Annotated in this window: 58 protein-coding genes, 2 tRNA genes and 1 other RNA gene (1 of these 61 running past the window's edge); 21 read left to right on the top strand and 40 right to left on the bottom strand. The window is 60.6% G+C overall.

The features are described 5' to 3' along the window. A protein-coding gene (locus NW806_RS01565) for an SPFH domain-containing protein (protein WP_414409758.1) crosses the window boundary here: on the top strand, positions 1-143 show its final stretch. Its footprint begins 832 nt before the window's first position; the window shows 143 of its 975 coding nt (coding positions 833-975); the start codon falls outside the window, past its left edge; its stop codon occupies positions 141-143. A 132-nt stretch (positions 144-275) separates the two neighbouring features. On the opposite strand, the gene NW806_RS01560 is transcribed toward NW806_RS01565, so the two are convergent. Next, positions 276-710, bottom strand: coding sequence for a tetratricopeptide repeat protein (locus NW806_RS01560; RefSeq protein ID WP_414409757.1), 435 nt, complete (start codon positions 708-710; stop codon positions 276-278). A gap of 222 nt (positions 711-932) precedes the next feature. Between NW806_RS01560 and NW806_RS01555 the strand changes: the two genes are divergently transcribed. Further along, positions 933-1,562, top strand: coding sequence for a DUF4384 domain-containing protein (locus tag NW806_RS01555; protein WP_414409756.1), 630 nt, complete (start codon positions 933-935; stop codon positions 1,560-1,562). Positions 1,563-1,714: 152 nt separating this feature from the next. On the opposite strand, the gene NW806_RS01550 is transcribed toward NW806_RS01555, so the two are convergent. The 5 genes from NW806_RS01550 to NW806_RS01530 all read right to left on the bottom strand — a co-directional run bounded on the left by NW806_RS01550 (position 1,715) and on the right by NW806_RS01530 (position 6,581). Further along, on the bottom strand, positions 1,715-2,050 hold the full coding sequence (locus NW806_RS01550; protein WP_414394932.1) for a TMEM14 family protein: 336 nt from the start codon (positions 2,048-2,050) through the stop codon (positions 1,715-1,717). A gap of 27 nt (positions 2,051-2,077) precedes the next feature. Continuing rightward, positions 2,078-2,284, bottom strand: coding sequence for a hypothetical protein (locus tag NW806_RS01545; protein ID WP_414409755.1), 207 nt, complete (start codon positions 2,282-2,284; stop codon positions 2,078-2,080). A gap of 704 nt (positions 2,285-2,988) precedes the next feature. Further along, positions 2,989-3,927, bottom strand: a complete 939-nt coding sequence (gene thrB / locus NW806_RS01540) for a homoserine kinase (protein ID WP_414409754.1) — start codon at positions 3,925-3,927, stop codon at positions 2,989-2,991. Between the two features lie 60 nt (positions 3,928-3,987). Next, positions 3,988-5,199, bottom strand: coding sequence for an ABC transporter permease (locus NW806_RS01535; RefSeq protein ID WP_414409753.1), 1,212 nt, complete (start codon positions 5,197-5,199; stop codon positions 3,988-3,990). After that, the gene (locus NW806_RS01530; RefSeq protein ID WP_414409752.1) at positions 5,196-6,581 is read right to left on the bottom strand and encodes an efflux RND transporter periplasmic adaptor subunit; all 1,386 of its coding nucleotides are present in this window, start codon (positions 6,579-6,581) and stop codon (positions 5,196-5,198) included. Before NW806_RS01530 ends, NW806_RS01535 begins: the two co-directional genes overlap by 4 nt. 160 nt (positions 6,582-6,741) lie before the next feature. Between NW806_RS01530 and rplS the strand changes: the two genes are divergently transcribed. Together rplS and NW806_RS01520 are read left to right on the top strand one after the other, a co-directional pair. Next, a complete protein-coding gene (gene rplS, locus NW806_RS01525) occupies positions 6,742-7,125 on the top strand; it encodes a 50S ribosomal protein L19 (protein ID WP_414394941.1) in 384 nt (127 codons plus the stop codon). A 46-nt stretch (positions 7,126-7,171) separates the two neighbouring features. Next, positions 7,172-7,244 (top strand) — tRNA-Trp (locus NW806_RS01520). A gap of 52 nt (positions 7,245-7,296) precedes the next feature. On the opposite strand, the gene NW806_RS01515 is transcribed toward NW806_RS01520, so the two are convergent. From NW806_RS01515 to NW806_RS01460, 12 genes are all read right to left on the bottom strand, one after another. Next, positions 7,297-7,710, bottom strand: coding sequence for a hypothetical protein (locus NW806_RS01515; protein ID WP_414409751.1), 414 nt, complete (start codon positions 7,708-7,710; stop codon positions 7,297-7,299). A gap of 45 nt (positions 7,711-7,755) precedes the next feature. Next, positions 7,756-7,853: signal recognition particle sRNA small type (gene ffs, locus NW806_RS01510), an RNA gene on the bottom strand. Positions 7,854-7,906: 53 nt separating this feature from the next. After that, complete coding sequence (locus tag NW806_RS01505) at positions 7,907-8,623, bottom strand: carbon dioxide-concentrating mechanism protein CcmK (protein WP_414394944.1); 717 nt, start codon at positions 8,621-8,623, stop codon at positions 7,907-7,909. Positions 8,624-8,655: 32 nt separating this feature from the next. Continuing rightward, on the bottom strand, positions 8,656-9,333 hold the full coding sequence (locus NW806_RS01500; protein WP_414409750.1) for a hypothetical protein: 678 nt from the start codon (positions 9,331-9,333) through the stop codon (positions 8,656-8,658). Between the two features lie 36 nt (positions 9,334-9,369). Further along, positions 9,370-11,310 (bottom strand): ribulose bisphosphate carboxylase small subunit, encoded by a 1,941-nt coding sequence (locus tag NW806_RS01495; RefSeq protein ID WP_414409749.1) that lies wholly within the window; start codon positions 11,308-11,310, stop codon positions 9,370-9,372. A 48-nt stretch (positions 11,311-11,358) separates the two neighbouring features. Beyond that, entirely contained in the window at positions 11,359-11,658 is a 300-nt protein-coding gene (locus tag NW806_RS01490) for a EutN/CcmL family microcompartment protein (RefSeq protein ID WP_414394949.1), read from the bottom strand. After that, positions 11,659-12,000, bottom strand: a complete 342-nt coding sequence (locus tag NW806_RS01485) for a carbon dioxide-concentrating mechanism protein CcmK (protein WP_414361188.1) — start codon at positions 11,998-12,000, stop codon at positions 11,659-11,661. 40 nt (positions 12,001-12,040) lie between these two features. Next, on the bottom strand, positions 12,041-12,349 hold the full coding sequence (locus tag NW806_RS01480) for a carbon dioxide-concentrating mechanism protein CcmK (RefSeq protein ID WP_414361187.1): 309 nt from the start codon (positions 12,347-12,349) through the stop codon (positions 12,041-12,043). A 526-nt stretch (positions 12,350-12,875) separates the two neighbouring features. Beyond that, positions 12,876-13,616 carry an energy-coupling factor ABC transporter ATP-binding protein gene (locus tag NW806_RS01475; RefSeq protein ID WP_414409748.1) on the bottom strand — a complete coding sequence of 247 codons (741 nt, stop codon included), beginning with the start codon at positions 13,614-13,616 and terminating at the stop codon, positions 12,876-12,878. A 183-nt stretch (positions 13,617-13,799) separates the two neighbouring features. After that, positions 13,800-14,621, bottom strand: a complete 822-nt coding sequence (locus NW806_RS01470; RefSeq protein ID WP_414409747.1) for a cell division protein FtsQ/DivIB — start codon at positions 14,619-14,621, stop codon at positions 13,800-13,802. Positions 14,622-14,652: 31 nt separating this feature from the next. Next, positions 14,653-14,871, bottom strand: coding sequence for an NAD(P)H-quinone oxidoreductase subunit O (gene ndhO / locus NW806_RS01465; protein ID WP_414394954.1), 219 nt, complete (start codon positions 14,869-14,871; stop codon positions 14,653-14,655). A 62-nt stretch (positions 14,872-14,933) separates the two neighbouring features. Then, entirely contained in the window at positions 14,934-15,332 is a 399-nt protein-coding gene (locus NW806_RS01460) for a hypothetical protein (protein ID WP_414409746.1), read from the bottom strand. A 1,057-nt stretch (positions 15,333-16,389) separates the two neighbouring features. On the opposite strand from NW806_RS01460, the gene petE reads away from it, so the two are divergent. Together petE and NW806_RS01450 are read left to right on the top strand one after the other, a co-directional pair. Then, entirely contained in the window at positions 16,390-16,800 is a 411-nt protein-coding gene (gene petE / locus NW806_RS01455; protein WP_414409745.1) for a plastocyanin, read from the top strand. Between the two features lie 184 nt (positions 16,801-16,984). Further along, entirely contained in the window at positions 16,985-17,212 is a 228-nt protein-coding gene (locus NW806_RS01450; protein WP_414405254.1) for a hypothetical protein, read from the top strand. Positions 17,213-17,229: 17 nt separating this feature from the next. Here NW806_RS01450 and NW806_RS01445 read toward each other — a convergent pair whose 3' ends face one another. The 5 genes from NW806_RS01445 to cobJ all read right to left on the bottom strand — a co-directional run bounded on the left by NW806_RS01445 (position 17,230) and on the right by cobJ (position 21,858). Beyond that, positions 17,230-17,454 carry a DUF2997 domain-containing protein gene (locus tag NW806_RS01445; protein ID WP_414405253.1) on the bottom strand — a complete coding sequence of 75 codons (225 nt, stop codon included), beginning with the start codon at positions 17,452-17,454 and terminating at the stop codon, positions 17,230-17,232. Positions 17,455-17,706: 252 nt separating this feature from the next. After that, complete coding sequence (locus NW806_RS01440) at positions 17,707-18,375, bottom strand: PHP domain-containing protein (protein ID WP_414409744.1); 669 nt, start codon at positions 18,373-18,375, stop codon at positions 17,707-17,709. A gap of 142 nt (positions 18,376-18,517) precedes the next feature. Further along, positions 18,518-19,678 (bottom strand): pyridoxal-phosphate-dependent aminotransferase family protein, encoded by a 1,161-nt coding sequence (locus NW806_RS01435; RefSeq protein ID WP_414405250.1) that lies wholly within the window; start codon positions 19,676-19,678, stop codon positions 18,518-18,520. Positions 19,679-19,708: 30 nt separating this feature from the next. Then, positions 19,709-19,780: transfer RNA gene (locus NW806_RS01430), tRNA-Cys, on the bottom strand. Between the two features lie 206 nt (positions 19,781-19,986). Further along, entirely contained in the window at positions 19,987-21,858 is a 1,872-nt protein-coding gene (cobJ, locus tag NW806_RS01425; protein ID WP_414409860.1) for a precorrin-3B C(17)-methyltransferase, read from the bottom strand. A gap of 56 nt (positions 21,859-21,914) precedes the next feature. Between cobJ and NW806_RS01420 the strand changes: the two genes are divergently transcribed. From NW806_RS01420 to NW806_RS01405, 4 genes are read left to right on the top strand one after another with little or no spacing between them, the layout of a single operon-like run. Continuing rightward, entirely contained in the window at positions 21,915-22,571 is a 657-nt protein-coding gene (locus tag NW806_RS01420) for a hypothetical protein (protein ID WP_414409743.1), read from the top strand. A 42-nt stretch (positions 22,572-22,613) separates the two neighbouring features. Then, complete coding sequence (locus NW806_RS01415) at positions 22,614-23,087, top strand: FKBP-type peptidyl-prolyl cis-trans isomerase (protein WP_414409742.1); 474 nt, start codon at positions 22,614-22,616, stop codon at positions 23,085-23,087. Positions 23,088-23,100: 13 nt separating this feature from the next. After that, complete coding sequence (locus NW806_RS01410) at positions 23,101-23,715, top strand: 5-formyltetrahydrofolate cyclo-ligase (RefSeq protein ID WP_414409741.1); 615 nt, start codon at positions 23,101-23,103, stop codon at positions 23,713-23,715. 25 nt (positions 23,716-23,740) lie between these two features. Then, complete coding sequence (locus NW806_RS01405) at positions 23,741-24,199, top strand: FxLYD domain-containing protein (protein ID WP_414405246.1); 459 nt, start codon at positions 23,741-23,743, stop codon at positions 24,197-24,199. Between the two features lie 2 nt (positions 24,200-24,201). On the opposite strand, the gene NW806_RS01400 is transcribed toward NW806_RS01405, so the two are convergent. Together NW806_RS01400 and NW806_RS01395 are read right to left on the bottom strand one after the other, a co-directional pair. Beyond that, complete coding sequence (locus NW806_RS01400; protein WP_414409740.1) at positions 24,202-25,476, bottom strand: amidohydrolase family protein; 1,275 nt, start codon at positions 25,474-25,476, stop codon at positions 24,202-24,204. Beyond that, positions 25,433-25,693: a glycoside hydrolase 100 family protein gene (locus NW806_RS01395; RefSeq protein ID WP_414409739.1), complete on the bottom strand. Its 261-nt coding sequence runs from the start codon at positions 25,691-25,693 to the stop codon at positions 25,433-25,435. The genes NW806_RS01400 and NW806_RS01395 overlap by 44 nt, the downstream gene beginning before the upstream one ends. Positions 25,694-25,904: 211 nt before the next feature. Between NW806_RS01395 and hflX the strand changes: the two genes are divergently transcribed. Further along, a complete protein-coding gene (gene hflX / locus NW806_RS01390) occupies positions 25,905-27,635 on the top strand; it encodes a GTPase HflX (RefSeq protein ID WP_414409738.1) in 1,731 nt (576 codons plus the stop codon). A 123-nt stretch (positions 27,636-27,758) separates the two neighbouring features. Next, positions 27,759-29,489: a diflavin flavoprotein gene (locus tag NW806_RS01385; RefSeq protein WP_414409737.1), complete on the top strand. Its 1,731-nt coding sequence runs from the start codon at positions 27,759-27,761 to the stop codon at positions 29,487-29,489. A gap of 485 nt (positions 29,490-29,974) precedes the next feature. On the opposite strand, the gene NW806_RS01380 is transcribed toward NW806_RS01385, so the two are convergent. The 6 genes from NW806_RS01380 to NW806_RS01355 all read right to left on the bottom strand — a co-directional run bounded on the left by NW806_RS01380 (position 29,975) and on the right by NW806_RS01355 (position 36,614). Continuing rightward, the gene (locus NW806_RS01380; RefSeq protein ID WP_414409859.1) at positions 29,975-30,625 is read right to left on the bottom strand and encodes a precorrin-8X methylmutase; all 651 of its coding nucleotides are present in this window, start codon (positions 30,623-30,625) and stop codon (positions 29,975-29,977) included. A gap of 285 nt (positions 30,626-30,910) precedes the next feature. After that, positions 30,911-31,252: a histidine triad nucleotide-binding protein gene (locus tag NW806_RS01375; RefSeq protein WP_414394984.1), complete on the bottom strand. Its 342-nt coding sequence runs from the start codon at positions 31,250-31,252 to the stop codon at positions 30,911-30,913. 65 nt (positions 31,253-31,317) lie between these two features. Continuing rightward, positions 31,318-33,390 carry an FAD-dependent oxidoreductase gene (locus NW806_RS01370; protein ID WP_414409736.1) on the bottom strand — a complete coding sequence of 691 codons (2,073 nt, stop codon included), beginning with the start codon at positions 33,388-33,390 and terminating at the stop codon, positions 31,318-31,320. 131 nt (positions 33,391-33,521) lie between these two features. Continuing rightward, positions 33,522-35,045, bottom strand: a complete 1,524-nt coding sequence (locus tag NW806_RS01365; protein ID WP_414405306.1) for an AAA family ATPase — start codon at positions 35,043-35,045, stop codon at positions 33,522-33,524. A 153-nt stretch (positions 35,046-35,198) separates the two neighbouring features. Then, positions 35,199-36,245, bottom strand: coding sequence for a thiamine phosphate synthase (locus NW806_RS01360; protein WP_414405240.1), 1,047 nt, complete (start codon positions 36,243-36,245; stop codon positions 35,199-35,201). Positions 36,246-36,308: 63 nt separating this feature from the next. Beyond that, positions 36,309-36,614 (bottom strand): hypothetical protein, encoded by a 306-nt coding sequence (locus tag NW806_RS01355; protein ID WP_414409735.1) that lies wholly within the window; start codon positions 36,612-36,614, stop codon positions 36,309-36,311. Positions 36,615-36,709: 95 nt separating this feature from the next. Between NW806_RS01355 and NW806_RS01350 the strand changes: the two genes are divergently transcribed. From NW806_RS01350 to radC, 3 genes are all read left to right on the top strand, one after another. Next, positions 36,710-37,879, top strand: coding sequence for a lipid-A-disaccharide synthase-related protein (locus NW806_RS01350; protein WP_414409734.1), 1,170 nt, complete (start codon positions 36,710-36,712; stop codon positions 37,877-37,879). A gap of 119 nt (positions 37,880-37,998) precedes the next feature. After that, positions 37,999-39,060, top strand: a complete 1,062-nt coding sequence (locus NW806_RS01345) for a CIA30 family protein (RefSeq protein WP_414409733.1) — start codon at positions 37,999-38,001, stop codon at positions 39,058-39,060. A 247-nt stretch (positions 39,061-39,307) separates the two neighbouring features. Then, complete coding sequence (gene radC / locus NW806_RS01340; RefSeq protein WP_414395154.1) at positions 39,308-40,039, top strand: RadC family protein; 732 nt, start codon at positions 39,308-39,310, stop codon at positions 40,037-40,039. Positions 40,040-40,056: 17 nt separating this feature from the next. Here radC and fmt read toward each other — a convergent pair whose 3' ends face one another. The 3 genes from fmt to cbiD all read right to left on the bottom strand — a co-directional run bounded on the left by fmt (position 40,057) and on the right by cbiD (position 42,976). Next, positions 40,057-41,049: a methionyl-tRNA formyltransferase gene (gene fmt, locus NW806_RS01335; protein WP_414409732.1), complete on the bottom strand. Its 993-nt coding sequence runs from the start codon at positions 41,047-41,049 to the stop codon at positions 40,057-40,059. Positions 41,050-41,073: 24 nt separating this feature from the next. Next, on the bottom strand, positions 41,074-41,784 hold the full coding sequence (locus tag NW806_RS01330; protein ID WP_414409731.1) for a hypothetical protein: 711 nt from the start codon (positions 41,782-41,784) through the stop codon (positions 41,074-41,076). Positions 41,785-41,848: 64 nt separating this feature from the next. Beyond that, the gene (gene cbiD / locus NW806_RS01325) at positions 41,849-42,976 is read right to left on the bottom strand and encodes a cobalt-precorrin-5B (C(1))-methyltransferase CbiD (RefSeq protein ID WP_414409730.1); all 1,128 of its coding nucleotides are present in this window, start codon (positions 42,974-42,976) and stop codon (positions 41,849-41,851) included. A gap of 94 nt (positions 42,977-43,070) precedes the next feature. Here cbiD and NW806_RS01320 point away from each other — a divergent pair, with 94 nt between their 5' ends. After that, complete coding sequence (locus NW806_RS01320; RefSeq protein WP_414409729.1) at positions 43,071-43,424, top strand: hypothetical protein; 354 nt, start codon at positions 43,071-43,073, stop codon at positions 43,422-43,424. A gap of 1 nt (position 43,425) precedes the next feature. Here the strand turns inward: NW806_RS01320 and def are convergent, their stop codons facing one another. The 4 genes from def to NW806_RS01300 form a co-directional block, all read right to left on the bottom strand. Then, on the bottom strand, positions 43,426-44,022 hold the full coding sequence (gene def / locus NW806_RS01315; RefSeq protein WP_414409728.1) for a peptide deformylase: 597 nt from the start codon (positions 44,020-44,022) through the stop codon (positions 43,426-43,428). A 102-nt stretch (positions 44,023-44,124) separates the two neighbouring features. Beyond that, positions 44,125-44,430, bottom strand: a complete 306-nt coding sequence (locus tag NW806_RS01310) for a DUF3593 domain-containing protein (RefSeq protein ID WP_414395000.1) — start codon at positions 44,428-44,430, stop codon at positions 44,125-44,127. A gap of 3 nt (positions 44,431-44,433) precedes the next feature. Then, entirely contained in the window at positions 44,434-44,748 is a 315-nt protein-coding gene (locus NW806_RS01305; RefSeq protein WP_414395001.1) for a DUF2499 domain-containing protein, read from the bottom strand. A 6-nt stretch (positions 44,749-44,754) separates the two neighbouring features. Further along, positions 44,755-44,931, bottom strand: a complete 177-nt coding sequence (locus NW806_RS01300; protein ID WP_414395003.1) for an NblA/ycf18 family protein — start codon at positions 44,929-44,931, stop codon at positions 44,755-44,757. A 368-nt stretch (positions 44,932-45,299) separates the two neighbouring features. Here NW806_RS01300 and NW806_RS01295 point away from each other — a divergent pair, with 368 nt between their 5' ends. From NW806_RS01295 to NW806_RS01285, 3 genes are all read left to right on the top strand, one after another. Then, on the top strand, positions 45,300-45,551 hold the full coding sequence (locus tag NW806_RS01295; protein ID WP_414395004.1) for an RNA recognition motif domain-containing protein: 252 nt from the start codon (positions 45,300-45,302) through the stop codon (positions 45,549-45,551). A gap of 51 nt (positions 45,552-45,602) precedes the next feature. Beyond that, on the top strand, positions 45,603-46,907 hold the full coding sequence (locus NW806_RS01290; protein ID WP_414409727.1) for a metallophosphoesterase family protein: 1,305 nt from the start codon (positions 45,603-45,605) through the stop codon (positions 46,905-46,907). Positions 46,908-47,247: 340 nt separating this feature from the next. Next, positions 47,248-47,493, top strand: coding sequence for a GlsB/YeaQ/YmgE family stress response membrane protein (locus tag NW806_RS01285; RefSeq protein WP_414395007.1), 246 nt, complete (start codon positions 47,248-47,250; stop codon positions 47,491-47,493). 247 nt (positions 47,494-47,740) lie between these two features. Here the strand turns inward: NW806_RS01285 and speA are convergent, their stop codons facing one another. Further along, positions 47,741-49,666, bottom strand: coding sequence for a biosynthetic arginine decarboxylase (gene speA, locus NW806_RS01280; protein WP_414405228.1), 1,926 nt, complete (start codon positions 49,664-49,666; stop codon positions 47,741-47,743). 630 nt (positions 49,667-50,296) lie between these two features. On the opposite strand from speA, the gene dnaK reads away from it, so the two are divergent. Together dnaK and NW806_RS01270 are read left to right on the top strand one after the other, a co-directional pair. Beyond that, positions 50,297-52,189: a molecular chaperone DnaK gene (dnaK, locus tag NW806_RS01275; protein WP_414409726.1), complete on the top strand. Its 1,893-nt coding sequence runs from the start codon at positions 50,297-50,299 to the stop codon at positions 52,187-52,189. Positions 52,190-52,329: 140 nt separating this feature from the next. Next, positions 52,330-53,274, top strand: coding sequence for a DnaJ C-terminal domain-containing protein (locus tag NW806_RS01270; RefSeq protein WP_414395011.1), 945 nt, complete (start codon positions 52,330-52,332; stop codon positions 53,272-53,274). Here NW806_RS01270 and NW806_RS01265 read toward each other — a convergent pair whose 3' ends face one another. Then, positions 53,275-54,612 carry a (Fe-S)-binding protein gene (locus NW806_RS01265; protein WP_414409725.1) on the bottom strand — a complete coding sequence of 446 codons (1,338 nt, stop codon included), beginning with the start codon at positions 54,610-54,612 and terminating at the stop codon, positions 53,275-53,277. Between the last annotated feature and the right edge of the window lie 68 nt (positions 54,613-54,680).

Here is a 54,680-nt window from a genome sequence, read left to right as displayed (position 1 = left end):
CTGCCACCCTGCAAGGGTTGGTCTCGATGGTGGATATCTCCAAGGTTAGCCAGGGATCAAGCTCCCAAGCTTCCGAGGCCCCGCAATTGCGTACCTCGGCGGCATTCTCGTCTGACCTTGAGATTCCTCCACTCAATTCTTAGGATCTCCCCCGGGCCGAAGCCGCTTACGCCCTTCGAGCCGTAGGCTTGGGCCTGCGGTGACCTGGTTTTCCACATTGGCGTCCCTCGCTAGTTGGTAGAGAAGCTGCAACTGGGGTGCGGGCGACAGCCAAGCTAGGGGATCCTGGCCTCCTCATCCCTGCGGCTATGGTAGTTGCGGATCGCCCGCCTGACCAAGGTGAGAAAGGCGTAGGCCCGTTGATCTGTAGGATCCAAGCGCATCACCGTTTGAAAAGCTTCTTCTGCCTGCTGCAGGACCTCAAGATCGATCTGGCCCTCGACCTCTGCTTCCAGTTGGGCCTTTTGCAACAGCAGGGCCCCCCGGTTGTAGTGGGCTGCAACATGGCCGGGATCCGCCGCCACCACCACCTCCAGTTCGGCCAGGGCTGGATCCAGATAGCCGCTCATACCCAGCACCCAGGCCAACTTATAGCGAGCCTCTGTATGGGTGGGATCCTCGGCAACTGCCCGGCGAAATGCTTGAATGGCAGCCGGAAAATCGCCCGCCTGAACCGCTGCGATGCCTTCTTGGTAACTGTCGCTGGCCATAGGCAAGGTTGATCCCTGATCTGCAGCTTAGCCCTTTCTAGCTGGGATCTCCCAGTTTTCCCACCCAAATGTGAGAAGCGGTTCAGCGCTTTTCCCCCTGGGCCTGCCATCTGCAGCAGGGGAAACTGCCTCAGCAGGAGATCTGAGATTGCGCGAAGCCCGCTCCAGTAAAACTCTGCCCCTTCCTAGGCTGAACATAGCCACTGAATGTCAGGTCGAACCATGAACGCCAAACTGCTCTTCCTGCCCCTGGCTTTGGGGCTGTCGGTGGCGCCCACCGCCGCTGTTTTTCCCAAAACGCTGGGCATCCACCCCTCGCTGCAAAGGCTACAACTAGCTGACACTCGCCTAGAAACCGGGGCCCGCTCCATCCTCGTCAACCCTGTGCCTTCCGACTTGCAGGTGACCTTGGAGCTGGATCGGCGCGGCTCTAACCCCATCTACCGGCCTGGCGAGCCGATTCGCCTGACTCTCAGTACCAACCGCGACGCCTACGTCTACCTGTTTAGCATCCAAGCCGATGGACGCACTCACCTTATTTTGCCCAATCCCTTCTCAGGTGGAGAGGAGTTTCTGCGGGCCGGCGAAGTGCGCACCTTCCCACCCCCTGGCGCCAGCTACCGCCTGACCATTGCCCCGCCCTTTGGCCAAGCCCAAGTGTTGGCGGTGGCCTCCCCCCGGCCGCTCAACTTCCAGGAGATCGTCGCTTTTGAAGAGGGTGGATCCTTTGCCCGTGTGCAGGTGGAGGGATCCAGACTAGGCGACGCCGTCGCCCGCGCCATCCTCGTCGAGAAGATCCCTGCCCGCGAATGGGCAACCACCACTCGCTTCTATCGCGTCGCTCCTCGCTGAGCTCTCAGCTTAGATCAAGGACGCCCGGCAGCCCAAACCTGCCCAAAAAAGGCAGCGCAGGCTCCCTGGCAAACACTCCGCGCCGCTGCCGCGACAGGGATAGACCGCCTTGTGGTAGGAAGCTCCTCTAGTTACAAGCTGTGGAAGAATCCTCACCCCCTAGGACTGGGGAGAACCTCAACGAAACTTAAGCCCAAGAGAAGAACAGCCGTCAAGCTCACGGCCAACATCAGACCAGCGGGCAGAAATTTGCCAGTTTTGCGGTAGCGCAAGGCAAAAAGAAGAGATCCCAGCGCCGCCGTCCCTAAGCCCAAGCCTAGGCCCCAACGGGGATCCGCTCCCAGGAGGCCATAGCTAGCTCCGCTGAGAACAGCTCCCACCAAGCCTCCAACTAAAGACTTGAGACTTTTGCCTCTTCTATAACCGACTACTCCGCCTACCAAAAGCAGCACCCCGTAGACGAGCAAAGTAATCCGTGCAATCGCCATGACAAGAAAAAAGTTTCCTACCTTGCTTTAGTCCACAACAATTTCGCGGATTAGAGGCAGGCGGAGAGTAATGTAACGGTTGAGAACTGAGGGATCGACCGTGCTGAGGGCATATCTTTTCTGACAGGCATTCAGGAGGAGATTGACCAAGTCATCGTCACGCTGATTCAGCCAATCCGGTCTGCCGATCTCGCTGACCAAAGACCAAAATTGACGTATCATCTCAGGAGTCATGGCATCGTCCATCGCCTAGGGTAAGGGCTAAACTGCAAGAGTGAACCAGGCTAGCGATCCCATTCTAGGGAAAACAACCGCCTCCCAGAACCGACATTTCAGCTCCGTCACAACTTAGGATAAGATGTTACGCTTCCCCACAAAGCTCAGCAAACAGCGACTACCTGCTTCAGAAGGCTTCAAGCTAAAACCTCCAGATCGTTAGCTCCAATAGCTACGAAACCATAGCTGGTACAATGACTCCCCTGGCAACTTTTTTTCTCTGTTTTACCTTACTTACCCAATCCTCAGCGCAGCCACCTTCCTTGTTCTGTCAGTCTAGAGCTTCCCCTTGGGGTTTACCCCCCTGTATCTTACCTGTAGCCCCGTCTCATCCTCAACTGAATTTGACTCTAAGCCTAGCTCCCCCGGCTTGTTGCTAGAGCAACTGCCTGATGGCTACTAGCTGGTGCTGATAGACTCTCTACCTGCCGAGCAAGCTGCTTGCCTCCCTAGCCAACAAAGAGCAAATCTGGAAAATCGGGGCAAACAGAGCGCTTGCCTCTTTAACTCCTCCCTAGCCCAGCATGAAGCGCGACTTACGGACTCCGTCCTGCTGACCCAAGAAGGCCTCCAGCTTGCTCTTGCAAGAAGACAGCTCTGCTGTCCGTCCTACCCTTGCCCGCTCTGCTTGGGCTAGCGGTGTGGGGCACCAGGGACGACGTTTATCTCTCAGATAGCTCCTCATCTCTAGAGTGGATGATTACTCTTCCCCCCTGCCAATCCAAACTCAGGGGTTTCGCTTCTGCCTCGATACCTAGCTGGGCCCAGGCGCTGACCATGGCCGCTCCTACCCCTTCTCGCTCCTCAGGCGCACAGAACGCCAGGAGGGTAGGCCCAGCCCCGCTGATCACCACTCCGTAGGCTCCTGCAGCCAGGGCTGCCTCCTGGACTGCCTTGAAACCAGGGATCAACTCCATGCGGGCCGGTTGGTGCAGCCGATCCTGCAAAGCCACCCTCAGCCAGTCCACCCGCCCCAACTGCAAGCTGCGGATGAGCAGCCCCAGATGGCTGCTGGAAAAAACGGCATCGGCCAAGCTGACGGACTTGGGCAGGATCTCGCGGGCTGCCTGAGTGGAGAGCTTGAAGCTAGGCACCGCTGCCACAATCCCAATGCGCTCGTGCCACTCCACCGGGCAGAACACCCACTGCCCTTGCTGTCCCTGCACACAGAGCTGACAGCCGCCTTGAAGGGCGGGCACCACGTTGTCGGGGTGACCTTCGAGGGCAATGGCCAACTGGAGGAGGGTCTCGGAGGCTAGGTTAAGGGATCCAATGGCATTGGCTCCCAGCAGGCCGCCGACAATAGCAGTGGCAGAACTGCCCAGCCCTCGCGCCAGGGGCACGTTGAGGGTAATCTCAATTTCCACTCCCGGCACAGGCTTGTCCAGCAGCTCGAAGGCCCGGCAGAAGGCGCGATACACCAAGTTGTCCTTGCCCTGGCTGATAGGATCGCTGCCACGATAGTGAATGCTGAGTCCAGCAGGGATCTCGCGAAACTGGAAGTGGTTGTAGAGCTGCAGGGCTGCACCCATGCAATCAAACCCTGGCCCCAGGTTGGCGGTAGTGGCTGGGACAATTACCTCTACTCGCTCTTTGACCAAGGGAAAGCTCCTTAGCGAACAGTGGTCACCTCACACCTACTATCCCACGGACGGTGGATCTCAGGCTCTCAGGGCCTCAATGGGATCCAGTTGCGCCGCTTTGCGGGCGGGGAAAATGCCAAAGACCAGTCCAACCCCCGTCGAGAGGGAAAAAGATATGACCACTGCCACGGGATCGACAGTCGTGGCCAAAGGGGTAAACATTCGCACTGCCACCAGGAGGCCGCTGCTGAGGAGGATCCCGGCCACTCCCCCGCTGACGGCAATCAGGATAGCCTCGGCTGCAAACTGCTGCAAAATTTGCCGGCTGTCGGCCCCAATTGCCTTGCGCAGGCCAATTTCAGGGGTGCGTTCTGCCACCGAGATCAACATCACGTTCATGATCCCCACCCCACCCACCAGCAGCGAGAGCGCTGCTGTGCCGCTCAGCAGTACCCGCAGTAGAGTTAAAATCCTGGCTGCCCCATCCAGCAACACTTTCTGGTTGCGGATGACGAAGTCATCTTCTCCTATCAGTTGGTGCCGCTGGCGCAACAGGTTGCGGATCTGGAACTCAGCAGCCGGCAGATCTGCTTCGGAGCGGGCTGAGACAAAGATGGCCGTCAACTCCAGGCCATAGGGAGAGCGCCGTCCAACAAAGCGGTTGGCCACCACGTCTACCGGCAGAAACAGGCGGGCATCGTTGTTGCCAAACACTGTTGGCTTGGGGCGCAAAATGCCGACTACCTCAAAGGGCAAGTTGTTGAGCAGCAGCGTCTCTCCAATAGCGGCGGCGGGATCCAAGCCAAACAGCTCGCGGGCGGCCTCACTGCCCAGCACTACCACCGGGCGCTGCTCCTCAATGTCCGCTGGCAAGAGGAAGCGGCCCTCCTCGACCTCCAAGTTGAGCACTGACAGATATTCCGGCCAGGTGCCGGTGGCTTCGTAGCGGCGATCCACTCCGCCCCGCACGGCGCGCACATTGACAACAAGACTGGGGACGGCTGCCGATACCGCAGGCACTTCCGCAGCAATTGCCCGCAGATCGTCGAGGGTGATGGGACGGGTGTTGCTGGCGTCCGCCAGGCCCAAGCTGGAAGAAAAGACGATGAGCAAATTGGTGCCCAAAGCCCGAAACTGATCCACGGCCAGCTCCTGGGCAGCATGGCCAAAGCCAGCAATGGCTACCACTGCCGCGTTGCCGATGAGGATCCCCAGCATGCTCAGGCCTGTGCGCAAGCGGTGCCGTCGCACCATTTGCCAGGCCATTTTGGCTGCAACCAGAAAGCTCATGGGTGCGGCCTAACTCTCCCACTTCGGCTAGGACGGCGCTCTTGTGGAAGCAAACTCTGCAGGGTTACTCCTGGCGGCAGCGCCGTAAAGACCCGATCCCCCGCCTGCAGGCCGGAGAGGATCTGGGTGATCCCTCCCTGGGTGAGGCCCGTTTCTACTGGCCGATAGACAGGCCGCTGGGTTTGCGGATCCAACAGGATTACCCCCTCTTGGCCCCCCTCCCGCAGGATGGCCACCGAGGGCACCGTGAGGGCTTGGGGTTGCTGCTCCCCGAGAAAATCCACCGAGACGTTCATGCCAATGCGCAAAAAGTCTGCCCCCTGCTCCGGCTCGATCGCGACCCGAAAGACGGTGACCTCCCGCACCACCACCGTGGCAGGGGCAATCCGCTTCACTCGTCCCCGTACCACTCGATCCGGATAGGCCAGGGATCGGATCTCCACCGGCTGTCCCACCCGCACCTGGGCAATCTGCGCCTCCGGCACCTCCGCTCGCACCTCAATCCCCTGGGCCAGCGCCAGGATGGAGCTGGAGGAAGCAGCAGTGGCGTCGGAAGCTGCGGTTGTGGGAGTTACAAAGGATCCCACCTCGGCAAAGCGCTGCACCACCACACCGGAAAAGGGCGCCCGGACCTCGGCCTCAGCTAGGCGAGATTGTCGCTGGGCTAGCTCGGCTTGGGCCTGGGCAATCTGGGCTTGGATCTGCCGCAGCGTTTCTGGGCGGCTACCTGACTGCAATCGCTCCAGCTCTTGTTGGGCAGCTTGCAAGTCCGCTTGCGCTTGTTCCAAGCGAGCTAGGCGTTGATCCAGCTCGCTGCGGGCTACAGCCCCCTCCTGCGCCAGCGCCTGAATCCGTTCCAGCTCCTTTTGGGCCAAACTCACCTGCGACCGCGCCGCATCCACCCTGGCCTGGGCTGCTGCGATGACCTGGGGTCGCTCGCCGGCTTGCAATTCCGCCAGGCGGGCCTGTAGCTCTTGGATGCGGGCTTGGGCTTGGCGAATGCCGCTAGTTAGATCGCCGTAGTCCATCCGGGCTAGCACCTGCCCTGCCACCACCTCATCTCCCTGATCCACCAATAGCTCCGCCAAACGGCCCGCCTCTCGAGGACCGACATTTACCTGACGAATGGGCTGCACCTGGCCGCTTACCCGCAGCCGTTGGACTAGATCCACTACCTCGACGGGCACCGTCAACCTTTGTAGGCGCTGTACCCTCCGCTGCTGGAGGTACCGCTGAACCAAGATACCACCCCCTCCCAAGCTAGCCAGCAGCAGACCCAAGAGAATCCAGCCAGTAGGCCACCCTTTCCTAGGGGGTTCGGGCTGGAGCAGGGGTTGGTCTGCAGATTTGGCAGGGGGCAGGGATCCCGTCTGGGGCTTCACGACGTCTCCCGCCTCTCACAAGAGCCTACAATCTAGCCTATCTAGCAAAGAGAGGGGCGCCAACGCAGTCTTGAGCTCCGGGGTCGTCCGGCCCTTCGAGACCTGTACAAAAAGCAGGGGGATTGCTACGATAGTTAGCCGCTGAGAGCGCGGGAAAGCCATGAACGCTCGCATCAACCCCGAGGCCATCCTCCGCCTTGTGGAGGCGGAATACCTGAAGCCGGACCTACCTGAGATCCACGTTGGGGATCAGGTGCGGGTGGGGGTACGCATTCAAGAAGGTGGCAAAGAGCGAGTGCAAACTTTTGAAGGCACGGTCATTGCCATGCGCCATGCGGGTCTCAACCGCACCATCACCGTGCGCAAGGTTTTCCAGGGCATTGGCGTGGAGCGCGTCTTCCCAGTTCACTCGCCGCGCATCGAGTCCATTCAGGTGCTACGGCGGGGCAAAGTGCGCCGCGCCAAGCTCTTCTACCTGAGGAAGCGAGTAGGCAAAGCCACGCGCATCAAAGCCAAGGAAGATCTCCAGGAGGAGGCCCTTTAAAGCTACAGGGAAACTTGCTAGGCTAGATAGAAAGCTAGTCTCTAGTGCGTCCTTAGTTCAGCTGGTAGAACGTCGGTCTCCAAAACCGGATGTCGGGGGTTCGAGTCCTCCAGGACGCGTTACTTAGAGCTCAAGCTGGCCTTTGCAGTGCAACCTGTATACTCTGCCAAGCTAGGCTTTACCGGCCTCTTTCTTGATCCGCTCCAATTCTGCCTGCAGCTCAGCAATCCGCTGGCGCAGTCGAGCTGCCTCTGACAGCTCAATGGCAGTGCTCCCTTCTGCCTCTGCCTCGCCCATATCTTCAATGGTGATTCTGCGGGGGCCACCGGCAGCCTTTCCCTCTTCCTTGCGGTTGACAGTGGCGGCAATAGCGTCCATGTAGGCTCGCGCCTCCTCGGCTCTCATCGCCCCCAGCTCTACCAATTCATCCACTAGGGCTTGCAGCTGCTTGCGCAGCTCCAGCAGGCGGTCTCTGGCATTCCCAGCCACCTTGGGGACATTGTCGGCAACTAGCGCCGCCAGACCCATGCCGAAGTAGAAGGCCTTTTGAGCTAAGTGGGCAAGGGGATTGTCTTTTTCAGCCATAGGGTGTGCCCTGCTAGTGCCCGTGGAACCCAGCTGCGGGAAAAGGGCGACCTGGGTTGACGCGCCTGCTCAGAGCATCCCGTAGTGCTGCTATCTTCCGATCCTGACACGGTTTGGGCGTCCGAGCCGCACGGACCCAGGTCTTCCAGTAGCCTAGCATTTTTTTTCCTGCTTGGCTTGCTGTCTAGCGGTGAGCCTAGGGAGTGCCTGGCGGCTCCAAATAGACTGGGATCCGCTCTCCCGCCCTCTCGCTGCGCTGTACCTCTTCTTTCTGAGCTTGAGGGATCGCCACGGGCAAGGTAACCGGCTGGGCAACAAAACAACTGGCCACCGGCAGGGCCTGCTCCAGTTCGTCGAGGGGGCGTGGGATCACGGCCACGGCGTTTAGCTCGCCAATGCGCTCTGCCTCGTACATGCCCGCATCGATGGCAATGGCCACGTTGGAGACTGTGCCGCGAATGATGACCGTACACAAGCCGTCGCCAATGGTCTCGTAGGCGGCTAGCTGCACATCGGCTGTTTTCAGCATTGTGTCAGCAGCCCCCACCATGGCGGGGAAGCCGCGGGTCTCCAGCAGGCCCACGGCTAGGTTGCTGAGGCGGCTGTAGCCCCGACTTTGGGCCAGCTGAGACAGCTTGCTGCTGATGGGCAGCACCACCTCTAGGTTGGGCAGGGGCCTTGGGATCACCAGACTGGAGATCTCCTCCTGGTTAAACTGGCGAGCCACTTCAATCCCCTCTTCGATGGCAATGCGCACGTCGGCGATGTTCCCCCGCACAATTGCCGTGCAGTAGCCGCCGGAGATCTTCTCAAAGCCAATGAGAGTCACGCCGGCCGACTTGGTCATGGCGTCGGCAACGCGGACAATGACTGGGAAGCTGCGCGTCTGAATAAGGCCCAGAGAGGTGGACATGGCACCCTACTTCCTCAATGCCAGGGTAGCTCTCAGAACCGCCCATCCCGCGAGGAGAGAACCTGACGGTGAGGGTAGATCTTCCCCAACAGCCGCTCCAGCTCGGCACGGCCTGGGATCCCGTTGAGCCTGCCTGCTCCCTTTTGTTCTTGCGCTGGCTCCGCCGCTGCTTGCTCCTGAGGGGTTACCTCTGCCTCAGGAGAAGGAGGAGGGGTCTTGGCCTCAGACACTCCTTGGGCGGGGGCTGCGGGCAACTCTTGCACCCTCTCTGCCTCTTCTGGCTCTGTCTGGGTTACTCCAGTCGCCTCTTCCTCGCTTCTCCAGGTGGGATCCCCAAGTAGCGAGCCGGGAGGAATGACTGCCTGGCGGAGTATTGAACAGTTGAGCAGCGTGGCTTCCGAGCCAATGCAGGCATTTTCGCCGATGGTGCCTTGCCCAATCACCAGCACCCCCCTTCCCAAAGTAGCCCCCGCCTCCACAACCAGGGATCCCCCACAGGCGTGCAGGATAGATCCCGCGCCAATACAGACGCCCCGCCCGATGTGGATACGGCAGCCGGGATTGGCGCGCAGCAGCACCCCTAGGCCGATGCTTGCCTCCTCCTCTATGTCTACCTCACCACTGACAACGTAGTGGGCTTTACCGCTCTGCGCGAGCCAGGCTTGGGGCCTGAGGGAGGTGGGCAGAGTGGAAGCCAAGGTGCTTCTCATCGCTAGGGGGCTGGCTGGAAACCAACCCGGAACTCCTCAAGGGGTTTGGATAATCTGCTCCAGCACCCGCCGCTTAGATTTGGGGTCAATGCCCAGCAGGCGCACGTACTCGCCGCGATGTTCCTCTAGGCAGGCCTCCAGGGCTGCTACCACTTGGTCCAATTGCGTGGCTTCAATGGGGCTACAGCTTTGCCAAGAGGAGGTGCGAAAGCGGCGCTTGTCAGCGTGTTCAGTGCCGATGCGGTAGCCCTGGCTAAGTAGTTGCTGGACTTGCGCCACCACCTCGCTGCTAAGTCGCCTAGGGGTGGAGGGAGGGGAAACTGCAGCCACCGGCGCTCCTTGAGCTGCCGGCGCAGAAGTCGGCGGCTTGCCGCTGGGGGTCTGGATGAGGCGCTCATAGACCCGCTTTTTCCCTTTGGGATCGATCCCCAGCAGGCGCACGTAGTGGCCCTGGTGCTCTGCCAGCGCCGCCCTCAGCTCGGCCAACACCTCTGGCCCACGGCTAGCGCGAAGGACCGGCCCGCTCTGCCAAGAGGAAGTTTTGAAGCGGCGCTCGTCGGCATATTCGTAGCCGATGCGGTAGCCCTGGGCCAGTAACCGGTGCACCTCTTCCTGCAGCTCCAAATCCGGGCTGCTGCTGTCCCCTGCCCCAGAAGCAGAAGTCGTGCTTGTTGCCGCGCCCGCCTCCGCCGGACTGCTGCCCACCTGACCTTTGGGGGTCTGAATCACCTTCTCCAGCACCCGCCGCTTGGCTTTGGGATCGATCCCCAACAGGCGCACGTACTCTCCCGCGTGCTCGGCTAGGGCTGCCCGCACAGCCGTTAGGATCTCCTGGACCGAGCCGCTGAAAGTACCCAAGGTCTGCCACGAAGAAGTGCGGTAGCGGCGAGCATCGGCCACTTCCAGGCCAACGCGGTACCCTTGGGCCACCAGGCTTTGGATCTCCTCCTCCAGACGCCATTCCCCCCTGCTGGAGCCTGGCATAGCCACCGAAAGGCGGCCAGAGGATCCCGAGGGGGTTGCGGGACCTTCTGGGGTTTGGATAATCTGCTCCAGCACCCGCCGCTTGGCTTTGGGATCGATCCCCAACAGGCGCACATACTCCCCGCGGTGGGCTGCTAGAAGAGCTTCCAGCGATTGCACCACCTCGGCCTCGTGGGTGCCGAGGATTGGGCCTTCGCTCTGCCAAGAGGAGACGCGGAAGCGGCGGGGATCAGCGTATTCCAGGCCCACCCGGTAGCCTTGGGCCAAGAGGGCGCGCACCTGCTCCACCACCTCTGGACTTAGAAGGGATCCGCTGCCGTTGTGCCCATTGGCAAGAGAGGAGGAAGAACCAGAGGCGCGGGCTTGCATCAGCTCGTTGCGAATAGGAGCAATACAGACGAGGTTCTCGCTGCAGTGGTAGCCCTCCAGCAGGGCTTGGTTAATGCCGATAACGTGCTGAGCAAACTTGGCATCGCTATCTTGGACATCCGGTAGCCGGTCAGCCTCAGCTTGGTTGGTGATGATGGAGCCGGAGCGCACATATTTGCCCGGCGGGATCTCCACATCCTGGATGAGGCAGTGCAACATGATGATGCAGCCATCTCCCACCCGCGCATTGAACACGGTGGAGCGGAAGCCGATGAAGCAGTTGTTGCCCACGTAGGCTGGCCCGTGGATCAAGGCCATGTGGGCAATGGAGGTGTTCTTGCCAATCCACACCGAGTAGGGCTGGCCATCTTCCCCAATGACCCGCCCTTGCTCTAGGCCGTGGATCACCACCCCATCCTGGATATTGGAGCCGTCGCCAATGTAGAAGGGGGATCCTTCATCGGCGCGGATGGAAGTTCCAGGGGCGATGAGCACCTGAGCGCCGACGCGCACATCCCCGATGAGATTGGAAAAGGAGTGGACGTAAGCAGAGGGATGAATGGTAGGCTCCGCCAAGCGACGTGACCAGGGCGTTGGCGGCGCAGCGTAGGTTTGAGCAGGCATAACCGTGAGCCTCTAGACCCAATCAAAGAGGAAAGGGAAGGATCCCAGCTAGCGTTGCTCGCGCTTGTTGTAGACGGAGCGACCGTCAATGCTAACGGTGTCAATAATGGCCATCACCACGGCATCCAAAGGTCGGGTTTCGTTTCCCCGCGGTTGGCGAGCCGCGCTACCTTGGCTGACCAGCACCCATTCCTCGGCGCCGGCCCCCACTGGGTCAGCAGCCACAGCATAGTCCGGCTGCGGCCGGCCTTCGAGATCGACATACTGCACCACCAGGAACTTCACGCCCGTCAGGCTGGGATCCTTCTGGGTGCTGGTGACGGTACCCCGTACAATCGCAATACGCATCTAGGGACGCGTGAAGGGACGAATGGCATTGACCCCTTCGCGGAACTGGGCCACGTCCTCGGTGTAGCGAATGGGCAACACGTACTCCAGGTTTTCGTGGGGACGGGCAATGATGTGCCAGGAGAGCAGCTGGCCGCCGTTGACCCGCTTCACGGCTTCGATGCCGGCAGCTACCGAGGCCTGCACCTCAGAGACATCGCCCCGCACGATCACGGTGACGCGCCCACTGCTAATTTTCTCGTAGCCCACCAAGGTGACGCGCGCTGCCTTCACCATGGCATCGGCCGCTTCCACTACTGCTGGGAAACCCAGCGTTTCAATCATTCCAACTGCGATGGCCATAGGGACTCCTTACGCTGAGATGGGTTTACCAGCTTCTGCGCTATGTGCGAAACTGCTCCACCGCTTCGGTGTAGCGAATGGGCAGCACGTACTCCAGGTTTTCATGCGGCCGAGCAATGATGTGGTGGGAGAGCACCTCGCCACCGCTTACCCGCTTGGCAGATTCCAAACCGGCAGCTACCGAGGCCTGCACCTCGGAGACGTCACCCCGCACGATCACAGTGACACGCCCGCTGCCAATTTTTTCGTAGCCCACCAGCGTGACACGCGCCGCCTTCACCATGGCGTCGGCTGCTTCTACTACTGCTGGAAACCCCCGCGTTTCAATCATTCCAACTGCAATAGGCATATCAACTCTCCACCCCTTTGAACGCCTAGTTCCTAAGCACCGTGAAGTTCAACCTAGCAGCTACTGTCTTGCCGATTGGCTGGCTGCTAGGATCTGGCTACTTCGTTGACCTCAAGTGAAGATCCTTCTGTCTCTGCCTCACCTGGTGATCCCTTCAGGAAAACCAACCCTGACTGACCTAGACGCTTCCTCCCCCCTTTTTGCCCAAGAAAGACCTGCTTAGCAACAGACCTCGGACTAGGTTGGGACGAGCCACTAGGAGCCATCGGGATTTCAAGGGAGCCATCGCGCAGCAAGGCAAAGCTATCAACTCTGAGCTCAACCTATCCCTTGCTGAAATCATACAGAGAATTCGGCTGAGATAGCTCAGAGCGAGGATCTCCGACCTAAGCAGAATGATATCCCCAATCATCCCGAATAAAAATCAATATTCTTAATTGGAGTGATAGCTTTTATTAAGAAAGCACGACTGTTGTTAACTGTTAACAAACAGTTCTTGACACTCCTTCTCCTCAGAGTCACCAGCTTAGCCACTCTTTCCCTGACAGCGCAGCGAAGGGGGCACCTCCAAACTATGCGCTTCCAAGAGGTCGGCTTGGCTTAGCAGCTGCCTGGGGGATCCCTGAGCCCAGACGCGGCCTTGATCCAAAAGGATCACCCAATCGCACACCTCAAGGATCAGCTCCAGATCGTGGGAGGCCAGCAGAAAGGTGTGGCCTACTTGCTGGAAAAAGGCGATTAGCTGCCGTCGCGCCCGCAGATCCAGGTTAGCGGTCGGCTCGTCGTAGAGCACCAACTGGGGCTGCATCGCCAGGATCCCAGCGATGGCAATCAGACGCTTTTCGCCACTGGAGAGGCGGTGGGGTGGGCGATTGGCTAGATGCAGGGTGCCAGTCCTCTGCAGGGCTGACTGTACGGCGGCGATAATCTCCGCTTCAGGCCAACCGAGATTGCGCGGTCCAAAGGCCACATCCTCCGCCACAGAGGCGGCAAACAGTTGGTCATCGGGATCCTGAAACACTAGCCCCACCTCAGGCCGAAATTGGCCAGGTTGCAGCGGCTCCCCAAACAACGTAATCTGCCCAGCGCGGAGGGGCAAGAGACCCGCAAGAGCAAGGAACAGGGTAGTTTTGCCGGCACCATTGGGGCCGATAACCCCCACCCGCTGGCCAACTTCAACTCTGAGATCCACCCCTTGCAGAACCAGTGGGCAACCAGGGTAGGCGACCCACAACTGGCTAACCTCCACCGCTGGCCTTGTCTTCATCAGAAAAAACGCGGCACGGCAGCCCCAGGATCTAGCCGCCCTCCAACGTAAGACGACTACACTACTATGCAGCAAACTCTGACCCTGGTCTGCAAGCTAGCCCCCCAGCGCAGGCAGCCAAGGCCAGGGACAGAGCTACCTTCACACCTGCGGGATGGAGTTGGCTTTAGCCAAGGGAATAGTCTAGCGTTGCTCCAGATCCTTCTGGCGCCTCTGCATGGCGGCGGGGGTAAGCTGCAAGGTGGGCACGCTGGGGCTGCTTAGATCAATCTGGAGAATTTCCTCGGGCGTACACTCGCAGTAGCGGCCCAGATCCCGCATTTGGTTGAGGATTTGAATTTGCAAGGGCAGGCGGTCAGAAAGCGGCCCCAGATAAACATTGCCCAGCTCAGTGTGTAGGGTAATCCCTCCGCCGGCGTGCCAATCCACTGCCCTGATTGGAACTTCAGACAGTTGCAGGGCTTCGAGCAGTGGCGCCCATTGCTCGGGTGGGTGGCTCTCCCAGCTCAGCACCTCCAACTCGGGCAAGGACTCAAGGAAACGGTAGGGATCCGGGGGCAGCCAGTTGCCCTCTCGATCCACCCAACCCGTTTGGTCGCCTCGGCGAGCACGGGCAATCAGCTGCCGTTCCTGCACCTGGACAACAACTCCCACTGGCAGCAACCGCCGCCGCACCTGGACGCTCTGGAAAGGGGAAGCCGGGGATCCCAGCAAGGCTTTTTCCAACGCTGCTGGCTGCACCTGCCAGATGTTTATCGGATAGGTCAGAGGCAATTGCCTCCGGATCCAGTCGGGATCCACCCAGTGGTTACCGCTGACCTGAATCTGCTCTGGTCGACGAATTTGCCAGTAGGGCTGCTGCAGGCTTTGCACCAGCAGTAGCAGGAAAGCTGTGGAACTGGCCAAGCGCCAGGATCCCTGCCAAAAACGGCGACGCCGCTCTTGGCGCAGAAGTTGCCGCCGTCGCAAAAGTTGCTCGCGGCTGGGCGGAGCAAGAGATACCACCGCCTCCCTCTTTCTTCCGGCAGGGAGCAACCTAACCGGCAATTTCCTCGACCTGATCAACCCGCAGCCAGATCGGAGGGGTGGGAACAGCTCCAAACTTAATCTGGATGTAGTCTCCCTTAATCTCCACCACTTCTCCAGCCGTGTCAAAGACGTAGTTGGGGATCATGGGATCACTGGCTTGGGCTTCCAAGCTGCCCTGCAGCTTCTCACGGATGGCTCTTACCAGGGTGCCTCGCTTGATTGCCATTGTCTTTCCCTTCGGTGCTGATTGATGGGTTGAATCTGGGCGCTAGTCCACTCGCAGCTAGCCTACTTTTTCCGTAAGCTGCGAGCCATCTCGCGGAACCTATCTAGGTCAGATCCTCCTCCGCGGCGTGAGGCCACTCCGCTGCCGCTGTTGGAGGTGGGGGAGCCCTGTTCGGCAACAGGTTCAGGAGCTTTGCTTTTTTCTTCAGTCAACTTAACCTTGCTCAAGGAAGACACCTCCTCCACCACCTCTATCTTGCCGCCAGAGCCAAAGTCTTTGAAGGTGTGCTTCACAGTTCTAGGAGTGCGCATGTATTCGATGTTGCCAAGGGTCTTGGCCTCATCCGGGTTGAGAAAGAAGGTGTTGTCTTTCTTTTTGGCCGGCTGGGAAACCGTTTCTGATAAGCTTTGGGAAGCTGCTCGACCACGAGAGCCGAAAAAGCGCCTGAAGATGCCTACCATTGTCTTTTTGCCTGCAGTGCAAGGAAAGAGGAGCCAATCTCTAGAGGCTGGGTCAGTTAGCTGCGGTTACGTAAGGTAACGCCTGGCCCACCTCTGAAACCATATTAAGCTAACTTGGGCTAGTGCGCCTCCTACCTACAGCAAGGATTGCTTACTCAAGCGCTCAAGCTGGGAAGACCTTCCCAGGAAAGAACTTTTAACCCAATGGCCCCTTGAGGACAGCCAGCCTACTCTAGAGCCCTAGGGATCTCAGCGGCTGGTCCGTATGCTGCCAAAAAAACCGTTTTGGCTTTCTTCTAGAGATAGGCCTTAACTCTCGAAATCAGTTAAACAGCATTCGATCCAACTCAATCTGACAAACTCAATCTGACAAAAGCTATCACTATTCAGTCCGTTGTTGAGGAAGTCCTACGAATCCGCCAATTTACCTCAAATAGCCTGCTGCGCAAGCGGCACTTTAGCATTGCTTTCCTGAACGAGGTTAGGCTTCGGGAAATTGCCCACCTCTGGCCCTAAAAACCTACAATACCAGTCTAGGTATAGGTGTTGGGTATCTAGGGGAGGCGGCGGATCCCTCTCAAGCCAAAGAGCTGCTACAAAGCCGCTGGGAAGAACCTTCACCTCTGCACCTAGTAGTGCATCTCCAGCTTGAGGACTCTGCCCAAGCTTAGGGCAGTGCTAATGGGGCAGGTCCAGATTTTGCCAGAAGCCTCTTGGAAGCTGGCCGTGAACGCAGGGGCAACCTGAGAGAAGAAGCACGGCCGCCCTACACGCGACATACTCCCGGCACTGATCCTGTAGGTAGGCGTAGCATGGGCTTCTCGCTTTAACGGGGAGCTTTCGCAAGAGCCGTCAGCGAGCAGACCCGGGATGTCCCACCGGGTAGTTTAACTGATTCTGGTTCTGGCAAAAAAGATGCTTTCCATGCTTAAAGATGCCTAAAGTTGGGTTAAGATAGAGCTGTCACTCCTCCTGCATGACCAGGCACGCTTCACAGCTTGGAAAGCGGTGGCCAAGCAGCAGAAGAGTAAGTGCTGTTACGTTTTGAGAGGGATCCATGTTGTTTGTTTTTAACCTGGCAAAGCGTCTACAGCTTGTTCTCCTCACCCTTGTGCTCGGGATGGCTGCAGGGGCGTTTTTGTCCAACCCTGCTGCTGCTGAAACCTACACGGTCAAAATGGGCTCCGATAAGGCCCAGCTCATTTACGATCCCCCTGTCCTCACCATCCAGAAAGGGGATACTGTTCGGTGGGTCAACAACAAGGTCTATCCCCACAACATTGTTTTCGACAAAGTACCCGGTGGCGATGCGGCCCTGGCAGCCAAGCTCTCCCACAAGGCCCTGCTCACTGCTCCCAGCCAAGTGGTCGAGACGGCCTTTGTCGATGTCCCGCCGGGCGAGTACACCTACTACTGCACGCCCCATCGGGGAGCCGGAATGGTTGGCAAGATCATTGTCAAGGGGTAAATCGAACTGTAGGCTAGCAACCCCGACTTCGGCTTGCTGGGGCAGAGCCCTACCCGTAGTAGTATAGAAAAAAAGCTAGCCCTCTCAAGGATGAGGGGGCTTTTTTGCGAAGAGAAGTCTAGCCGGCTTGCTCTTAGGCTGGACAGGCCCTAGCCCCTAACTGTAGTCTCCAGACGGGTTCCCCATGACCACCCCTGTCAAAAGCTACCTGCTCCTAGCGGTTTCCTGCGTCAGCGCCATTGCCGCTGTGGGCTCAATCTTCGAGTTGGCTTCTGGTGAGCCGGACTTTGGCGTTGGCCCCACTAGCATCATCTTGATCGTGGCCGCTCCCCTAGCCGTTTGGCTGTTCCAGGGAGCAGTTGAGGCGGCGCGGGCTGCCAACGCCGGCAAGAGGGGCAAGAAGAGAAAATGAGCAGGTAGAGGTGGGACTCAGCAGGTTTGTTGCAAAGAAACCCGAGATTCTATCTCAGTTTCTGCCGGCTGATGAAACTCAGGCAGCAGCTCTCGTTTTTGCACCGTTCCAAGGGCTGCTTCCAGCTCCGCAGTCGCTAGCGTACAACTGGAGCCGTTACCGTTTAGCACGGTCTCCGTTACCTGCCCATTTTTGTCGATCCGATACTCGATCTTGACGTACTCGGGCATCTGCCTGCTCAACAACCCTTTTCCTCCTCCCCATTGTATTGGCTCCATGGCCTCGGTGCGTCCCCCCCTTGCAAGCAGTGGCAATGGGTGGGAGCTCATCACCCTAAGCCCTGTGAGCTTTTTATGGAGCAGACGGCCAGCTTATTGGCGGACCCACCAGCGACACCTTGCTGCAGCCAGGGGATCTGCTGCTGTGTATGGGCACGGCCGAGCAGTTGCGCCGCCTGGGTCAGTTGCTCTATCCCCGCCCCTAGGTGGAGCCGGCTAAATACGCCTGAGGATGCTGGAACCGTGGGAATCGGTGCCACAGGTTTTCAAGAGTCCGTAGGTCTGGGCCAACTCCTCCCCGATCGCCGTCTCTTCTGGGCTGGGAGCCCAAGGTTCCGGATTTTTATAAGCGTAGTAGACTTCGAGACCGTCAATTCCTAGAGCTGCTGCTGCCGGGACGAGGACTTCTGCAGGCAGCCAGTAGCGAAAGGGATGGGCCAATACCGCCAACCCTCCCGCCGCTTGAATGGCCCCAATGGCCTCAGCAGCACCCAGGCCGGGCACTTGCTCGCCTTGGATGTAAGGCTCCAAAACAGGGTCAGCAGGATCAAACCCGTAGCCAAGAATATGCACCTCGCAGCCCAGCAAGTTGGCTGTAATCTCGATCCCCGGCCACAGGATGGGATCACCGGGGCGATCCAGGTGGGCGCGGGCCTGTTGGTAGCCCTTCAGGGTGTGGTGATCGGTGATGGCCAGGCCCTGGAGGCCATGCCGGCGCGCCTGCTCCGCCAGTTCCACCGGATCCATTTGCCCATCCGAACAGCGGGTGTGCAGGTGAAAGTTGTACTGCCAGGGACAAGAAAGGGGGCCGATCCCTTGCAGCACTCGCCGCAACTCTGCTGCCGAAGCAGTTTGACAGGGATCCCGTTGCAAACTAATCAGCATGACAGCCTTTGAGTCTCAACCAGGCATCTCTCCAGAGCAGTAAACTTTGGAGTTTTATCTTTTGTTAAGCAGGTTCACCCATTCTAGCCAGGGCAAGGGAGGGTCGCTAGGTGTCAAGAGCTACAGAATGGGCCAGGGATCCCTAGGGGTTGGCCAAGATCTCTTCGGCCGCTTTGAGAGCTGCTCCAGGAGAGAAGTCGCTGTAGCCCAGGGTGTGCAGGGTCGATTCCAGAGCAGCCAGGGTTGTGAGAATGTCGCGCTCGCTCACGAAGCCCAGGTGGCCGATGCGGAAGATCTTGCCCTTGAGGTGATCTTGGCCAGCAGCAAGGGCAATGTCGAAGTGTTTCTTCAGGGTGCTGCGGAGGGTGTCGGCGTTGATCCCTTCCGGAGCCAGCACGGCTGTTACCGAGGGGCTAGCCGCTGACTCGGGGTTGACCAAAAGCTTCAGCCCCAGGGCCTTGACACCGGCGCGGGTGGCCTGGGCCAAGCGGGCATGGCGGCGGTAGATGGCCTCCAATCCTTCGGCCCGCATTAGGCGCAGGGTAACCTGTAGGGCGTAGAACAGGTTCACTGCCGGCGTAAAGGGAGTGGTGCCTTGGCGCAGGGCTTTTTGGGCAAGCTTAAAGCTCCAGTAGTACTTGGGAAAGCGAGAGCGCTCGGCAGCAGCCATGGCCCGCGGGCTAACAGCTACAAACCCCAGCCCTGGCGGGATCATGTAGCCCTTCTGTGATCCAGAGGCCACTACGTCCAAGCCCCACTCGTCCATGGGCACCGGCATGGCTCCCAAACTGGTGACGGCATCCACAATTACCAAGGCTTCCCCATGCTCGCGGGCGGCAGCCGCAATGGCCTGCACATCGTTGGCCACGCCGCTAGAGGTTTCTGAATGGGTGAGGATGACCGCCTTGATGGTCTTCTCCCGGTCAGCAGCCAGCTTCTCCTGGAAGACTTCGACGGGATAGGGCACGCCCCAGGGGGTTTCTATCCGCTCGCACTGCAGGCCAAATTGCTCCGACATCTCGGCCCAGCGCTCGCCAAACTTGCCGTTGACCCCTACCAAGACGCGATCCCCAGGGCTGAGGGTGTTGAGGATCCCGGCTTCCATCGCCCCGGTGCCGCTGGAGGCAAAGACAAACACATCCGAAGTAGTCTGGTGCAGCCAGCGCAGCCCATCCGTCACCTCTTCCAGAATGGCGGTGAACTCTTTGCTGCGGTGCTCGATGGGCCCCCGCGCCATGGCCAGCAGCGCACTCTCGGGAACGGGAGTGGGGCCCGGGATCATCAACATTAACTTGTCTTTCATGCGTGTCCCGCTGGGGATGTCAGCTTCAAGAGGTGGCGGCCAGATTCGAACTGGCGCATAGAGGTTTTGCAGACCTCTGCCTTACCACTTGGCTACGCCACCCTACTGCTCATAGATTATCGTAATCCGAAAAGGGGATCCCTCTTCCACTTGCCGCCGTCAATGGTAGCAGCTCTCGGTTCGGCTAGGCATCGACACCCTCGCCCATACTTATTTTCGCCGGCAACTGCCCGAAAACGTTGCCAAACCGAAAGGCGGCTCAAGCTTCCCCGACGGCTGCAGTTGAATCCTCGGCATCTCAGGGTGTTTTAAGTTTTGCCCAAGGGGTAGCCGCGGGGGGTGATTAGCCACCTGCCGTGGCGAAAGGTCTGCGAGTTGCCGATCAAGACCAGGGTGAACATGTCCACTGCCTCGGGATCCAACTCCCCTAGCGTGGTGAGGTGGAGGGTCTCGCCGGGGCGGTAGAGGTTGCGGGCCACTGCCACCGGGGTACGGGCAGAGCGGGCTCGGCGAAAGATCTGCAGCGCCTTGAGAAAGGGATCCAAGCGCTGCCGCGAGCGAGGGTTATACAGAGCTACCACAAAGTCGGTCTGGGCAGCGGCCTGCAGGCGTTGCTCGATGGTCGGCCAGGGAGTGAGCTGGTCCGAGAGGGAAATGGCGCAAAAGTCCTGCATCAGGGGTGCCCCTAGCCGGGCAGCAGCAGCCTGAAGCGCAGAGATCCCCGGCAGCACCTCCACAGAGGGGCGGATCCCATCCCAACCAGCACGGGCCAGGCACTCCAGCACCAGACCGGCCATGCCGTAGATCCCCGCATCTCCCGAAGAGATCACCGCCACCTGCAGCCCCTGCTGGGCCAGGGCAATGGCTCGCTGCGCCCGCTGCACCTCCTGCGTGATGGGAAAGGCTTCGCAAATCTGGCCGGGGCGCAGGAGGGGCGCCACCAAGCCCAGGTAGAGCTGGTAGCCGATTACCGCGTCGGCTTGGGCCAAAGCCAGCCGGGCAGCCAGCGTCAATTGGGCGGGATCCCCAGGGCCGGTGCCAATCAGCCACAGGTGGCCGGCGCGAGGCGAATACTCTCGGGCAGCGCGAGCAATGGCTAGGGTACAAGCTCCCTCGCTTTCGGAGGCAAAGACCTGCTTGGGGCAGAGGAGAGTAGCTCTCCCTGGGGCTGGATCGCTATCCCCTGAGCAGCGCCGGGCCGCCAAAAGGGCAGCCGCCTCTGCCACCGAAGGGGTGCCCACCGCCTGTTGCACTGCCTCCGAAGGGTGGGGAACTGGCATCCTCGCCAGGGCCTCGGCCGAGAAAAACTGAATGGGCCAGCCGTAGGCTTGGGCCAGCTCCACAAGTCCCGCCTCATCCCGTTTCAGCTCTAGGGTCGCCAAGCCGGCAATGGCCTCGAAAGCTAGCCCCTGGCTCTGGAACAGGCGCCGCAGGGATCCCTCCAGCCAGGCGCGGCTAGTGCCCCGCTCGCAGCCCACCCCCACCCACAGCACCCGCGGATGCCAGTGAACGGTGGGGATCTTGTTCTTGTCCAAAGAAGTTGAATACTCGCTGATCCGGATCTGGGCCACCGCCTGGCTAGGAGCAGTGCTCAAGAGAGGGTGATCTGCCGGCCAAGCCCGCCGCCAGAGCGGCGTGCCACAGGTTTGCTCAACAGCCACTGGCTCTCCTCGCGCCAAAGCAGCAGCCACCTCGTTCCAATCGCCAGCGCCCCGCCGCCAACCGTAGGGATCCCCCAACAAATCCACAGGCGGGATCCCCAGACCCTCCGAGGCGGAGGTGAGGACGGGCTCGGCTCCCAAAGCAGCCGCCACCCGCCGCGCCAAGGCATCAGCTCCCCCCACATGTCCGCCACAGAGGCTGACGGCCCAGCGGCCAGCTTCGTCCACCACCACCACCGCCGGATCCCGGTATTTGTCCCGCAAGAGGGGAGCAATGAGCCGCACCACTGACCCAACGGGCAAGACAAAGATACAGCCCTGCACCTGCGGCCAGCTCTGGGCCACTGCTGCCGCTAGGGATCCGGGTAGGGGATCCCCGTAAGCTTGCCAGGGCGGAGGCAGGGGCTCTCCTTGGGAGTTGGCCTTGCTCCAGCAGATCCACTCCTCCGGCAGCAGCGACAGCAAAGGCTGGGCCAACTGGCGACCGCGGGGAGTAGGGGCAAACAGGGCAAGCTTCATCACCTGGGAGGGGAGAGTCCTATACTGGACTATAGAGTCACCCACGGACAGTGCCGATGTTGGGCCCCCTTGGACTGCTGCTGCCCCTCATTCCGCTGGAGGCTTTGCTTTCCACAAAGGGGCTAATGTTCTTACTGCTTTCAGCCTATGGCGGGGCGATGTGGACATTTTTGAGCGGCGCACCGCGGGTCTACACCATCATCGTGCCCGATCTGGAGCAGGCAAGGGGGTTCTACGAGAAGGTGTTGAAGCTGCCGGAGGCGGAGCTGCCGTTGCAGTACTACTACGGCTATGAGCAAAGCGTCGTCAGCTCTAGCCTGGGCTCCGTCTACTTCCCGGGGGATCTTGGCCTTGGCTCCCGCCTTGACGCCAAGGGCCAGCCCGCCTCGAAAACCCTCGATACTGCTGGCCTTTGGTACCAACTCTCTGACGCGGTGCAACTGCACGTGATCCCTGGCTCTACGGATCCCTATGCGGCTGCTACCCCCTACAGTGGCTCCTCCAGGCCTTTGTCAACCTACGGGACAACGGCAGGCCGCAGCGGCAGCGCTCGCTATCGCCACGCCAGCTATGAGCGGGAGGCCCTCAAGGCCCTCCTGAGGCGGATTAACAAACAAGGGATCCGCAACAGTGTCCGCTCCGAGAAGCCCTTGGTTTTCTGGGTGCGGGATCCGCAAGGCCAAATCATCGAATTTGCCGAGCTGAGGAGCTGAGGCAATCCTGGTACCATAACAGCAACAGCTAAGGAAACGCCGATGAAAGCAACGCAACGGGTGCTGCTGGTGGGCTTGGCCTTGCTTTGCCTGTGGGCAGGGATTGGACTGCCAGCAACAGCTCTGTCCCGAGCCAAAGACAATCCGGCAGTTACCGCCCCATCCCAAGCCAAGGATTTCATCACTACCGAGTCGGGCTTGCAGTACTACGACATTGTGGAAGGGACAGGGCCTTCCCCACAGCCAGGGCAAAAGGTGGTGGTGAACTACGTGGGCAAACTTCAGGATGGTACGGTCTTCGATAGCTCCTACAAGCGCAATCAACCCTTTACCTTTACCTACGGGGCAGGGCAGGTGATCCCTGGCTGGGAAGAAGGTCTGGCCACGATGCGCGTGGGGGGTAAGCGGTACTTGCGCATCCCGCCGGAGTTGGCCTACGGCAGCCGCGGTGCTGGCGGCGTGATCCCTCCCAACGCCACCCTAGACTTTGAGGTGGAGTTGCTGGCCATCCAGTAATCTCGTTGGGCCTGTGCAGCAACTTTCTCTCCCTCAGCTTCCTGAGGCTGCAGCAGATCCTGCCTCAGCGAAAGCCTATCTGCGCCAGCACTTTCGCCAGCTACGGCAGGGGTTGGATCGAGCTCTTATCAGCCAAAAGATCGTGGCTCATTTGGCCTCTTGTTCCCAAATCCTGGCCGCCAAAACCATCCTGGCTTATGTGGCTTTCGGCTCAGAGGTGGATCTGGGATCCCTATTTGTCCTTTTTCCAGAGAAGCAGTGGGGGATCCCTCGCTGCTTGCCCCAGCGGCAGTTGCGCTGGCACCGCTACAATCCGGCTGAGCTAGTCCCCAACCGCTGGGGTTTGCTGGAACCCTCCTCCACCAGCCCCGTTGTCGACCCGGGCGAGGCGGATTTAATCCTCGTGCCTGCCCTGGCCTGCGATCGCTGGGGGAGGCGCTTAGGCTACGGAGGAGGATACTATGACTGGTTTCTAGCCTCCCTACCAAATCCCACCGTGCCCAAGTGGGGCATTGTCCCGCAGGCCTGTCTGCTGGAGCAGCCCCTCCCCTGCGATCCCTGGGATCAGCGCCTGGACGGGATCCAAACCGAAGAGGGGTTTTACCCAGCAAGGAATCCCCTAGACTAAGGGGGTAGGCCTTGGAGGAGAGAGCATGAGCCAAGTTTGGGAGCACAGGCAGCGTCTAGCCCAAAGGTTCTCTTCCCTTGCTTGGAGTCTGGCTTGGGTGGTCTTGGCGGCGCTCCTAGCGGGTTTTGGGAAGATCCCGCTGCAACTTAAGGATCTCCACGTCACCTCCTGCCCCGATACCCCTGAATACACCAACCTGGTAACCAGCAACGGCAACCCCATACCGGCCAGGTGCCTGTTTATCGAGGGCACAGTTGTCAACCGCTCCAAGAATACCGTGCTGAATGCCGACGTCTTTGGTCGCCTCTATGATGCCAACGGCAACGAAGTTCTGCCGGAGCGCACCCGCCTGGGGGCAATTGCCGAAGTTCCTCCTGGGGAAAGCCCCTTCTCCATTCGCATCTCCGTGCCCGTGACCAGCCCCCTGCCCTTGACCCTGGAGCAATTTAAGGCCAGCGGCTTCAGCGGCACCGTGCGCCGTTAGCCTTAAAGCTGACGGGTAAACTCCACCTGGGCTGGGCGCCCTGGGAGATGGAGCTGGGCAACCACCGGCGGGGTTTGGGCAATGAGGCGGCCCCGGCGGAAAACATACAGACAGGGTGGCTTGAGGCGAATGGCTTCGACGGCATCGGCAGCTTGGAGCACCACCAAATCGGCGCGGCAGCCGGGCTGGAGCCCGTAGCCCTCCAGGCCCAGCAGGCGGGCTGGGTTTTCGGTTACCGCTAGGAAGCACTGCCGCATCTGCTCATAGCCTGTCATCTGGGCGGCGTGGACGGCCATGTGGGCCACTTCCAGCATGTTGCCGCTGCCCAGAGGGTACCAGGGATCCATCACACAGTCCTGGCCAAAAGCCACCGTCAGCCCGGCGGCCATCAGCTCCGGCACTCGCGTCAGCCCCCGCCGCTTGGGGTAGGTGTCCTGGCGGCCCTGTAGCACCAGGTTGACCAGCGGGTTGGCGACCACTCCCAGCTCTGCCTCGGCCATCAGAGGAATGAGTTTGCTCACGTAGGCGTTGTCCATCGAGTGCATCGAGGTGAGGTGGGAGGCCGTCACCCGCCCCTGCAGGCCCAGCCGCAGCGTCTCATAGGCCAAGGTCTCGACGTGGCGGGAGAGGGGGTCGTCTGTTTCGTCGCAGTGCAGATCCACCCGGAGGCCCCGCGCGGCTGCAATCTCGCACAGAGCCCGCACTGAAGCAGCTCCTTCGGCCATTGTCCGCTCGAAGTGGGGGATCCCACCCACCACCTCCACCCCCAAATCCAGAGCCTTCTCCAAAAGCTGCACCGCCCCCGGCGAGCGGTAGTAGCCATCTTGGGGAAAGGCCACCAGTTGCAAATCCAGGTAGGGGGATACTTTTTGCTTGACCTCCAGCAAGGCCCGCACCGCCACCAGGTTGGGATCGCACACGTCCACATGGGCGCGGATGGCTAAGATCCCGCGCGCCACTGCCCAGTCGCAGTAGGTTAGAGCCCGCTCGATGACCGCCTCCAGAGTTAGCAGTGGCTTCAACTCTCCCCAGAGGGCGATCCCTTCCAGCAAGGTGCCCGATTGGTTGACGCGCGGGATCCCGTAGGTGAGGGTGGCATCCAGGTGAAAGTGGGCATCCACAAAGGGGGGCGACACCAAGCGGCCGCTCACATCGATCTCCTGGGGAGCAGTAGCCTGCAGATTTGCCTCCAGGGCAACGATGCGCTCCCCCTCGATGCCGATGTCGATTCCCTTACGGCCATCTGGCAAATTGGCCCGGCGCAAAATCCAATCCATCCACCTCTTCCAAACCCGGCTTGACCATTTTCTCGCCAGCGGTAGCTACCTCAATGGCAAGCTCGATACAGGGATTCCAGCTTGGGCAGGTAAGGCAGGAGTCCAGGAAGCGGCGCACGATGTCTGACCGCCCATGCAGCAACAAGAAGGCCATCACCGGCACCTTGTTGCGGATAAACACCTCGTGATGGTTGAGGTCGGGGCTGGATCCCACCACCTTCAGTTAGCCGTCTACATAGGCACGAGCCTTCTGGGGGATTGCCGCCAACGCGCCGTTCGGCTTGTCCTGGTAGTTAACCTTTGCAGAGGATCTGGGGCCCCGTCGCCACGCTCTCATTGGCCCTGGGCCGGCGGCTCTCCCTCCCAGGCGGCTCGGACAAAGCGTGTATGGTAGATAGAAGCCTGTTTTCGGGTATTTCTCCGTCCCTATGCCCAGGGTTAGCGCCTCTCGCCAGCAGACCGACCTTGGTTTGAGCCTTGCCCAGGCCAAGGGGCTAAAACCCTATCAGCGCAAACAACTGCAACGTCTTTACCAACTGCGACTGCCCCCCAATCGGCTGGTGACGGTGGAGTTTGCCCAAAGGCTGGGAGCCCTCACTCAAGATCTGGAAAGCCAGCCCATCAGTGTTTACCTCAATCGGCGGGGCCAAGTGATTCGCGTGGGGCTGGGATCCCCTTTTGAAACGCAGATCCCGGCTTGGGAGCTGCCGCGCCAGGGGGCGGAGCGCCTGTCCGGGATCCGCTGCATCACCACCCAAGTGGGCCCAGGGGGTCCTAGCCAAAAAGCGCTGACAGCTATGGCCCTCCAGCGGCTGGATGCCCTCATTACCCTCTCGGTCTCTCCCCTAGAGGGAAAGCTGCGCCGCGGCGGGGGGGCCACGGGCTTTGTCAAGTGCGCCTACCTGGCCCATCTGGTGCCGGAGGAAGGGCGCCGCTGGCAGGTTTCTGAGCCTCTGCCCTTGGGGATCCTGGCAGAACAAGATCTGCAGGAGCTGGTGACGGAGCTAGAAGATGGCTTTCGGCGCCAAGCAACCGCCCGCCAGGTGGATCCCAAGCAGGAGCGGGCCATCCTAGTGGGGCTGCAGGGGCCGGGCCAGAGCTACGAGGATCTCATGGACGCCTTGGCGGAACTGGGCCGCTTGGTGGAGAGCGCCGGCGGACAGGTGCTCCAGACCATCTGGCAGCGGCGGGAGAGCCCCGATTCCGCCACGGTCATCGGCTCGGGTAAAGTCCAGGAGTTGGCCTTGCTGGTGCAGGATTTGGGGGCCAACCTGGTGGTGTTCGACCGCGAGCTCACCCCCAGCCAGGTGCGCAACCTAGAGGAGACCCTGGGAGTGCGAGTGGTGGATCGCAGCGAGGTGATCCTGGATATCTTTGCCCAGCGGGCCAGAACCCGGGCCGGGAAGTTGCAGGTGGAGCTGGCACAACTGCAGTATCTGCTGCCCCGCTTGGCTGGTCGCGGTCGCACCATGTCGCGGTTGGGGGGTGGAATTGGCACCCGCGGCCCGGGGGAAACCCAGTTGGAAACGGAGCGGCGGGCCATCCAGCGGCGCATCAGCAAGCTGCGGCAGGAAGTGGAAGAGCTGCGCCGCCACCGCCAGCGGCTGCGCCAACGGCGGGAGGGATCCCAAATTCCTGTGGTGGCCCTGGTGGGCTACACCAACGCTGGTAAATCTACCCTTCTCAACGCCCTCACCCACGCCCAGGTCTACGTGGCTGACCAACTCTTTGCCACCCTGGATCCCACCACGCGGCGGCTGGAGCTGCCCGGTCAGCAGGCGGTGCTCTTGACCGACACCGTGGGATTTTTAACTGAGCTGCCTGAGCAATTGGTAGAGGCATTCCAGGCCACGCTGGAGGAGGTGACGGAGGCCGATGCCCTGCTGCACGTGGTGGATCTCTCCCACCCCAACTGGGAAGGGCAAATCGAGGCGGTGGAAAAATTGCTGGACCAGATGCCCCTGACCACCGGTCCCCGACAATTGGTGTTCAACAAAATTGACCGCCTGGATCCCGAGTGGGTGGAAGATGTCCGCCTGCTCTACCCCAAGGCTTTGTTTGTTTCCGCTGCCACTGGCCAAAACCTGGATCAGTTGCGCCACACCTTGGCCCAGTTTGCGGCTGCCTTTGGCTCCGGCTCCTTGGCGGCAGATCCCTAAAGCATTCCATTAGAAAATCCAAACTTGCCGGCTGTCCTCTCCCTTCCCCCTGCCTCAACATTCAGTTACATTGCAATTAGGTTCAGTTACACGCCAAGTTGCCGTCTGGCAGAGGGGGAGGACATGGCCGCTATGGCAGTTGCACTGCGCTCGGCGCATCTCACACTGCAGACGCTGCCTATTGGCGCCGATACCCTTGCCATCCGCTCCCAGGACTGGGATCGGGATCGGTTTGACATCGAGTTTGCCCTGGAAAATGGCACCACCTATAACTCCTTTTTGATCCGCGGCGAGAAGGTGGCCCTCATTGACACCTCCCACGAGAAGTTTCGGCAGTTGTACTTGGATCTGCTGCGAGGCCTCCTGGATCCCGCCACAATCGACTACCTAGTGGTCAGCCACACCGAGCCAGATCACAGCGGCCTAGTGGGGGACCTGTTGGAGCTGGCGCCCCAGCTGACGGTGGTGGCCTCTAAAGTGGCCGTGCAATTTCTAGAAAACCTGGTGCATCGGCCCTTCCGGTACCTGGTGGTGAAGCAGGGGGATCGCCTGGATCTGGGCAAGGGGCATGTCCTGGAGTTCATCTCGGCTCCCAACCTGCACTGGCCCGACACCATCCTCACCTACGACCACGGCACCCAGATCCTCTACACCTGCGACGTCTTTGGGATGCACTACTGCGACGACTTGGCTTGGGATGAGCATCCCCACCTGCTACAGGCCGACTTTAAGCTCTACTACGACTGCCTCATGGCGCCCAACGCCCGCTCCGTGCTCTCGGCTCTCAAGCGCATGGAAGCCCTACCTCCCATTGCGGCCATTGCCACCGGCCACGGCCCCCTACTACGGCATCACTTGTCTAACTGGGTAGAGCACTACCGCCGCTGGAGTCTAGAGCAGGCCAAAGCCGAACGGCTGGTGGCCGTCTTCTACCTGTCGGGATATGGCCAGGCGGAAACGCTGGCTCAAGCCATTGCCCGCGGGATCCAAAAAACCGGCGTTGCCGTAGAGCTAGCGGATCTGCGGCTGCTGGATGCCCATGAGGTGCGGGAGCTAACCAGCTTGGCTGCCGGTGTGGTGATCGGCATGCCCCCCCAATCGGGGCCCGAGGCAGCCACCACGCAGATGCTGCTGAAAACTCTTCTGGCTGCTGCCCACAGCAAGCAGGGCTTTGGCCTGTTTGAGTCGGGGGGAGAAGACGACGAGTCGGTCTACCTCTGCCGCAACACTTTGCAGGAGCTGGGTGCTAAGGAAGTATTTCCGCCCATCCTCCTCAAGCAGCCTGTGAACGAAACCCTGCTGCAACTGGCGGAAGAGGCTGGCACCGACCTAGGGCAATGGCTGACCCGGGATCGCAGCATTCAGCAAATGAAAGCTCTAGATGCTGACCTGGATCGCGCTCTGGGTCGCATCAGCAATGGCCTTTACATCCTCACCGCCCGCAAAGGGCAGGCCACTAGCGCCATGCTCGCCTCCTGGGTAGCCCAGGCCAGCTCTGATCCGCCGGGGATCAGCGTTGCGGTGGCCAAGGATCGGGCCATCGAGTCTTTCCTGCAAGTGGGAGACACCTTTGTCCTCAACGTGCTGCAGGAGGGCCATCACCAGTCCTTGATGCGCCACTTCCTCAAGCGGTTTCCTCCAGGGGCCGACCGCTTTGCTGGCGTCAAGACCTACCCTGCTGCCAACGGATCCCCTATCCTTGCCGATGCCTTGGCCTACCTGGAGTGCCGCGTGGTCAGCCGCCTAGAAACCAGTGACCACTGGGTGGTCTACAGCATCCTTGAGGCGGGGCGGGTCTCCAGTCCTGAGGGCCTCACTGCGGTGCACCACCGAAAGGTGGGGAATCACTACTGATGATTTGTCGGGGCCGTCCTTCTCGTCAATAAGACAGCCGATACCCTAGACCGCTGGGATGCAAGACAAAAGAGCTGTCTTGTCCCAAGGGAATCCCCTCTGCTTTGAGCGGAAAAGGCAGCTTTGGGGCTTCTTGCTCTGGTTGTTGGGATAGGCGGTAGAAGCTGCTACCCGCAGAGGGAACGGCAGAAGGTGCATGCTGCTGTTGCCAGCGCTGGTAGGGGTTGAGCTGTGCTTCCTCCAAGCTGAGATCTAGGGAGGCGGCGAGGGAAGACAGAGGCAAAGCGGCCACCTGCTCGGGATAAGCCCACCCTCTCAGCCCAAACGCTACAGCCAAAAGGCAACTGATCCTCCAAAAACCACTGAAATGCCGGAAATGTTGCATAACTAGACGCCCTGCTGCACTCCAAGAAGGCAGCTCCCAGCTTGCCAAGACGAAACCTAGAAAGGTGTGACCAGGATCCCAAGGCGTTTGTGATCTTGCCTTATCCAGGGCTAGGTTTACCTGGGCGATCCCCACGGCCAGGTTGCGTGTAGGCCTGCCAGGCCAGATCCAAAAGTCCATCCAACACCGCCGCTGCTACAGCGGGACCGCCTTTACGTCCCTCGGTGCGGATGTGGGGTACCATCGAATCGGCCAGCTCCTGCTTGGCTTTCACCACGTTCACAAACCCAGCCGGCGTCGCGATCACGAGGGCGGGGGCTACTTCCTTCGCTGTAATCAGTTGCACTAGGGTGGTGAGGGCAGTCTGGGACTGGCCGATGACAAAGATGGCCTCCGGGTAGCGCTGAGCCAGGGTCTGCAGGCCCCAGGCAGAGCGGGTCTTGTCCTTCTGGGGGCGGGTGACAGCTTCGCTGCCGCAGTAGATGGGGTTGGAAAAGGTGTTCTGCACAGCCCGCGCAATGCCCACCTGCACCATTGGCTCGTCCACCACGATGGTGGTGCGCGCTGCCAGGGCTGCCGCCCCTGCTTGCAGAGCCTCGTTGGCAAACCGGATGAGGTGGAGATACTCGAAGTCTGCGGTAGCGTAAATTACCCGACGCACCACCTCGTATTCGGCAGGAGAAAGCCCATGCTTGCCCACCTCTTGGTCGATAATCATCAGGCTTTCCGCATCGGTGACATGCCACTCCATCGGCTTTAGACCTCGTCCGCCGGCTACCCTTAACAGCAGCATTGTATCTTTGACGTCCTCCCCTGCCTAAAGGCGGGGCCTCCACAGAGCTAGAGGTGCTTGTCTCCCCAGCCCCGCTAAGTGCCCTTGGGTAAAGTCTCTGCCAGCCGATGCCCGCAGTTGGCAAAATTTGCCCTCTACAGCGCTTGCCCAAGCGCGTTCGACACCGGTTGACACGTCTGCACCTTCTCGCCCTGGCAGCGCGGAGCGCTCTATAAAGCCCCCCATTGGCGGCAAAACCGTCGTCTAGCCGGGAGGCCAGCCCATGGGTCGACCGCCGAGAACGTGAATGTGGAGATGAAAGACAGTTTGGCCACCGTCTTCTCCGTCGTTGATGACCAAGCGGTAGCCTTTGTCTAGGCCAGCTGCAGCAGCCACCCGTTGGGCTGTCAACAGTAGGTGCCCCAACAGCGCCTCATGCTCAGGTTTGGCCTGGGAAATCCGGGGAATGGGCTCCTTGGGCACCACCAGGATGTGGACAGGGGCCTGGGGAGCAATGTCTTTGAAAGCAATTGCCCTCTCGTCTTCGTAGACAATTTGGGCGGGGATCTCCCTACGGATGATCTTGCTGAAAACCGTGTCGCTCATGGGTGGTGACAAACAAGTTCTGCCCTTAGCCTATTTGTGACTCTAAACTGCCGTGGCTGCATGAGCTAGACTCTTTCTTCTATCCAGCTCGGTATCGGATTTTGGACGCTTGGCTTAGCAGAAGAACTAGGAGCAGGAAGGTGGAACTCGAGGCGCGGCCGGCCGACACCGTAAGTGAGGGTGTAGCTCCAGCTTAGGCAGCGCAGCCAGAGGCGCGGGTAGCGAGGCTCCAGCCAGAGCTGCAGGCGCCGCAGCAGCTTGGGGAACCAGCCCCCCAGCAAGGCCGAGAGCAAGGCCAGGCCGGTGTAGCTGAAATAGGTGGGTAGCCACTGGGCAAAGCCTTCCGCCCCCACTGCCTCCCAAATCCACAGCAGCAGCCGTGGGTTCCGCAGAGCTGCCTTGATGGCCATGCGGTTAAAGGCCAGCCAGCCAGCCCGGTCTTTGATAAAGTCGTCCACCACCTCTGGCGGCTCGGTAGTGAGAATGCCAAAGAAGCTGTTGAGGATGGCGTTGATGCGCTCGGGCGGCAGTACCTTACCGGTGGGCACCATCATGCCGCGAGAAAACAGCCAGGTCACCGCCGAGTTGCCCTGATAGGCGCGAATCTGGGCTAGGTCGGCCGCTTTGAGCAGATCATGGCGCAAGGCTGTGTCCAGTAGGTCACAAAGGCGGGGGCAGTTGCGCACCAGGGATCCAAACCCCGTAAAGCTCAAGGGCGACTGTAGGGCTGCCGCATCCCCAATCAAGAGAACGCGGTCGAAGGGCTCTGCGGGAGCTGGCTGCCGGCCAAAGCGTCCGGGGATATAGCCAAAGGTGGCCTTCTTCCACTGCAGGCGCTCTGGGTCACAGCGGCGGTACTCAGGCAGGATGGTGAAAAAGTCTTCATACAACTCCAAGAGGGAGCCCGGGTTTTCCGGGTGTACTTGGTGGTAGTAGAACAGGTAGAAGGTGAGATCCTCCCCTGGCCCAGGGAACAGTTCCCAGATCAGTTGTCGACCGCGGCTGATGTCTCCATGGCTGGCCAGGATGTCGCCAAACTGGGGATCCCAAACTCCCGGCTCAAACCCCCCTGCAATGGTAGCTCCTACGGTGGGGCAAACGCTGTCAAAGGCGCGGCGGCCGTAGAGCTGCTGGGCAACGGGGGAAGCTGTCCCCATGGCATCCACCAACAGGCGGGTTCCCAGGCAGAACTCTTCTCGAGTGGTTAAGTCCCTAACCACCACCGTGACGCCTTGCTCCTCGATATAGGCCCGCTGGAACTCACTGCGCTCGTAGATGGCGCCGCCGCAGGCTTTTAGGATCTGGCCGCAGAGCTGCAGGAGTTTTTCGGCATCGATGGCCAGGTTGAGCACCGTTGGCGTGTGCAGGACGGGCGCGCGTACAGGGCTGTTGCCATCAAAAAACTTGTTGAACCCATCGGTGTATTCCCGCAGAATCAGGCTCTCCATCTCCTCAGGGCTGAGGAGGCCGAAGTCCACCAGGGTCTGCAGCTCCCGCCGCGAGATGTTCCACTCCCGATTCATGCGGCCAAAGGGAAGCCGTTCCACCAAGGCCACGCGGTAGCCCAGGCGGGCCATGGCCGCGCCGTAGATGGCTCCCAGGGCTCCGCCCACCACCACCAAGTCCCACTCCAAGGGTGCAGGTTGGGGGGCAGGCTGACGCAACAGCACCGGTGGCCGCTGAGTAGGAGGGGACTGTACCTCCTCCCGCCAGCGCCTCTCCCACCAGTAAACCCGCTGCAGGTCAAACTCGCCGTTGGGGATGCGGCGGAAATACTTTACCGTCTGCGGGTAAAAGGGCTCCAGTTGCTCAAAGATGGATCCCTGGCTGAGATCGATAGGGGGCAGCTGCGGGTAGCGGTGGGGAAACTGGCTTTGGATAGCCTTTTCCACTTCCTTTAGCCAGCGGCCCTGCTGGGGAAAAGGCCGCTCTGACCACTGGAAGATCTTGAGATAGGTGGTGTTTAGCCCCGACCAAAGGAAAACGGCCAGCTCCGCTCCAGATCCCTGTAGGCGCAGGCCAGTAGGAGTCAGCACCTTTTGGCTGCCCGTAGGCAAAGGCAGGTGCTCCTGCAGCCAGCGCAGCACTTGAGCGGTCTCTGGGCAAGGGATCTCGCGGTAGTACAGAGGCTTGAGCACAGGGCCAAGACACAAAAAGAAGCCAATCTTTACCCATTGTGACACGAGGGGAGGAGCGCTTAGGTTCCCAATGCCTCAGTAAGCCGCTTGGTGGGAGCCGACTCCAGGGCCTCAACCCCCGCCTAGGGGCTCTACGAAGCCGCAAAACATTGCTTCATCTCCTGCAGCACCTGAGCATCTTGAGAGGCAACTCTAGCGCCGGCTTGGGCAGCCCAGCACTTCAGGCTTTCGATCTGCTCGCGGGCAATGGAGGCCAAGGGCACGGTTTCGCGGATGGCCTGCAGGATGTCTTCCTGGGTGAAGTCTCGCCGAGCGCCACTGCCACTGCCCCCAAAGGCGTTGTACATAGCGTCCACGATAGCCTGCTCGATCTCGGCGCCGCTGAAATTTTGAGCTGCGGCTGCTAGAGCGTCCAGGTCGAATTCCCGCAGGCGGTTGGGGCGCAGCCGCTGCAGGTGTACCCGGAAGATCTCCTTGCGCTCGGCGTGGGTGGGTAGGTTAAGGAAAAAGATCTCGTCGAAGCGGCCCTTGCGCAACAGCTCCGGCGGCAAGAGGGGCACATTGTTGGCAGTGGCCACGATGAAGACCGGGCTGGTTTTCTCCTGCATCCAGGTAATGAGGCTGCCGAACACCCGGCGGCTGGTGCCCGAGTCCCCGTCGGCGCCGCTGGTGATGTTGCCAAAGGCCTTGTCAATTTCGTCAATCCAGAGCACACAGGGGGCCATGGCCTCCGCCAGTTGGATCATCTGGCGCACGCGGCTTTCCGACTCGCCAACAATCCCAGCAAACAGCCGCCCAACATCCAGCCGCAACAGGGGCAGCCGCCACTCGTTGGCGATGGTCTTGGCCGAGAGGGACTTGCCGGTGCCCTGGATCCCCACCAGCAGCACCCCCTTGGGGTTGGGCAGGCCGTAGCGCCGCGCCTCTTCGGTAAAGGCTTCCTGGCGCACCCGCACCCAAGCCTTGAGATTGTCCAGCCCACCCACATTTTTCAGGGTCTCGCGGGCAGTGAAAAACTCCAGAATGCCCGTCTGGCGGATGGCCTGCTTCTTCTCCTCCAACACCAGGTCGATATCGGCCTCGTTGACCTCCTGCTTGGCGGCCAGGGCGCGGGCCAAAACGCGGCGGATGCGCTCTCGGCTTAGCCCCTGACAGGCTTTGACCAGTTGCTCGCGACCCAAGGGGCTGAGCTTAAGTTTTTCGGGAGCTACATAGAGCTGGATGAGGCGGCTAATCTCTTCGCTGTTGGGCAGGGGAATATCGACAACGGTGACCTCCTCGGCTAGGTCGCTGGGCACCTCCAGAGTATGGCTGAGCAGGATCAAGGTCTTGCGGGTGCGCTTGAGCTCGCGGCTAAGGTTTTTCAGCTCCCGCAGGATGGGGGCGTTTTTGTCGCTGGTGGCGTTGCGCAACACAAAGTGCGGATCCCGCAGCACAAACAGGGTGTCTTCCTGGGGAGCTGAGCGCCACACCCGCCCCAGGGCGGCCATGAGGGAACCCCGGTCTTCGCCGCTATCCTGCCAGCCCCGTACCACGTCCCAAAACAGCAGCCGTCGGGGCGGATCGGTTCTCTTGGCTACCTGCACGAGCACGGCATCGGCCGGCTCCTCTTCCGGGGAGACCAGGTAGATCAGGGGGTAGCGGGCCCGGATCATCAGATCCAGCTCCTGGATCAGCTCCCCTTGCACCTCAGTGGCAATCCCACTTAGGCTGGGATCGCCGCCGCTTTTCTGGTTGCGATCCGTGAGCTCTCTGAGTTCTTTTGCCGACTCTGCCATCAGGGGGATGAAAAGTAGGCTCTTCCTCTTTCAGGATAGAGCAGGGATCCCTTGCAACTCGGCCAGCATGGCACGGGCGGTCTGGGTGGGATCCGCCGCCTCCATCAGGGCCCGCACCACGGCTACGCGACTGGCGCCTGCCCGCAGCACCTCCGGCAGGTTGTGGAGATCGATGCCGCCAATGGCAAACCAGGGCAGAGAGGCCTTCTCGGCAGCCAGGCGCACGTACTCCAGGCCCGCAGGCGGTTTTTCCGCCTTGGTGGGGGTAGCGTAGACAGGGCCGACGCCAATGTAATCCACGTCGCTGGCGAGGGCTTGGGCCAACTCTTCAGCGTTGGTGGTGGACAGGCCAATCAGGCGTTGGGATCCCAGCAGTTGTCGGGCTTGGGCAACTGGCAAATCCGTCTGGCCCAGGTGTACCCCATCCGCCTGGCTGACCAAGGCCAAGTCCACCCGGTCGTTGACAATCATCAACGCCTGGTAGCGGTCGCACAGTTGCCGCAGCTGTTTGAGATCCCAGAGCATCTCCCTGTCGGCCAGGTTCTTGCGGCGGTACTGGACCAAGGTCACCCCGCCCCGCAGCGCCTTTTCCACTACTTCCAGCCAGTGGGGCACCGGGCTGGTGACCAGGTAAAGACGGGCTGCCAACAGCCGTCGGCGCAGGGATCTGCCCAACAGCTCACTTTCAAGAACGTAGAGGTGGTAGCGCATGTCTTTGGCCAGCTTGGCCAGGCCAGGGGCCACCCACTGCTGGGATTCGGCCAGCTTGCCGTATTCTTCCAGCACCCGCAGCGCCTCCTGCACGCGGCTGCAATTGGCTTGCAACAGGTGGCTGAGATCCCGCCGCTCCTCCTCCTGGGGGTGGGAGAGCTGGGTGCCGGGGTCGGCAGGGGTGTCGCGGGCCAACCGCAGTGGGTTGCTGTGCCAACGGGCTAGGGCCTGGCGCATAGCTTTGCACTCGCTAGCCAGCTCGCCGTTCTCCAGGCCAAAGCGAAACCACTCCTCCAGTACCCGGAGCCCTTCGCGAGCGCGGTCAAGGTTGGCATCGAGAATCCGGGCAACGGCTTGTGGTTTCATGTCCCCTGCGCGTGGGAGTTTTAATCCTTACTCTAAACTGGAATAGTCTCTCCGGCACCTGGGCTAGCCCTTGTCCGAAGAGGAGGCAGGCTGTTGCCAAAGGGCGTTGAGGAAAGCCTGCTGGGGCGTGTGTCCCCAGGCAAACTCACGGGGGCCGATCCCTTCCGGCAGGTAGGCCCAAGCGTAGCGCTCACAGGCAGGAAAGTAGCGGATCTCCCACCAGGGCTGGCCGGCGGCCACATCCTTCACCGCCCGCCAAAAAGGTCCCCGCTGACGGCTAAGACGGCTCTCGACGAAGTAGGGCCCTTCCAGGCGCAAGGCTTCCACCGCTGCAATAAACTCGGCTCGCTGTCGCTCATTTCGGATCATCGCCCCGGCTTTCTCTCTCAGATTGGCCCTATTTTAATTCGGTAGGCTTTGGTAGGCTCGTTTAGTCTGGCTGGAGACGACAACCTCCCCCAGCAATGAACTCCCAAAATCTGGCGCGGGTGCTGTGCCTGAGCAATGGCCACGGAGAAGATGAGGTGGCTAGCCGCATTGCCTCAGCCCTCACCCAACGAGGGATCCCAGTGCAGGCCCTGCCGATTGTGGGGGAAGGGGTGGCGTATCGACGGCGAGGGATCCCGCTGCTGCCCCTGACCCAGGTAATGCCTTCGGGGGGATTTATCTACCAGGATTGGCGGCAGCTGTGGCGGGATCTGCGCGCTGGCTTGCTGGGCCTGACGAGGCAGCAACTGGCTCTGGTGCGCTGCCTAGCCAAGCAGGTGGAGCTAGTGCTAGCCGTGGGAGACATTGTGCCCCTGGCCATGGCGTGGTGGAGCGGGATCCCCTACGTTTTCGTGGGTACGGCCAAGTCGGACTACTACTGGCGGGATGAGCGGGGGCCCTACCGCCGCCCTTGGCTGGGCCAGCCGGCTTCCGACTACTTGCCCTGGGAGCGCTGGCTGATGGCCCACAGGCGCTGCCTGGGTTCTTTTTTGCGGGATGAGCTGACGGCAGCTGGCCTACAGCAACGGGGCCTGAGAGCCTTCTACCTGGGCAACCCGATGATGGACGACCTAGAGCCGCGGGGGGAATTGCCTTTGGATCCCAGCCGGCCTGCGGTGCTGTTGCTGCCGGGATCCCGTCCTCCGGAAGCCTACCGCAACTGGGCCTTGATGATGCAGGTGGTAGAGCAACTGCCGCCGGAAATCCAAGTCTATGCAGCCCTCAGCCCCAACCTGGAGCGGGATCCCCTTCAGAAGAAGATCCCGTCGCGGCGCCGCGACCTGCTGCTGGTGTGGGGAGATTTCGGCACCTGTGCCCACCGAGCTACGGCGGTGTTGGCCATGGCGGGGACGGCCACGGAACAATGCGTCGGCCTAGGAAAGCCAGTGGTTACCCTGCCGGGAGAGGGGCCACAATTTACCCCGCGCTTTGCCGAAGCCCAAAGCCGCCTTCTGGGATCCGCCGTCCACCTCACTTCTCCCCAGCAGGCCCCTGCCGTGCTCCGCCAAATTCTGGATCGCCTAGCCAGGGATCCCGATTACGCCGCCCAACTGCGGGCCCACGGGCAACGGCGCATGGGATCCCCTGGGGCCACCCAGCGCATTGCCGACCAGATCGCAGCCCTGCTTGCCGGTCCCCGGGACTAATCTGTGGCGGTTCCCCAACTGCTGCCGCACCCTTGCCCCTTTGCCTACGCTGGAGAAGGGGATCCCTTGGGTAGGTAGCCGGTTCTGCCTACTTGGAGGGCATTTTGGAGCAGCTAGAGATGACCTGGGACTTAGGGCGATTTTGGAACACCCTCACCTACTACGAGGTGCTACCCTTTGCCAGCTTCTGGCGCTGGCTTCAGAATGGCTTTCAAAGCCTAGAAGTTCCCTTTACGCCTTCTTCTCTGACGCCAGCCACTTCCCTTCCTCTGGTTCTTTTGGGCGATGGCCTGCCCGAGGGTTTGACAGAGGCGTTGCGCCAGCAAGGGGCGGAGGTGGGGCAGAGCCAGGACTGTGCGACAGCCAGGGTGATCTTAGGGCTGGGAGCGCCAGAGGTGGCCAGGGCCCACCTGGAACGGCTGCGCCGCAGCGGCCAAACGGAACAGATACTCTTTGACTTCCGCCAGCCCAACCCCCAGTTAAACCAGTTCTGGGGCATCTTGGACGATGTGGTAATGGGTGGGGTGAGCCAGAGCCAACTGCTCTGGGGAGAGGGCGAGCTGCTGTTTACGGGCCAGGTTTCCACGGCCAACTTCGGCGGCTTTGTTTCCACGCGCACGCGCAATTGGCAGCCTCCCTTGGACGCCTCAGGGTTTGCTGGCCTGGAGCTGCGGCTGCGGGGCGATGGACAGCGCTACAAGGTTTTGCTCAGGGATCAAGGCGGCTGGGACAGCCCAGCCTACGCCTACGCCTTCGACACCACCCCCGAGGAGGAGCAGACCGTCCAGGTTCCCTTTGCCGAGATGGTGCCCACCTTTCGCGCCCGCCGGGTTGCCGCTCCCCCCTTGAATACCCGCCAGATCTATTCGCTGCAGCTAATGCTGAGCAAGTTTGAAGCCGACGGCAGCCCTAACCCTCGTTTTCGGCCTGGGCCCTTCCAGCTGGGCCTGCGCTGGATTGGGCTTTACCGCGGTGACCCCCTGCCGCAACTGATTGGGGTGGCCCAGGGATCCCTGTCGCCCGCGTGGGTGACAGCCCTGCAGGAGAGCTCCAGCCGCTGGTGTGGGGTGGAAATTCCCGCCGGGATCGAGGGATCTACCTTAGCCGCTCACCTGCTGCGCCTTTTGCGCTCGCCCGAAAGTGTGGGCCGGGTGGTGCCTTTAGAAGCTTTCCCCGGCTAAGCTTTGACCCGCTGCCGGGGATCCCTTTGGGCTGCTGACAAGGCCCGTCAGGCTGGGCGCTCTGGGCAGAGGTGGAGAGCTCTAGGCGCACTGGTTGGGATCCAAGGGTTGGCCCCTATGGGCTGCGCTCGTTTGTACCCTATCTTTGAGATCCGCTGCGGGTTCCTGGCAAGCACGGCGTAGGTGCCCGATTGCCTGGTAACCTGGGATCCCAGCCTGTAGCAGCCCCTTTTGGCTGTTGAAGAATATGGGCCAGTATGTGCTGCGTATTAGCGACCTTCCCCTTCGGGACCGCCCGCGCGAGCGACTGCTCAGCCAAGGGGCCAAAAGCCTCTCCCACGCCGAGCTGCTGGCCATTTTGCTCAACACAGGCCAGGGGCCGGGCAAGCTCTCTGCCTTGGGCCTAGCCCAATTGCTCCTCAAAAAACTGGAAGCGCAAGGAGATCCCCTTGCCCAGTTGCGCCAGGTGGAGGCCGGGGAGCTGCTTCAAATTGAGGGCATCGGCCCGGCCAAGGCGGCAACGGTGCTGGCAGCCATTGAGCTGGGGCGGCGGATCTTTTTGGCCCGACCACCTGAGCTGACGGTGATTGAATCGCCAGAACAGGCGGCCATGGCCCTGAGCGCTGACCTGATGTGGGAGGCCCAAGAGCACTTTGCCGTCCTGCACCTGGATATCAAGCACCGCCTCATCGGCCAGCAGATCGTAACGCGGGGAACCGCCACGGAAACCCTCACCCACCCCCGGGAAACCTTCCGCAGCGCCATCAAGCAGGGAGCTAGCCGCATCCTGGTGGCCCACAACCACCCCTCTGGCAGCTTGGATCCCAGCCCCGAGGATCTGGCTCTCACGCGGCAACTGCTGCAGGCGGGACAACTGCTGCAGATCCCCGTTTTGGATCACCTCATCCTGGGCGGTGGTCAGTTCCTCAGCCTGCGCCAACACACCAACCTCTGGCAGGAGTTTCCCCAGCCAGAATAAACCCCCACCCCCCTGACCTACTCTCCCTGGGGAGAGGAACTATCGGTCTCCAAAAGCGGCTCAAAGCGCATGCCCACCCTGAGCTGGCCGCCGTTGACCAGATCCCAGGCCGATTGTTCTTTTCTGCCAGGCAGCTGGGCCCGTCGGATTAGGAGGGATCCCTCGCCGGTAGCCACGTACACCCCTTCTCCCTTGGCCAGTCCCACGACTTCTCCAGGGCTGCCCTGGGGAAGAGGATTAGGTGGCGGGTGCAACTGAGGAGAGGCGGAGCGGACAATCTTAATCCGCTGCCCCTGCAAGCCGGTAAAGCAGTTGGGGGAAAAGGCGCGGATTTGATTGTGCAAAGCCTGTGCCGAGCGCCGCCAATCGAGCTGGAAGTCCTGTTTTTTGAGCAGGGGGGCGTAGGTGGCCCGCGAGTCATCCTGAGGAATGGGGGTCAGCTCTCCTTTTTCCAACTTCAGCAGCGTCTCCACCAACAGACTTGCCCCCAGTTGGGCCAGTTGGGAGGTCAGCTCCAAGCCGGTCTGCTCCGGCCCGATGGGCAGCTTGGCCTGCAGCAAGATGGCTCCTGTATCTAGGCCCTCGTCCATGAGCATGGTGGTGACCCCAGTCTCGGTCTCGCCGTTGGCAATGGCCCACTGGATGGGGGCAGCGCCGCGGTAGGCCGGCAGGAGGGAGGCGTGGACATTGACGCAGCCCAGCCGGGGCATCTGCAGCACCGCCGGTGGCAGGATTTGGCCATAGGCCACCACCACAAACACATCGGCAGCCAGCGCCGCCAGCGCCGCCAGCACCTCTGCATCCCGCCGCAAACGGACAGGTTGCCACACGGGGATCCCCTGGGCTTGGGCAAGGACCTTTGTGGGCGGAGGAAGCACCCTTTGTCCTCGTCCCTGGGGCCGATCCGGCTGGCAGACCAATCCTACTACTTCAAAAGGAGACGGCGGCTGCAGGAGAGCCTGGAGCGAAGGTAGGGCAAACTCCGGCGTGCCAAAGAAGACAACCCGCATGGCCGACCCCCTAAGCCCTGCCCTTTAGTCTAGAGCGGCAGGGGAAAGCCGAGGGGGCTCGCCATCGGCAGCGTCGGCTGCTGGAGAAGGAAAGGGAGAAAGCCTGGCTGGGGGAGCCTGCCAAAAGGCGGGCTGTTTGAGATCGAATTCCTGGCTCCAGCTTGGAAAGAAAGAGCTTAGCTTTTGCCCAGAAAGCCGCAGCCGTTGCACAAAGGTCAATTCTAAGCGCGTTAGAACCCGCCGCACAAAATCCTTGGCCCAGGCCGGATCCGGCGCCTCTGCAGCCTGCAAGTTAATCTGCAGCCAGCCCAGCTTGGGATGCAGGTGAACCCGAGCGCGGATTCCTTCTGGGTGGAGCAAGTAGTTGAGCACCTCCTGGAGGGCCTCTTCATCCCCCTGCCGGGCACGGTACAAGGGGCTGTTGGGGTTGGGCGGCGGCTGGTAGCGCCACTCGCGGTGCCATTCCGGGATCCCTTCGTTGGAAGGAAAGCCGAACAGCTCCACCTGGCGCTGCCGGTAGCTCAGCGCCATTTCCTCTAGGGTTGGCAGGAGGCTCTCCAGCAGCCAATCCGGATCCGGAAGGGGCTCCCCTTCTAAACGCAGCAACAGGCGGTGGCCGGAAAGACGCGCCTGGACTTGGAGAGAGCTCAACCCTAGGGCACTCAGGGCTGCCTGCAGGCGCGCCACCCTCTCCGACAGAGGAGGCTGGGGAGAAGCTGCAGAAGAAGTAGCCACTGGTGGAGATCCCTGGGTAGCTTCGGATCCAACCTAGCTCAGCGCCTAGAGTTGCTGAAAACCACTAGAGGGTTTGAGCAGGCTGAGGTTTAAGTCCCTGCCCCGCCTGCACGCAAACTTGCCCTTGTCGATCAAACAACGTTACCGCCAACGCTAGGGATCGGCCGGCGTACTTTTGCACATAGGCTGTTGCCCGCTCGCAGATTCGGCAAGCCAGGGCCTGTAGCACCGGCTCTGCCCAACCCAGGCTTTCCAGGTACTGCACTGCTGCTTCCACCGTTCCCAGCTCCAACAGCCGTCGCGCCTGCTCGGCTGCTCCCCCACAGCGGATCAAGGCTGCCACCAGAATCTCCAGGCGGGCATCGGCTACATGGCTGGAGGTGGTGAAGATGCCGCCTGCTAGCTTGATGAGTTTGCCGTGGTAGCCAATCAAGTGAACGGCCTCCGCCCCCCGCAGCGCCGCCTCCACCAGCAGCGGCCCTACCCAATTGGCTACCCGCAGGATTTGCTCTGCCGGGATCCCTTGCCGCAGGGCTACCTGTTGCCCGTGGCTGCCTAGGCAAAAGGCCAGCTGCCTGTGCTGCTCGAGCTTCTGTTGCAGCTCTTGCCGGGCTTGCTCCAGACTTTCGGCACTGGCAGAAGGCTCCACCTCCGCCCGTGTTCCCACCAGCGCTAGCCCCTCCAGCACCCCGAAAGCAGCATTGGAGGTGCGTTCTGCCAGCAGCTTGCCTTCCGGCAAAATGATGCGCACCCGCAGGCGATAACCCTCCGGGATCCCTGCCAAAAGGTTGACCTCAAACAGATGCCGGGCGTAGGCAGAGATGGCTGGGCTGCCGTCAGCGTGTCGCCCCAGCCCCTCGCCCGCTTCTAGAAGCAAAGGGGGGGCGGTGGGATCTCTTTCCTCCAGAGCCACCCACCCCCAGACCGGCGTGTTGCGGGTGAGATCCAGGTGAGGGCCGGGATCCGAGCGGGTGATGGCTAAAGCGGTGTTCTCCGACAACGTGGCCACCTGCTCCACCGGGATCCTGACCGATCCCACCTCAGGCTCCACCTGCACTGCCACGACGGGACAACCACCCTCCTGGGGCAAGGGAATCTTGAGGAGGTGATGAAAGGCTGCCTTGGCAGCAGCCACTGCAAACACGGGCAAGGTGTAACCTCGCTGAGGGGAGGAGGGGAGGGAATCCTGCATTTTTTGTTCAATCGTTAAATGATCTGGGCGAAGGGAGGGAGGGATAGAAACCTGTCTCTTTCAATGGGAGTAAAGAGTTAAGAGCGGGGCAGCTATGAGCGAAACCTTGCAGCACTATTTTGAGCGTCTGGAGGGGCAAATTCAGGAGCTAAAAGCTGCCATTGAACGGCTGCCAGAGCAGGTGGCCGCTGCCCTGCTGGCGTGGCAAGAGGCCAAAAAAGCTGTGCCCGCCTCCTCCTGCTATAGCACCCTAAACGCCGACTTGGTTGGAGATGGGAGCCATAACTTTTTGCTGGAGGAGGATCCGCCTGTAGTCGGCAACCGCCAGCCGACCTATGATCTTGCCCCTGAGGCTCAGATCCAGCGCTTGAGCGCGCAGCTAACTGCTGCTTACAACCGCATTGCCGCCCTGGAGGAGCAGCTCTTGGCCCAGCGCCTGCGCAAATAACCTAGCGAGGTTTCAGGGCAGGAGCGGCAAGGGGATTAGCTCTGCGTTGCACATCCTGCATCTGGAAGCCATGCTTGCGCAGCTCCTGATCCAGCAGCAGTTCGTTTTCCACGTAATCAACAAACAGCACACCGTTGAGATGATCGATTTCGTGTTGGATGACTCGCGCTAGCAAGTCATCGGCTTGGATTGTGCGGGGCCGTCCGCTTTCGTCCTTAAACGACACCACCACTCCCTGGGCGCGTAGAACCTCACAGAAGACGCCTGGAATGCTTAGGCAACCCTCCTGAGCAGCCACCGTTTCGCCAAGGTACTCGCGGATCTCCGGATTAATCAGTACCAGCGGCGGCACTTCTGGCTTGTCGGGATAGATGTCCACCACAATCAAGCGCTTGGGAACGCCCACCTGTGGCGCTGCCAGACCAATGCCATCAGCGCTGTACATGGTCTGCAGCATATCGCGCGCCAATTGGCGGATCTCGTCGTTGACTTGGCTAATCCGCTTGGCCGGTTGCCGCAGCACCTTGTCCCCCATGCGATAGATGCGCAGCGGTGGGTTTTTGAGTTTAACTTTGGGGACAGAAAGCGTGGCCACCATCGGGCAGGTCTCTTAACAAAACAAACATCAGCTTGTCTAGCTGGTCCCCTCATTCTACACTTGCTCAAACCCCGGGGACGCCTGGAAGTTAGGCCTGAGGACTCACGACTGCTCAGGGCTGTTCGGGGATCCCTGGGCCTTCTGGTCAAGGGCTTGCTTGAAGCCCAAGGCCACCAAAATGTTGGAGAGAGTGAGAAAAGCCTCTGCCCCTCCATGGAGGGGATCCACATTGGCTAAAGAAGTGCCGTAGTGCTTCTGGGCATACAACCCTGCTGGGATGCTGACGGCAACAAAAAGCAGCAGCAGCCAAAAGCCCGCCACCGCCAAGCGCGGGATCCGGCGCAGCCGCGACAGGAAGAACAAAAAGAGCAAGTAGGGAAACAGAGAGAGAGCAAACAAGCTGTTCATTGCTTAGCTGGGATCTCGTTCCTCCGCCTGCTCGGCTCGCCAAATGCGGTAGGCTGCCCACGCCAGCGTACAGTTGCCCAGCAGGGTAAACCCAGCCTGAGCAGTCACCAGCCCCTCCAAGTTGGGGTCGTTGTCAAACCAGTGCCAGGTAATGGCACACATGGCTCCCACCAGCGCCGGCAGCATCGCCCAGCTCAGGCTTCGCCATTCGGGGCGCCCCGTTCGCTCCCCAAACTGCCACACCCAAACGATGGCCGCCAGCCACTCCAAGACGCTGGCCACGTGAATCCACCAGGTGGGAAATGAAAGGGCATGCATACACCCCTAGGCGTTGAGGAACTGGCGCAGCAACTGGCGATAGGTGGCCTCCTGCAGCAGCATTTGCTTGTGCAGCTTGACCAGGATGTCCTTAGCTTGCTCGGGACTCATGCGAGCCACCAGCATCTCAAAAGCCCGCTGGCGAAATTCTTGTTCCAAAGAAAGACCTGGCGTTTCCTCCATTATCGTCACCTCGAGAGGCTTGGGGGTAGGTCAGAGACTTGCTTTGGGCTATTCCAAACCTGCCCCTGACGCGCGACGCAGTCAGGATAACACATATCTTAACAATCTCCCTTAACAAGCTGCAATAAGATGCCAAGTCCTGGTAGCTAGGTGGGGGAGGGAGATCTCAACGAAGTAGCAGAAAAAGTCCAGTTCTACAGATTTGACGAGGGCGCATTTCGGATAGGGAGATGCGAAGCTTTTTGAGCAGGGATCCCTTTACGTCTTGTTATTTTGGGCAAGCGAGCAAGGCGTCATGGTAGAAGTGAAGTACCTTGAGCTGGGGCTGCTGCTCCTCCTGACCTGTGCCTTGCCTTGCTTACATTGCTATGACCATTTTTGTGGGAAACCTAAACTATAAAGCTTCAACTGAAGAGCTCAAAGCCTTCTTCCAGCAGCGGTGGAACGTTAAGTCGGTTACGATCCCGAGAGACCGAGAAACCGGCCAGACAAGGGGTTTTGCATTTGTGGAGTTGGCCACCAAGGCGGAGGAAGAAGAAGCCATTAACGTTGCCAACGGTCAGGAATTTATGGGTCGGCCCTTGCGGCTAGAGTGGGCCCGGCCGCGCCGAGAAACTTAGCTTAGGCAGGGATCCCAGGCTGGGCCTGGAATTTAGAGAAGGGCGGCTGAGATGGTGAGGCTGTTGCATTTTTCCGATGTCCATTTGGGCAGTGGTCTAGCCTACGGCTCCATCAACCCGGCCACGGGACTGAACACCCGCTTGGAGGATTTTGTGGCTTCCTTGCAGCGGTGCATTGACCTTGCCCTCGAGCTAGCTGTGGACTTAGTTCTGTTTGGGGGAGATGCCTTTCCCGATGCGACGCCGCCCCCTCGGCACCAAGAACTCTTTGCCCAGCAGTTTCGCCGGTTGGCTGATGCCGGCATCCCGACCGTTCTCTTGGTGGGTAACCACGACCAATACGGACAGGGCCAGGAGGGCAACAGCCTAGCCATCTACCGGGCCTTAGGGGTGGCGGGGTTTGTCGTCGGGGATCGGCTGCAGACCCATTGGATTGAAACTCGCAGCGGCCCAGTCCAGGTGACCACCCTGCCTTGGCTAAACCGCTCCACCCTACTGGCCCGCCAAGAGGGCTTGGGCCTTGACCCTGAAGGGCTGACCCAGAAGCTGCTACAGCGCTTGGATCTGGCGCTGGAAGGGGAGGCCCGCAGGTTACGGCCCGGGATCCCGGCAATTTTACTAGCCCATGTAATGGTAGATACAGCCCGCCACGGGGCCGAGCGGCATCTTTCGGTAGGCAAAGGCCTGACGGTGCCCCTCTGGTTGCTGGCGCGGCCAGCTTACCAGTACGTAGCTTTGGGGCATGTGCACTGCCACCAGGTGCTCTGTCGGGATCCCTTGGTGATCTATCCCGGCAGCATCGAGCGGGTGGACTTCGGGGAGGAAAAAGAGGAAAAAGGTTGCGTAGTGGCAGAGGTTACGGCCACAGGAGCAAGCTACGAATTTTTGCCCTTGCCCGCCCGCGCCTTTCACACCATCCGCCTCGATCTCACCCCCTATCCCCCCCAAGAAGTGCAAGCCAAACTCCTGGAGGCCATTGCCAAGGCCCCTGTAGCCGGCTCCATCCTACGCCTCATCTACCGCCTTCGCCCCGACCAGCTCGATGGCATTGACGAGCGGGCTCTGCACCAAGCCCTTGCCCCTGCCTTCAGCTACACCATTGCCCCAGAAGTGGTCAGCCCTGGCCGCATCCGCTTGCCGGGCTTGGATCCCAGACATCTAGAGCCCCTGACGGCTCTGGAGCAGTATCTAGCTGACCGCAGCGATCTGGCCCCTTTGCGCAACGAGTTGCTGGCGGCTGCCCGTCAGTTGCTGGCGGAAGCAGCAGATCCCTTGCCGGAAGGGAATGCCAACGAGGAGGAGGTGGATCCTCCAAGCCCCGCCGACTGGGAAGAGCAGCAATTGCCCTTGTTCTAGGGCTCTGCCTCCATTGCTTTGACCTTTGTCGGTCAGAGGTGGGGAGCAGGGCCGCTTCTAAAGAACCTTTGCCGCGTGATCCGGATCACTTCGGGAGGGGGGGAAACGGCAGAGACTGGAACTGGGTTGAAGTCGTTGGCAACGACGCTCTCAGCTCACTTCCAGGGAACTAACCTAGGCTGGCAGATCTCACCCTGCCAGTCTTTCCTTTTGTAGAGCTGGGGAGCCGTGGAAAGCAAGGGATCCCTGCAGTTATCATGTCACTGCCAGGCTCTGTCTCGACTTGGAAAGAAGCTGGAGGTGGAGTGGATTTGTCTCGGGAAAAGAAGGAGCAAAGGGCATGGAAAGCGTACTAAGGTCTCTAGTGATCGGGGCAATTGCCGGTTGGCTGGCAGGGTCTATCCAGCGCGGCTACGGTTTTGGCCTGATTGGTAACATCATTGTCGGCATTTGCGGAGCAGTTGTGGGAGAATACCTTTTCAACTTGCTCGGCTTATGGGCTACAGGTCTGCTGGGGAAATTGTTGATGGCAACCGTTGGCGCTTTGGTTTTGTTGGCGTTGGTCAACTTTCTTCGCCGGGCTTGAGAGTACGTTGCCAGCGGGCAGGGATAGCTGGCGTGACCCTGCTTTCTTTGGTTGGCTGTGGATCAAACCCGTGTCTGGTTCAGATTGCCGGGTAAGGAGCACCTCTGCTCAGGCCGGAAGCTGTCATTAGAAAAAGGGGGCCATAGAGCCCACCCCTTCCGTGACCTACTCCCGGCGCTGAGTACAGCGCAGGGCTCAGCTACCCCCACCACCCCCACGAGCTAAAGCTGGGATGGCAGAGGGGCAGCTAGCGGTGCAGGTAAGTGTAGGCCCGCAGGTTGTCTTCAAAGTGCTGCTGCAGCGCCCTAGCCTGCTCTAGAGTGATCTGCCCCCTTTGTAGAGCGGCTTCAGTGGCGTGGTGCAGGGCTTCCACCAGGTCTTCGCTGGTGTATTGCACCCAGCTCAGCACCTCAGCAATCGTGTCTCCCTTGATCACTTGGGAGACGTGATAGCCGCCAGGACGGGTGCGGACATGCACCGCGTTGGTGTCGCCAAAGAGGTTGTGCAGATCCCCCAGGATCTCCTGGTAGGCACCTCCCAAGAACACCCCCAGCAGGTAGGGCTGCCCGTCGGGATCATGCAGCGGCAAGACCGAGGTGATTTGGCCGTCTTCGCCAAAGAAGCGGTTGATCTTGCCGTCGCTGTCGCAGGTTAGATCCGCCAAGGTAGCCCATTGGCGCGGCTCCTCGTCCAGACGGTGGATGGGCATGATGGGAAAGACCTGGCCGATGGCCCAGCTATCCGGCAGGGACTGGAACAGGGAGAAATTGCCGTAGTAGATGCTGGCCAGCATCTCGTCCAGCTCCAGGAGATCTACAGCCACGGGCTGTCCTGCCTGGTACTGCTCGTAGGCCAAGGTACAGATCTTGTCGGAGCAGTTCCAAAACAGCCGCTCCACCTCGGCCCGCTCCTGCAAGCTGAGGGATCCCTCGATGAACTGGCGCAGGGCAGCTTCTTTTAGCTCCTGGCAGCGGCGATAATCGGCCACTAGGGTATCGGGCCGGATCTCGTAGTAAAGCTGGTTTAGCTTCTGGATCACCTCTGCATTGGAGGTGAGGTGGGTAGGCATGGGGTAGGGGCTAGCCACATTGACATCCTGCACGTCAAAGACCAACACCGACTGGTGGGACATCAAGGCCCGCCCGCTTTCGGTAACCAGCACCGGTGGCCGGATCCCGTGCGGCTGCAGAGTGGTCAGCACTGTCTGCACCACGGTGGCGGCGTAGTCCTCGACGCTATAGCTCTGGGAGAAATGACTGGCGGACTGGGATCCGTCGTAGTCAACCCCTAAGCCGCCGCCGATATCCAGGTAGCCCATCGGCGCCCCCAGCTTGACGAGTTCAATGTAGATCTGGCTGGCCTCCCGCACAGCCCGCCCGTGCACACTCGCCATCGAGATCTGCGAGCCGATGTGGTAGTGCAACAGGCGCAGACAGTGCAGCTTGCCGACTTCCCGCAGCCGTTCCACCACCTGCAAAATCTCCGTCGCTGTAAGGCCAAACTTGGCCCGATCCCCGGCCGAGGTGCCCCAGCGCCCGCTGCCTTGGGTAGAAAGCTTGGCCCGCACCCCCAGCATGGGATCAATGCCCAGGTGCTCGGCAGCCTGCAGCACCAGCTCCAGCTCCTGCAGCCGCTCCAGGACGATGATGGGCGTGCGCCCCAGCCGCTGGGCCAAGAGGGCCGTTTCCATAAAGTCGCGGTCTTTGTAGCCATTGCAGATGAGCAAAGCCCCGGGAGTGTCCAGTAGAGCTAGGGCGATCAACAGCTCCGGCTTCGATCCCGCTTCCAGGCCAAAATGGTAGGCGCGACCGTGCTTCACCACCTCTTCCACCAGGTGGCGCTGCTGGTTCACCTTGACCGGGTAAACCCCCCGATAGACATTGGGGTAGCCAAAGCGCTCAATGGCCTGCTGAAAGCTCTGGCAAAGCTGCCGCATGCGGTCGGCCACAATCTCGGGAAAGCGAATTAACAACGGCAACTGCAAACCCCGCGCCACCAGATCCTTCACCAGGTGGTACAGGTCAATGCCCGGTTCCTGCTGCTGTAGGCCCTGTGGGGTTACCTCCACATGACCAGCGGCGTTGATACGGAAGTAGGGCTCCCCCCAGTAGCAGATGCGATAGAGCTTTTCGCTGTCTCGCAGTGTCCAGGGAGAACGAGTCAAAGTCGGCATAGCAGTCCCCCAGATACCGAGATGTGAACAGCGCAGGATTTCCGCACAGAATCCACAATATATTGCTCTATTTCAGAAGGCGTCAAGATTTTTCTCAAGCAGGGACGCTGTGCCGGAAACCGCCTAAGCCTTGCCAGATAAGGCTTTGGGCTTGAGAGCTCCTTGAAAAAGGCTCTAGCGGCAAGCTCTCTCTTTCTCTTTCTTTTGCTGTTTTTCTTAGTCTTTCTCACTAATGCTCTTTTTTGCCTCGATGGATCCCCGCTGTAACCCTGCGGGGAAGGGCACGAACGCCTGGCTGCTCCTCAGCAAAGGGGTGATTGGCGACGTGAAGTTGGTCTGGGCCTGCAACTCTTGCGGTGGCGGCCCTGGATGAGTTTTTCTCCCCACCCCCGAAGCTTCGACTCCCCAACCCCGCAGGTACGGAGATCCGTAATAGGTCGGCTTTTCAACCCCCAGAAATGGGCGGCATTCTCGCCCTAGCGCTGCCAACCACCTGGTTAAGATCGGCTTAGGAAATGGCTAAGCCTTTGCCAGATTTTCGCAAGTTGGCTGCCCAAGCTACCCCACAAGCGGATGGGCTGGCGGCGGTAACCGAAGTCCTGTACACACAAAGAGGAGAAGAAGGAGCCGATGGGAAAAGTTGTAGGAATTGATCTGGGCACAACCAACTCGGTTGTCGCCGTAATGGAGGGGGGTGTCCCCACGGTTATTGCTAATGCCGAGGGGAGCCGCACCACACCCTCGGTAGTTGCCTTTACCAAGGATGGAGAGCGCCTCGTGGGTCAGATGGCCCGTCGCCAGGCAGTGCTCAACCCCGAGAACACCTTTTACTCCGTCAAGCGGTTTATCGGGCGCAAGTACGACGAGGTGGGCGCCGAGGCCAGGAGGGTTCCCTACCAGGTGCGGCGGGATGAGCGGGGCAATGTCAAGTTGTACTCACCCCGCATGAACAAGGAATTTGCCCCCGAGGAAATCTCGGCCATGGTGCTGCGCAAGCTGGTCGAAGACGCCAGCCGCTACCTGGGTCAACAGGTCACCCAAGCCGTTATTACCGTGCCTGCCTACTTTAATGACTCCCAGCGGCAGGCCACCAAAGATGCAGGCCGCATTGCCGGCTTGGAGGTGCTGCGCATCATCAACGAGCCGACCGCAGCTTCCTTGGCCTACGGCTTGGATAAGCGCACCAACGAGACCATCCTTGTCTTTGACCTGGGCGGTGGTACCTTCGACGTCTCCATTCTCGAGGTAGGAGATGGGGTCTTTGAGGTGAAAGCCACCAGCGGCGACACGCAACTGGGCGGCGACGACTTCGACAAGAAGATCGTCGACTGGATGGCCGAAGAGTTCAAGCGCATGGAAGGGATCGACCTGCGGCAAGACCGGCAGGCTCTGCAGCGGCTAACAGAAGCTGCTGAGAAAGCCAAGATTGAGCTGTCCAGCGTCTTGGAGACCACCATCAACCTGCCCTTCATCACTGCCACTGCCGACGGTCCGAAGCACCTGGAGCTGAAGCTCTCGCGCGCCCACTTTGAGCACCTCTGCGCCGACCTGCTAGAGCGCTGCAAAGGTCCGGTGGAGCAGGCCCTGCGGGATGCTAAGCTCACCAAGGCTGACATCAACGAAGTGGTGCTGGTGGGTGGTTCCACCCGCATTCCGGCGGTACAGCGGTTGGTGAGGGAACTGCTGGGCAAGGAGCCCAACCAAACCGTCAACCCCGACGAGGTGGTGGCTGTCGGCGCTGCCATCCAAGCCGCGGTGCTGGCGGGCGAGGTCAAAGACGTGCTGCTCTTGGATGTCACTCCCCTGTCGCTGGGGGTAGAAACCCTGGGCGGTATCGCCACCAAGCTGATCCCGCGCAACACCACCATTCCCACCCGCAAGTCGGAGATCTTCTCCACAGCGGAAGATGGGCAGACCTCGGTGGAAATCCACGTGGTTCAAGGGGAGCGGGAGTTGGCTCGCGACAACAAATCGCTGGGCCGCTTTAGGCTGGAAGGGATCCCACCCGCTCCTCGCGGTGTGCCCCAAATTGAGGTGACTTTTGATATCGACGCCAACGGCATCCTCAAGGTAACGGCTAGAGACAGAGGAAGCGGCAAGGAGCAAAGCATCTCCATCACTGGCGCCTCCACGCTCGATAGCAAAGAGGTGGAGCGGATGATTGCCGAAGCGGAAAAATACGCCGCCGAAGACCGCGCTCGCCGCGAGAAAATCGAGCGCCGCAACAAGGCCGACTCTCTGGCCTACCAGGCCGAGCGGCAGTTGAAGGAGCTGGGAGACAAGATCTCCTCCAGCAAGCGCAGCCAAATCGAAACCCTGGTGCGGGAGCTGCGGGAGGCCATCCAGCGCGATGACGACAGCGCCATCCAAAGCAAGGAGCGGGAGCTGCAGGAGGCTCTCTACGCCATGAGTAGCGAGCTCTATCAGCAAGCTGGCGCTTCCTCTAGCTCCACTGCTAGCGCAGGGAAGACTGCCGGCGGCAGCGATGACGTCATTGACGCCGATTTCACTGAGGCCAAGTAACCCCTGCGGGATCCCTCTAGGAAGGAGGGATCCGGCTTCTGGTGCCAGTTTCAACAGGAGGAGGGAGGGAATGGGCAAGGGTCACTAGCCCGCCTCCTTCCTTCTTCGGGGTTGGTAGCCCTCTGCCTGCGGATGCCTCCATGCAAAGCTTCAAGGACTACTACAAAATTCTGGGGGTTAGCAAGACAGCCACTGCTGAGGAGATCAAGCAGGCCTATCGTCGCTTGGCGCGGAAATACCACCCAGACGTCAACCCCAACGACAAAACTGCTGAGGAAAAGTTCAAAGACATCAACGAAGCCTACGAGGTTCTCTCCGATCCCAGCAAGCGCAGGCAGTACGACCAATTCAGCCAGTACCACCAGCAGGGTGGCTTTCGCTACCGGCGAGAGACCTACAGCAGCCCCTTTGGCGAAAGCTCCTTTGGCGAGGACTTTGGCTTGGGGGGAGGGGGCGTCGATTTCGACCAGTTTGAAGACTTTCAGGATTTTATCGATCAACTGCTAGGGCGAGTGCGCAGCTCTGGCAAAGACCGCAGCAGTCCTTCGGCCAATGCCAACTACGACGCGGAGGCCACCCTCCACCTTTCCATCTCGGAAGCGTTTGAGGGGGGAAAGCGCCGCCTGCGGGTGGGCGGGGATCGCGTGCTTGAGGTGAGCATCCCACCGGGAATCACGCCGGGCAAGCGGATTCGCCTGCGCGGCCAGGGCCACCCCAAACCCAACGGGGGTGCTGGCGATCTCTACCTCAAGATCGAGCTGAAGGAGCATCCCTTCTACCGCCTAGAGGGGTTTGACGTCTACTGCGACCTGCCGCTTAGTCCCAGCGAGGCGGTCTTAGGCGCCCAGGTGGAGGTGCCCACGCTAGACGGGCTGGTGAAGCTGCGCATCCCGCCAGGGACGCAACCAGGGCGGAAGCTGCGGTTGGCAGAGCGGGGCTTTCCCAAGGGCAACGGGGAGCGAGGCGACTTCTACGCGGTAGTTCAGATCTATTTGCCCACGCGGCTTTCGGAGGAGGAACGAGAGCTCTACGAAAAGCTGCAGCGCATCCAGTCCTACGATCCCCGCGCCGCTCTCAAGCTCTAGCTAGGCAGTTGCCTTGGCTAGCTCTGGAGTGGGCGGTTGGAGAGCCCGGTCCAAGAGCTCCATGGGGTGGTAGATGGGGATCCTGGCCTTGCCTTGCAGGCGCAGGTGCTTTTGGATTTGCAAGCGGCAGCCGATGTTGGCGGAAACGATCCCCTGGGCGCCGGTGTTGAGGAGGTTGGCCACCTTTTGGGATCCCAGCTCGTCCGCCACCTCGGGTTGCAGCAGGTTGTAGACGCCGGAGCTGCCACAGCAGAGGGCAGCATCGACGGGATCCCGCAGCTCCAGGCCCGGGATCTGCCGCAGCAGTTGGCGCGGCTCCTGGCTAAGGCGCTGCCCGTGTAGCATGTGACAGGCATCCTGATAGACCAGCACCAAGGGATCCGGCTGCAGCGGATGGAGAGGAGCGGTCAACCCCACCTGAGCAAGAAACTCCTGGATGTCCTTGACTTTGGCCGCAAACTGGGCTGCTTTCTCTTGGTAGTGGGGATCCTTACCCAGGATGTGGCCGTACTCCTTCAGCGTATGCCCGCAGCCAGAGGCAGTGATGAGAATGGCATCCAACTCGTAGCCAGCAAAAGCATCCACCATCTGGCGGGCCAGAGTTTTCGCCTGCTGCAATTGCCCTTGGTGGTGGGGCAAGGCTCCGCAACAGCCCTGGGCAGGTGGGATCACCACCTCACAGCCATTGTGGGTTAAGACGCGCATACTGGCCTCATTTACCTGGGGGGCAAACAGGCGCTGCACACAGCCAAGAATCAGCCCCACGCGAAAGCGGCGCTCGCCCACCGCCGGGATCCGCTCCGGATAGCGCTTGGGCAAAAGGTGCTCCACCTGCAAAGGGGGCAGCAGCGATTCCATGGCCGCCAGCCGCGGGGAGATTTTTTCCAGCCCCTTGCGGATCCAGGCGCCGATCCCCATCTTTTGGTAGAGCCAGAGGGGCCAGAGCAGCGGTCGCAGCCGCTCCGGATAGGGGAAGAGGAAAAAAATCAACTGGCGGTACAGTCGATCCCAGAGGTTGCGGCGGTAGTTGCGCTCAATCTGAGGTCGGGTAGCGGCAATCAGCCGGTCGTAGCGCACCCCCGAGGGGCAAGCCGTTACACAGGCCAAACAGCCCAGACAAGTGTCGAAGTGGGAAACCACTGCCGCTGAGAGAGAGATTTGGCCCTGATTGAGGGCGTCCATCTGGTAGATGCGGCCCCGAGGTGAGTCCATCTCCTTGCCGAGGACGCGATAGCTGGGGCAGGTGGTCAGGCAAAACCCACAATGCACACAGGCATCGATCAGCTTCGGATCCGGGGGATCCACCCCATCAAAACCCGGCCCTTGCGATAAACTCATTGGCTTCGACCTATCGCGCTCTCAGCTCTACATGGCCATGCAGGGAGACCATTGGCAGCTTGCGATCC

Origin of the sequence: Synechococcus sp. W65.1, from assembly GCF_047461615.1 — a bacterium.
Lineage (GTDB): Bacteria > Cyanobacteriota > Cyanobacteriia > Thermostichales > Thermostichaceae > Thermostichus.
Note: the sequence above shows the minus strand (reverse complement) of the source record. Positions and strands in the feature narration are given on the sequence as shown.

Excerpts from the sequence above, each read along its gene's own strand:
- NW806_RS01560 (WP_414409757.1), bottom strand. The coding sequence starts at position 710 with ATGGCCAGCGACAGTTACCAAGAAGGCATCGCAGCGGTTCAGGCGGGC.
- NW806_RS01555 (WP_414409756.1), top strand. The coding sequence starts at position 933 with ATGAACGCCAAACTGCTCTTCCTGCCCCTGGCTTTGGGGCTGTCGGTG.
- NW806_RS01550 (WP_414394932.1), bottom strand. The coding sequence starts at position 2,050 with ATGGCGATTGCACGGATTACTTTGCTCGTCTACGGGGTGCTGCTTTTG.
- NW806_RS01545 (WP_414409755.1), bottom strand. The coding sequence starts at position 2,284 with ATGACTCCTGAGATGATACGTCAATTTTGGTCTTTGGTCAGCGAGATC.
- NW806_RS01535 (WP_414409753.1), bottom strand. The coding sequence starts at position 5,199 with ATGAGCTTTCTGGTTGCAGCCAAAATGGCCTGGCAAATGGTGCGACGG.
- rplS (WP_414394941.1), top strand. The coding sequence starts at position 6,742 with ATGAACGCTCGCATCAACCCCGAGGCCATCCTCCGCCTTGTGGAGGCG.
- NW806_RS01515 (WP_414409751.1), bottom strand. The coding sequence starts at position 7,710 with ATGGCTGAAAAAGACAATCCCCTTGCCCACTTAGCTCAAAAGGCCTTC.
- NW806_RS01505 (WP_414394944.1), bottom strand. The coding sequence starts at position 8,623 with ATGTCCACCTCTCTGGGCCTTATTCAGACGCGCAGCTTCCCAGTCATT.
- NW806_RS01500 (WP_414409750.1), bottom strand. The coding sequence starts at position 9,333 with ATGAGAAGCACCTTGGCTTCCACTCTGCCCACCTCCCTCAGGCCCCAA.
- NW806_RS01495 (WP_414409749.1), bottom strand. The coding sequence starts at position 11,310 with ATGCCTGCTCAAACCTACGCTGCGCCGCCAACGCCCTGGTCACGTCGC.
- NW806_RS01490 (WP_414394949.1), bottom strand. The coding sequence starts at position 11,658 with ATGCGTATTGCGATTGTACGGGGTACCGTCACCAGCACCCAGAAGGAT.
- NW806_RS01485 (WP_414361188.1), bottom strand. The coding sequence starts at position 12,000 with ATGGCCATCGCAGTTGGAATGATTGAAACGCTGGGTTTCCCAGCAGTA.
- NW806_RS01480 (WP_414361187.1), bottom strand. The coding sequence starts at position 12,349 with ATGCCTATTGCAGTTGGAATGATTGAAACGCGGGGGTTTCCAGCAGTA.
- NW806_RS01475 (WP_414409748.1), bottom strand. The coding sequence starts at position 13,616 with ATGAAGACAAGGCCAGCGGTGGAGGTTAGCCAGTTGTGGGTCGCCTAC.
- ndhO (WP_414394954.1), bottom strand. The coding sequence starts at position 14,871 with ATGGCAATCAAGCGAGGCACCCTGGTAAGAGCCATCCGTGAGAAGCTG.
- NW806_RS01460 (WP_414409746.1), bottom strand. The coding sequence starts at position 15,332 with ATGGTAGGCATCTTCAGGCGCTTTTTCGGCTCTCGTGGTCGAGCAGCT.
- petE (WP_414409745.1), top strand. The coding sequence starts at position 16,390 with ATGTTGTTTGTTTTTAACCTGGCAAAGCGTCTACAGCTTGTTCTCCTC.
- NW806_RS01450 (WP_414405254.1), top strand. The coding sequence starts at position 16,985 with ATGACCACCCCTGTCAAAAGCTACCTGCTCCTAGCGGTTTCCTGCGTC.
- NW806_RS01440 (WP_414409744.1), bottom strand. The coding sequence starts at position 18,375 with ATGCTGATTAGTTTGCAACGGGATCCCTGTCAAACTGCTTCGGCAGCA.
- NW806_RS01435 (WP_414405250.1), bottom strand. The coding sequence starts at position 19,678 with ATGAAAGACAAGTTAATGTTGATGATCCCGGGCCCCACTCCCGTTCCC.
- cobJ (WP_414409860.1), bottom strand. The coding sequence starts at position 21,858 with ATGAAGCTTGCCCTGTTTGCCCCTACTCCCCGCGGTCGCCAGTTGGCC.
- NW806_RS01420 (WP_414409743.1), top strand. The coding sequence starts at position 21,915 with ATGTTGGGCCCCCTTGGACTGCTGCTGCCCCTCATTCCGCTGGAGGCT.
- NW806_RS01415 (WP_414409742.1), top strand. The coding sequence starts at position 22,614 with ATGAAAGCAACGCAACGGGTGCTGCTGGTGGGCTTGGCCTTGCTTTGC.
- NW806_RS01405 (WP_414405246.1), top strand. The coding sequence starts at position 23,741 with ATGAGCCAAGTTTGGGAGCACAGGCAGCGTCTAGCCCAAAGGTTCTCT.
- NW806_RS01400 (WP_414409740.1), bottom strand. The coding sequence starts at position 25,476 with ATGGATTGGATTTTGCGCCGGGCCAATTTGCCAGATGGCCGTAAGGGA.
- hflX (WP_414409738.1), top strand. The coding sequence starts at position 25,905 with ATGCCCAGGGTTAGCGCCTCTCGCCAGCAGACCGACCTTGGTTTGAGC.
- NW806_RS01385 (WP_414409737.1), top strand. The coding sequence starts at position 27,759 with ATGGCCGCTATGGCAGTTGCACTGCGCTCGGCGCATCTCACACTGCAG.
- NW806_RS01380 (WP_414409859.1), bottom strand. The coding sequence starts at position 30,625 with ATGGAGTGGCATGTCACCGATGCGGAAAGCCTGATGATTATCGACCAA.
- NW806_RS01375 (WP_414394984.1), bottom strand. The coding sequence starts at position 31,252 with ATGAGCGACACGGTTTTCAGCAAGATCATCCGTAGGGAGATCCCCGCC.
- NW806_RS01365 (WP_414405306.1), bottom strand. The coding sequence starts at position 35,045 with ATGATCCGGGCCCGCTACCCCCTGATCTACCTGGTCTCCCCGGAAGAG.
- NW806_RS01360 (WP_414405240.1), bottom strand. The coding sequence starts at position 36,245 with ATGAAACCACAAGCCGTTGCCCGGATTCTCGATGCCAACCTTGACCGC.
- NW806_RS01355 (WP_414409735.1), bottom strand. The coding sequence starts at position 36,614 with ATGATCCGAAATGAGCGACAGCGAGCCGAGTTTATTGCAGCGGTGGAA.
- NW806_RS01350 (WP_414409734.1), top strand. The coding sequence starts at position 36,710 with ATGAACTCCCAAAATCTGGCGCGGGTGCTGTGCCTGAGCAATGGCCAC.
- NW806_RS01345 (WP_414409733.1), top strand. The coding sequence starts at position 37,999 with ATGACCTGGGACTTAGGGCGATTTTGGAACACCCTCACCTACTACGAG.
- radC (WP_414395154.1), top strand. The coding sequence starts at position 39,308 with ATGGGCCAGTATGTGCTGCGTATTAGCGACCTTCCCCTTCGGGACCGC.
- fmt (WP_414409732.1), bottom strand. The coding sequence starts at position 41,049 with ATGCGGGTTGTCTTCTTTGGCACGCCGGAGTTTGCCCTACCTTCGCTC.
- cbiD (WP_414409730.1), bottom strand. The coding sequence starts at position 42,976 with ATGCAGGATTCCCTCCCCTCCTCCCCTCAGCGAGGTTACACCTTGCCC.
- NW806_RS01320 (WP_414409729.1), top strand. The coding sequence starts at position 43,071 with ATGAGCGAAACCTTGCAGCACTATTTTGAGCGTCTGGAGGGGCAAATT.
- def (WP_414409728.1), bottom strand. The coding sequence starts at position 44,022 with ATGGTGGCCACGCTTTCTGTCCCCAAAGTTAAACTCAAAAACCCACCG.
- NW806_RS01310 (WP_414395000.1), bottom strand. The coding sequence starts at position 44,430 with ATGAACAGCTTGTTTGCTCTCTCTCTGTTTCCCTACTTGCTCTTTTTG.
- NW806_RS01305 (WP_414395001.1), bottom strand. The coding sequence starts at position 44,748 with ATGCATGCCCTTTCATTTCCCACCTGGTGGATTCACGTGGCCAGCGTC.
- NW806_RS01300 (WP_414395003.1), bottom strand. The coding sequence starts at position 44,931 with ATGGAGGAAACGCCAGGTCTTTCTTTGGAACAAGAATTTCGCCAGCGG.
- NW806_RS01295 (WP_414395004.1), top strand. The coding sequence starts at position 45,300 with ATGACCATTTTTGTGGGAAACCTAAACTATAAAGCTTCAACTGAAGAG.
- NW806_RS01290 (WP_414409727.1), top strand. The coding sequence starts at position 45,603 with ATGGTGAGGCTGTTGCATTTTTCCGATGTCCATTTGGGCAGTGGTCTA.
- NW806_RS01285 (WP_414395007.1), top strand. The coding sequence starts at position 47,248 with ATGGAAAGCGTACTAAGGTCTCTAGTGATCGGGGCAATTGCCGGTTGG.
- speA (WP_414405228.1), bottom strand. The coding sequence starts at position 49,666 with ATGCCGACTTTGACTCGTTCTCCCTGGACACTGCGAGACAGCGAAAAG.
- dnaK (WP_414409726.1), top strand. The coding sequence starts at position 50,297 with ATGGGAAAAGTTGTAGGAATTGATCTGGGCACAACCAACTCGGTTGTC.
- NW806_RS01270 (WP_414395011.1), top strand. The coding sequence starts at position 52,330 with ATGCAAAGCTTCAAGGACTACTACAAAATTCTGGGGGTTAGCAAGACA.
- NW806_RS01265 (WP_414409725.1), bottom strand. The coding sequence starts at position 54,612 with ATGAGTTTATCGCAAGGGCCGGGTTTTGATGGGGTGGATCCCCCGGAT.